This window comes from Paeniglutamicibacter sulfureus, assembly GCF_039535115.1.
GTDB classification, from domain to species: Bacteria; Actinomycetota; Actinomycetes; order Actinomycetales; family Micrococcaceae; genus Paeniglutamicibacter; species Paeniglutamicibacter sulfureus.
The window spans coordinates 916482-974152 of sequence record NZ_BAAAWO010000001.1 but is presented as its reverse complement, the minus strand read 5'-3'; the positions used below and the strand labels follow the sequence as shown (position 1 = coordinate 974152).

Sequence of the window (57671 nt, the reverse complement as noted above, 5' to 3'; positions counted from 1 at the left end):
CGCCCCATTTCGATGACTTCATTGACGCAGCGAAGCTGTTCGACTTTATATTCACCTCTGATGAGCGAATGATTCCCCGCTATGTGGAAGTCCTCGGACATGACCGAGTGGCCTCCCTGAGTTTTGCTGCCCAACCCGAATTCCACAATCCCGTCAGGCCGGTTGCGCAATCTCGACGCGACGTTGCGTTCGCCGGCATGTATTTCGCGCACAAGTTCCCGGAACGTCGTGAACAAATGGAAATTGTGTTGGGCGGGGCTATTGACGTCGCTCCCAAACTCAGCTTTGGGCTGGATATCTTCTCCCGTCAACATGGAGGCGAGGAAAAGTATCAGTTTCCTGCGCCGTTTGAAACGCATGTCGTCGGGACGCTTCCGTACGATCAGATGTTAACCGCATACAAGTACTACAGCGTGTTTCTTAACGTAAATTCTGTGGTCGATTCGCCAAGCATGTGTGCGCGACGGATATTCGAGATAACTGCTGCGGGATCTGCAGTGGTTTCTGCTCCGAGCGCGGCCATTCGGAACTTCTTCGAGCCTTCGGAAGTCATCGAGGCGCATTCGCGAGAAGATGCGGCACATGCTATTCGGAGCATTGTGCGAAGTCCGGAGCTTCGCGACCGGATGGTTCATCTGGGGCAGCGGCGTATCTGGAGCGAGCATACTTATGCCCATCGGGCCAAGAAGGTCACGGACTTCGTAGGGCTCGTAGATGCCACGTCCGGGCCACTATCAATGGTGAACGTTCCTCGCGTCAGCACCATTGTGTCGACTATTCGTCCACAACAGCTGGAACATATTTTACAAACCATTGGATCCCAACGGAACGTTGAGGTTCAGTTGGTGCTGGTGACTCACGGATTTGCGGTTGACCCGGGCGTCCTTGCCAATAAGGCCAAGGCCGCCGGCGTCCGTGATCTTGAGGTCCTCGAGTTGAGTAGGGAGCGCACTCTGGGCGAGTGCCTAAACACGGCGGTGTCACGTTGTGAGGGCGACTTCATAACCAAGATGGATGATGACGACCTATACGGTGAGCATTACTTGAACGACCAGGTTGCGGCCATACGTTACAGCGGTGCTTCGGTGGTGGGCAAGCAGGCGCACTATATGTACCTGGCTGATTCGGAAGCCACCCTCTTGCGGTTTGGCGAACGAGAACACAGGTTCACGGATCTGGTGATGGGTCCGACAATGCTGGGACACGCCGCTGTCTTCAGGGAGAATCCCTTCCAAGCGAGGAGCAGGGGAGAAGACACGAATTTCCTACGTGACGTTGTAAATAGTGGCGGAACGATCTATTCGGCTGACCGGTTCAATTTTGTCCAGATGCGAGGAAACGACGGCAAAGCGCATACGTGGGATGTTAGCGACGCAGAGCTGACATCGACGGGAGATGTCCAATGGTTTGGCCGAAACGATAGACACATCTTCTTCTAACAACTCCGGCTGACCGTTGCAGTGGATGCCGTCAACGAGGCGTAAAACTATACGTACGGTGCTGCTTACGCGTTTGTCATTCCGGCTCTTCGTTGCTGGAATGACGAACGCCGATTCCTAACACTGGAAAAGATCCAAGATCCGTGCCGCTCCATTCAAGCTTAAGCGGGCTATCCGTCCCCTTAGCCAGGCCAGCGTCCTAGACGTTGGGCAGCTGACAAAATAGGGCTTGCTTATGGACCGCTATGCATGTCGTAGAATCGTTTAATCAAAAGATGGAGTTGAGGCTCCCGGAGACAGGTGGAATATGCCCGTGGGGGAAGCGCGCGTTCTTCTGCTGACGCATTCTTATTCACCAGAGAATTCTCCACCGCAGCGACGGTGGGACTCGTTCGTGTACGTTATGCGGAATGCGGGTTGGCACGTAAACGTTGTGACACCTAGGGTTGTCGGTAGTGTATTTGAGGGCCAGAAAAAACAGCGAAATTGCTTTTTAGCACGTGGCGTTCATGGGGAAAACATCCTCAGCTTCGTATCCATGAAAAAGCCAAGCCGTATCACTGGAAAGATCCTGAAGAATCTGCTCGACGGGGCCCTAATGCTTCCCACCGCACTGCTGCAAGGGCGTCCAGATGTGGTGATCGCAACCGTCCCAGCCTTGCCGACGATGTTTATCGGATTTTTCGTTGCATCAATTTTTAGGCGACCGCTAATCGTCGAAATGCGTGACGCGTGGCCAGACCTGATCACCGACTCCAGAGTTTTGCGCTGGAAATGGTTGACAAAGTTTGCGCATTGGGCCGTACGAGAAATCCAACGACGAGCGGCAATTGTCGTAACAGTGACCGATGGTTTTGCCGAGATCTTGACCAGCGACGGTGTGAGCACCGTAAAGACGATCCATAACGGGATCAGCACCAGAAGCTTTGAACCACTCGATGCTCCACCCCAGCGTACGGACACGAAGTTGCATGTGTTGTATCTGGGCAACCTGGGGGAGAGCCAAGGTCTGGAATCAGTGATTCTGGCTTCCACCAGGGTTTCGGAAAGCGTTCAAGTGCGGATCGTTGGCACTGGTACGGCCGAAGAACGTCTGCGGCGCTATGCGGAATCAGTCGATGCAAAAATCGAATTTCAGGTTCCTGTACGAGGCGATGCAGTCAGGGATCACTATTTATGGGCGGATACCTGCGTGGTGAGTTTGCGCAGTGATTGGGCGAGCTTCAATCACACTGTGCCATCGAAAATTTACGAATTGCTTGCGTTGGGCCAACATATCACCGGAATCGTCACAGGCGAGGCGGCGCAAATTATCACCGACGCTGCTTCGGGAGACATCGTGGATCACGATCCAGAGCACATTGCGGATCTGTGGCGGAGACTCTCCATGGACAGGCAAAATCTTCAAGTTGGCGAAACAGGCCGGGACTGGGTATTTGAGAAAGCATCCCTGGAAAAGCTGGGCGAAAAATACGTAGCCTTGATTCGCAACATCATTTAACGAGGGATATAACGTGGCCGATAGGGATACTACTAATTTCCGGAACTCGAGTTCTCGATTGATGCGCAACTTATCAAACATCGCAAAAATCGTCCTCGATAACGTGCGTGATGATCCCATCTACTTCTTCTTACAAGCAGCACGTCGTTTGGATTCAGGGCTCTTGACACGGATGACTGCGGGGTTCGTCAGGGCGCTCCCCGAAAGGGCAATTCAGCTCAGGGCAGTCGGACTATTGCTCTCGGGAAACACCTCCGGGCTTGGTGAATATCTGAGACAATTAGATCCTTCTTTGATTCCAGATGTCAGCCTAGCCCGCTTGGGTGACATGGCAATTGCCGTTCAAGACCCAACGAGTGCTGAACACTTGTTGAAGAATCGAACCTCTACGAGTACCGCGCTGTGTAGAACACAGGCACGGCATGCCTGGTACTTGGGAGATATGCAGGAAGCCATTGACATTCTGTCGTCGGTAGTGCCTCCATCGAACAAGCAACTACGTCATTACCAAAGTGAACTGGGCGTATTTTTGGGTGCCTTGCCAGCGGTCCCGAAGCAGATCTTCGCACCGGACGCCCGTCTTGCACAGGGAACAGCTCTTCACTTCCTGACAAACTCGCTTCCTCACACGGGGAGTGGCTACGCCCAGCGTTCACATTCGATCATGATGTCACTTGCGGATGAGGGCTGGAGAACGGAAGTGCTGACCAGGGCGGGTTACCCACTGACCGTGGGAAAGCTCCGGGCGCAGGACGCAGACGTGGTCGATGGCATCACCTATCGGCGCATCCTTCCGGCCCGCTTCCGCTCTGATATGAGGTCAAAGATCCAGCAGCAGGCTGATGCGCTCGCCGCTGCTGTAGGTCGATTGCAACCTGGCGTTCTGCACACCACGACTGACTTTTCGAACGCGCTTGCCGTGCTGAGTGTGGCCGAATCATTCGGTTTGCCGTGGGTCTACGAAGTTCGGGGGCAGTTGGCGGACACTTGGGCTTCCACGCGACCCGAGAGCGCGAAGTCGTCCCAGCGGTACAAGCTATTCAGGGAGCGGGAAGCCTTCGTTGCTTCCCGCGCAACGCATGTAGTGACCCTGGGCGAAGCCATGCGGGCGGAGCTGGTCGCGCAGGGCATACCAAGCAACAAAATCACGATCGCTCCGAACGCGGTGGGGGATGCGTACTTGGAAGACCCCATTGGTCGGGAAGAAGCCCGTGGGCGGCTCGGCTTGTCGCCGGATCTCCAGTATGTGGGGACCGTGAGCAGTTTGGTTGCTTACGAAGGACTGGACCTTTTGATCCGGGCCGCTGCAGAACTCATCCCAGACAATCCCAAGCTACGCGTCTTAATAGTGGGCAGTGGTGTTGAAGCTAACAATCTCAAGGATCTGAGCAAATCGCTCGGTATTTACGAGTATTGCCTCTTCCCGGGTCGGGTCCCGCGCGACGAAGCCCGAACCTATCATTGCGTGTTGGATATTTTCGTGGTTCCGCGCAGGAATCTTTCGGTAACGCGGGCAGTAACGCCACTGAAGCCCGTCGAGGCGTTGGCCTGCGAAGTCCCCGTCATCGCGGCGGACTTGCCTGCCTTGCGCGAGCTGATCGTGCATGGGGAAACTGGCCTACTCGTGAAACCGGACGACCCTCACCAACTCGCCGTGGCAATCAGATCTTTGCTCGAGCATTCCTCGAAGAGAGCTTCGATGGGTGCTGCTGGAAGGAAGCAAATGCTTGCCGAACGCACGTGGAGTGCCAACGCGCAAAAGTTGTCTGAGACATACAAACTGATCTCCCACAAACTGCAGTGAATGGACGAATGCAGTATTCTGGTCGAGGTTACGAATCGTAGCCTCCTGAACTTCAGTGCCTCGGCTGTTTGCACGCTTGGGCGCGCCCACTAGAACCAAGGGGAAACGTCATAGTGACGAGTATCAAAGAAGTAGCCGTAGTCGGACTGGGCTACATCGGACTGCCGACGGCAGCAATCCTTGCCTCCAAGGGCATCATCGTCAAAGGCGTCGACGTCACCCCGCGGACTGTTGACGCCGTCAACCGCGGAGAGGTTCCATTCGTTGAGCCGGCCCTGGGTGACTTCGTGGCGGCCGCGGTCGCCAATGGCACCCTCAGCGCAAGCTTTGACACTCCGTCCGCCGACGCCTTCATCGTTGCCGTGCCGACGCCATTCAATGCCGACCGCAGCGCCAACCTGTCCTACATCGAAGCTGCTGCCGACAAGATCGCTCCGCAGCTGCGCGGCAACGAGTTGGTCATCCTTGAATCGACGTCCCCTCCAGGTGCAACCCAGCACATGGCCGACCGCATTCTTGCTGCCCGTCCGGACCTGGACTCCTCGACCCTGCACGTCGCCCACTGCCCGGAGCGCGTGCTTCCGGGACGCGTCATGGAGGAACTGGTCACCAACGACCGCATCGTCGGCGGCATCACCCCCGAGGCCGCGCAAATGGCCAAGGATCTCTACAGCGTTTTCTGCGAGGCTGAAATCCTTGTCACCGACGCAACCACGGCCGAAATGGCAAAGCTGGTCGAAAACTCCTACCGCGACGTCAACATTGCCTTTGCCAATGAACTGTCGGTGATTTCCGACAAGGTCGGGATCGACGTGTGGGAGCTCATCGAGCTGGCGAACCACCACCCGCGCGTGAACATCCTGCAGCCGGGCCCGGGCGTTGGCGGACACTGCATTGCCGTTGACCCGTGGTTCATCGTCGCCGCGGCACCGGAAGAGTCCAAGCTCATCCGCCAGGCCCGAGAAACCAATGACGCGAAGCCGTCCTGGGTCGTGGACAAGGTCATCAAGTCTACCGAAACCCCCGGATTCAACGGCAAGGTGGCCGTTTTGGGTCTTGCCTTCAAGGCAAACATCGATGATCTTCGCGAATCCCCGTCGATCGCCATTGCCCGCTCGCTGGCCGAAAAGGCGCCGGGCGTCGAGTTCCTGCTGGTCGAGCCACACATTGAATCCCTTCCAGCCACACTGGCCGGGATCAACAATGTTAAGCTTGTCAACACGGACGCCGGCCTGGCCGAGGCATCCACGATTGTGGTCCTGGTTGACCACGATCAGTTCAAGGCAGTTCCCGCTACCGCGCTTGCGGGCAAGGACGTTATCGATACGCGCGGCCTCTGGCGCTAAGCCCGAGTCAATGTAACCCCAACATCGCTCGCCCGAACGGATAGGTAATCGTGAAGAAAATTATGCCGATTTACGGCACACGCCCGGAAGCCATCAAGGTGGCTCCGATTGTGAAGGCCTTGCAGGAATCGGAGCTCTTCGACTGTGTGGTGACCGTAACCGGTCAGCACCGAGAGATGCTCGACCAAGTCAACGAGCTCTTTGACATCACCCCGGAATACGACCTAGATGTCATTCAGCCCCGGCAGACCCTGAACTCCTTGCTGACAAAGACCATCAACGGTCTGGATGCCATCTTTGAGAAGGAAAAGCCGGACGCCGTGGTCGTCCAGGGGGACACCACCACGTCGACCGCCGGCGCCATTGCCGCGTTCTACCGGGGCATCCCGGTGGTCCACGCCGAGGCGGGACTGCGAAGCTACGACATCTTCTCGCCGTTCCCGGAGGAAGCGAACCGCAAGATCACGTCACAGATCGCTAGCTTGCACCTTGCTCCGACCACGCTGAGCCAGCTGAACCTGATCAACGAAACCATTGATCCACTGACCATCACAGTGACCGGCAACACCGTGATCGATGCGCTGTTCAAGGTCGTGGAGAAGAACATCCCCTTCAGCGATCCCATTCTGGAAGCACTGGTGGCCTCCGGCCGCAAGATCGTCCTGGTCACGACGCACCGCCGTGAAAACCAGGGTGAGCCCATGCGCGGGATTGGCCGCGCCCTCGCCCGCCTCTCGGCCGCCGAGCCCGAGGTCGAGTTCATCCTCCCACTGCACCGCAACCCGGCAGTGCGTGAAGCTCTGCTGCCGGAAATCGAGGGACGCACGAACATCACCCTGACCGAGCCGCTGGCCTACGGCGAGTTCACGCGGCTCATCGCGGCGGCGAACATCGTGTTGACCGACTCCGGCGGAGTACAGGAAGAGGCGCCGAGCCTCGCCAAGCCGGTACTCGTGATGCGCGAGAATACCGAGCGTCCCGAAGCCGTGGTCGCGGGCACGGTAAGGCTCATCGGCACGGACGAAGAGAAGATCTTTGAATCCGTGGAGCTCTTGCTCAATGACGCCGCTGCGTACAAGCAGATGGCCTTGGCGACAAACCCGTATGGTGACGGAAAGGCGGCAATCCGCACGGTGGCCGCCATTGCCGAACTTCTTGGTGTCGGCACCCGCATGGAAGACTTTGATTCCAACTTGCCCTCCGAAGCCAGCCTGGTGAATGCAGCCAGCATCTAGCTGATCGAATGGAATTGAAAGCCTACTCCCCAACTTCGCGTTGGAGAGTAGGCTTCTTCGTTGTGGATCATCTACAGGGACTAAGGAGAGACCACTCCGGTCTCGTAGGCGATGACAACCGCCTGCACGCGATCACGAGCATTGAGTTTTGCGAGGATGTGCCCCACGTGGGTCTTTACGGTTGCTTCAGACAGGAACAGCCCCGCTGCAATTTCCGGATTGGAGCGGCCGTTGGCGATCAGGCCAAAGACTTCGCGTTCGCGCGGGGTTAGTGACCGGACAGCCTTTACGTGGGCACTGTCCGGAAGAGTCGATCTCCGAAGCATCGGTGCGACGTGGTCCAGGAGCCGCCGGGTTGTTGACGGTGCAATGACGGCGTCCCCGCGGTAGACCGTCCGGATTGATTCAAGTAATTCTTCCGGTGGCGCATCTTTGAGCAGGAAACCGCTGGCACCGGCCTGGATGGCAGCAAGTGCGTACTCATCAAGATCAAAGGTTGTCAGGACGATGACTTTGGGTCCGGGCGCATCGCCCGGTTCCCTGGAGAGCAGGAATTCGGTCGTTTCTATGCCATTCATTTCGGGCATGCGAACGTCCATGAGAATGACATCCGCTGCCGCCAGGGTCTGGGAGGCAATGGCTTCGCGGCCGTTTGACGCTTCGGCGACCACTTCCAGATCTGCTTGGGAATTGATAAGCATTCGGAAGCCGCTGCGAACCAGCAGTTGGTCATCTACGAGTGCCACGTGGATGGGGTTGTCCTTTGACAAGTTTTCTAGTCCTCTGTGTAGGGGATGAATACGGACACGCCGAAGCCTCCGCCGACCCTGGGCTCAGCCTCGACTCGACCGTCGTAGAGGGCAACACGTTCGGCCATGCCCCGCAGACCTTGGCCAGATGCGGCGTGGTCCATGGCGCCTGCACCTCGACCGTCGTCCGACACGGTCAGTTGCAGTCCGCGGTTCTCCCAGCCGAGCATCACGGTCGTTGCGGCTTCTGGGCCTGCGTGCTTGAGCACATTGGTCAGGGCTTCCTGCATGGCGCGGTAGGCGGTGAGCTCGGCTCCCGCTGGAAGATCGCGTCGTGCGGTACCGCTCTGCCTAAAATCGATTGCCAAGCCGCTCATTCGCGTCGCTTCAAGAAGCGCCGGAACGTCGCCAAGAGTTGGCAGTGGTCTCGTGGACGCCTCTTCATCGCTACGGAGCACGCCGAGTAGACGGCGCATCTCTCGGAGTGAACTTCGCCCGGTTTGGGCAATTGTGGCCAGCGTTTCCCTGGCAATTTGCGGGTCATGTTCACTCGCATAGCGGGCGCCATCGGATTGCGCGATGATCACGGACAGTGAATGGGCCACTATGTCATGCATCTCCCGCGCGATATGGCTTCGTTCGTCGGCGGCAGCCAAAGCACGTTCTTGTTCTCGTTCAGTTTCCAGCCTCCGCGCCCGGTCCTCGAGTGTCTGTAGGCTGAGTCGCCGGGTCCTGGCCAAATCCCCAAAGGTCCATGCCACTAGGACCAAGAGTGAAAGTCCTATGAAATTGAGCACCGTGCCCTGGATCGAGTTGTCGCTGGCCCAAGCGCCTAGGCGCACACTGGCAAGCAGGGACCCAACCAAGCCCGCGGCAAGGCCGGCGAAGGATTGCCAACGTCGGCCGTACGCCGCCAATGTATATATCGTGATGGGCACGGAGATCTGTGACGGCAATAATTCGTAGGTGACGCCAACTTGGATGAGATGCGCGAGGACGATGATTCCCGCGGCGAGCCCCGGTTGTCTTCGGCGCCAGATCAGCGGAAGGGTTTGTACGGTTCCCAGGATGGCCAATGCCCAGCCGTTTCCCGAAATACCAAGACTGACGCCGGCAATGAGGCCGAATACGAGCCAGATTCCAAGGCCCAAAATGAGATCGACCTTGTTTGGATTCTCGCGAATCCACTTGTCTATGGTGCGGTGCGGCGTCATTGATTCCTGCGGTGGCAACGGGGCGGTTTCTTCCATAAATAGCCTACGGTGTGGGAGCGCGACGTACATCATGCCCAGGCATGAGATCGGCCCCATGCCATCGGAACGTTCACGATATGAGACGGGTTGCTCACATAGTGATACGAGTCGATAAACTCGTTTGTCATGAGCGAATCCTTGAATATTGCCGTCATTCCAGGTGATGGCATTGGTCCTGAAGTAATTGCCGAGGCCGTAAAGGTCCTGAAGAAGGCAACCGAAACCACGGACGTGCATTTGGTGCTGACCAACTACACGCTCGGTGCCGAACACTGGCTGGAGACGGGGGAGACCCTTCCGGAGGAAACCCTTGCAGCGCTTCGCAAGCATGACGCCATCCTGTTTGGCGCTGTGGGTGCAGCCCCGGGCGATACTCGCATTCCTTCGGGCCTGATTGAACGCGAGCTGCTGCTGAAGTTGCGCTTCAGCTTGGATCACTTCGTGAACCTGCGCCCGGCCAAGTTGTACCCGGGAGTGCCGAGCCCGTTGGCTGAGCCCGGGGAAGTCGACTTCATTGTTGTCCGCGAGGGCACCGAAGGTCCATACGTGGGCAACGGCGGTGTGCTGCGTGCAGGCACCCCTCACGAAATCGCCACCGAGGTTTCCATCAACACTGCCCACGGCGTCGAGCGAGTTGTCCGAGACGCCTTCCGTCGTGCCAGTGAACGTACCCGTAAGCACGTGACCCTGGTCCACAAGCACAACGTGCTGGTTTTTGCCGGTCATCTGTGGCGCCGGACCGTGGAGGCCGTGGCCGTCGAGTTTCCGGACGTCACCCACGATTACCTGCATGTGGATGCCGCAACCATTTTCATGACCACGAATCCCTCTCGTTTTGACGTTATCGTCACCGACAATCTTTTTGGCGATATCCTCACCGATCAGGCTGGCGCCATCACGGGCGGCATCGGCCTGGCGGCATCCGGGAATATCAACATGGACCGTACTGCCCCCTCAATGTTCGAACCCGTTCACGGTTCGGCCCCGGACATTGCCGGCCAGCAAAAGGCGGACCCGACGGCAGCAATCCTCTCGGCTGCCCTTTTGCTCGACCATGTCGGTCTTCCGGAAGCAGCCCGCCGGGTCGAGGAGGCAGTGGAAAGTGATATCGCATCTCGCGATGAAATGACCGATCCGCGGACCACTGCCGAGATCGGCGATGCAATCATTGCCGCACTGGCTTAAGCTGGTGACTAGGTTCATTTAGGAACCAAATCCTAGGGTGGCAAGCCGTTGTCGGCTTGCCACCGCAACACCCTGTCGAAGAGGAAGCCTGACGGCATCATGGAATTCATTGAAGATCTCTCAACTCACCGGAAAAGCGATCAGGAACGCGCCGACATTTTGGCCAACCCAGGTTTTGGGGATTTCTTCACTGACCACACCGCAGTCATCGACTGGTCGGCCGATGGTGAAGGCCCGCAGGGCACCTGGAGCAACGCGCGCATCGAGCCCTACGGCCCCATTGCCATGGATCCGGCAGCCTCCGTCTTGCACTACGGCCAGGAAATCTTTGAGGGCCTGAAGGCATACCGCCACGAAGATGGAAGCGTCTGGAGCTTCCGTCCGCATGCAAATGCTGCCCGCCTGAATCGGTCGGCAGCGAGGTTGGCGTTGCCGCAACTTGATGAGGAAGTCTTCGTTGAATCGCTGCGTCGCCTGGTGACGGCCGACGTCCAGTGGGTTCCCAGTGGCGACGGTGAAGCGCTCTACCTTCGTCCATTCATGATTGCCACCGAAGCCTTCCTGGGCGTTCGCGCGGCTCGCAAGGTTTCCTATCGAGTCATTGCTTCCCCGGCTGGCAACTACTTCGGTGGTGAACTGAAGCCGGTGGGCATCTGGGTCTCGCACAACTACGCACGCGCTGGACGCGGCGGCACAGGTGCGGCCAAATGCGGCGGCAACTACGCAGCATCGCTGATTGCACAGCTGGAAGCCGAACAAAACGGCTGCAAGCAGGTTCTCTTCCTTGACCCGTTCAACGATGAAGCCGTGGAAGAGCTCGGCGGCATGAACGTCTTCTTCGTGATGAGGGGTGGCAAGCTCATCACCCCACGCCTCACCGGGACCATCCTTGAAGGCATCACCCGTTCCTCGATCATTCAACTGGCTAAGGACCGCGGGCTCGAGGTCGAGGAACGAACGATCACCCTGGGCGAATGGCGCGAAGGAATTGCCAGCGGGGAGATCCAGGAAGTCTTTGCCTGCGGCACTGCAGCGGTCATCACCCCGATTGGCGTGCTGAAGAACGGCGAGGAGCACATCGGCGATCCGGATGCCCCTGCAGGTGAAGTGACCATGGCCCTCCGTGAGGAATTGCTGGGTATCCAAACCGGTACCGTCGCAGATCGCCACGGCTGGCTGGAACGACTCGCGTAAGCGCGAAGTACAGGTGATGGGGGTGGGATTCCAAAAGAATCCCACCCCCATCGCGGTTTTAGCCGAGTGAAGCAGGTCAATGATCAATAGGATGGATTCATGCGCATTTTGGTCACCGGCGGCGCCGGCTATATCGGCTCCCACACGGTCTTACTTCTATTGGAAGAGGGCCACGAGGTCCACGTTTACGACAACCTGAGCAACTCCTCGCCAGAGGCCTTGCGGCGGGTAGGGGAACTCACGGGCCACAACGCCCGCTTGCACGTAGGCGACCTGCTGGATGATGCGCGACTCAAGGACGTGTTTGCAACGGCACGGCCGGAGGCCGTCATCCATTTTGCCGGGCTCAAGGCAGTGGGGGAGTCCGTTTCCGAACCCCTGAAGTACTATCGCAACAACGTCACCGGCACGCTCAACCTGCTGGATGCCATGGAAGCCCACGACGTTCGCACATTGGTCTTTAGCTCATCGGCCACCGTCTACGGAGAAACGCTCGAACTCCCGATCACTGAATCAACGGCGTTGTCTGCCACCAATCCGTATGGCCGGACCAAGCTGCACATTGAAGGAATGCTTGATGACCTTGCAGGTTCGGACCCGCGTTGGTCCATTGCGAAGCTTCGCTATTTCAACCCGGTGGGTTCACATGAATCCGGCCGGATAGGCGAGGATCCGCAAGGCATCCCCAACAACCTGATGCCGTACATCGCGCAGGTGGCTGTAGGCGTTCGCGAGCGAGTCAACGTATTCGGGGGAGACTACCCGACGCCAGACGGAACGGGCGTGCGCGACTACATCCATGTTGTGGATCTGGGTGCAGGGCATCTCGCCGCTCTCGAATATCTCCACGACCATGGCGGATTGCACGCCTGGAACCTGGGAACCGGACACGGCTCCTCGGTGCTTGAGGTCATCCAGGCATTCGCCCGAACTTCTGAACGGGAGATCCCCTACGAGGTCGTGGACCGCCGCCCAGGTGACGTAGCGGCGAGCTACGCCGATCCCACGTTGGCCCGTGAGGAAATCGGCTGGAAGGCCGAACGCGGCCTCGAGCAAATGGTCGAGGACATGTGGCGGTGGCAGTCAAACAATCCCACCGGCTATCCCGAAGACGAACCTGCCGACCAGCATGACGAGGATCAAACCGAAGAAGACGTGGTCAAGCGACAGAAGCAGAAGCGCGCACCCGACTCCAACGAAGCCACTAAGCTATAAACCATGCGTATTGCTCGTTTTGTCGTTGACAGTGACCCCATGTACGGCGTCGTGGAAGAGGACGAGGTCATCGTCATTTCCGGCGACCCCTTCTTCCAAGGAATCAAGCCAACCGGCGTCAAGCACAAGCTTGAGGATGTCCGGTTGCTCGCCCCCATCATTCCCCGTTCCAAGGTGGTGTGCTTCGGTCGTACCTACGCCGACCATGCCGCCGAACTTGGCAACGAAGTGCCGGCAGAACCCCTGATGTTCCTGAAGCCAAACACTTCCGTTGTCGGCTCGGGTGACCCGATCACCTTGCCATCCTTCTCCGAGGAAATCTCCTACGAGGGAGAGCTCGCGGTTGTCATCGGGAGAATCTGCAAGGACGTTCCCGCCGAAAAGGCCCAAGACGTGGTCTTCGGCTACACCATCGCCAATGACCTGACCGCACGCGATGCCCAGCGGACAGACGGACAATGGGCTCGTGCCAAGGGTTGGGATGGCTCATGCCCGCTGGGACCATGGATCCAGACCGAGCTGGACCACGAGGACACCCAGCTGATCACCAGGCTCGATGGAAACGTCGTCCAGGACGGCAACACCTCCGACATGGTCTGGGGTATCAACGACCTGATTGCCTATGCGTCCCAGGCCTTTACCCTGCTACCCGGTGACGTCATACTCACCGGTACCCCGGCCGGCGTCGGTTTGGTGACCGAGGGACAGCGCGTGGACGTGGAGATCGAGGGAATCGGCACCTTGAGCAATCCGTTCCGCCGCTAAATTCCCGGTTGGACCCTTGTAACGCAGTTGGCCCCGGTATCCGGGGCCAACTGCAGTTATGCTCCCCGACTGCGCGCTTCAGCACTGTGCTGGCGGGTTGACTAGGTGTGGGGACATAGAATGGTCACATCATGACTGATGTATCCCTCATTCCCACTGTGACCGATGAAACCCCCGTCCGCGTACGCTTCTGCCCGTCTCCGACCGGCACACCGCACGTAGGCCTGATTCGCACCGCCCTGTTCAACTGGGCCTATGCGCGCCACACCGGCGGAAAAATGATTTTCCGCATCGAAGACACCGACGCCAAGCGCGACTCGGAGGAAAGCTACCACCAGTTGCTGGACGCCTTGGACTGGCTCGGGATCACCTGGGATGAGGGTGTCAACGTCGGCGGTCCTCACGAACCATACCGCCAGTCCCAGCGCGGGGCCATTTACCAGGACGTCATCGCCAAGCTCCGTGCGGGCGGGCATGTCTACGAATCCTTCTCCACCCCCGAGGAAGTCGAAGATCGCCACAAGGCTGCCGGCCGGGACCCGAAGCTGGGCTATGACGGCTTCGACCGTAACCTCAGCGAAGAGCAGATTGCCGCCTACCGTGCCGAAGGCCGCGAGCCGGTGTTGCGCGTGCGCATGCCGGACGAAGACCTGACCTTCACCGACCTGGTGCGCGGGGAAATCACCTTCAAGGCCGGCTCCGTCCCGGACTTCGTGGTGGTGCGCGCCAACGGCCAGCCGCTCTACACTCTCGTGAACCCGGTCGACGATGCGCTGATGGGCATTACCCACGTGCTGCGCGGCGAGGACCTTCTCTCCTCGACCCCCCGCCAGATCGCCTTGTACCGCGCCTTGATTGAAATCGGTGTCGCCCAGTACATGCCTCTCTTTGGCCACTTGCCCTACGTGATGGGCCAGGGGAACAAGAAGCTTTCGAAGCGCGACCCCGAATCGAGCCTGTTCCTGCACCGGGACCGCGGTTTCATTCCCGAGGGACTGCTGAACTACCTGTCCTTGCTTGGCTGGTCCTTGAGCGCCGATGAAGACATCTTCACCCGGGACCAGCTCATCGAAGCTTTCGACGTCCACGACGTGCTCTCGAACCCGGCACGCTTTGACATCAAGAAGGCAGAAGCCATCAACGGCACCCACGTGCGCATGCTGGATGCCGCTGACTTCCGCGAACGCCTGATTCCCTACCTCAGGTTCCAGGGCCTGGTGGGGGAGGAGCTAACGGAACGCCAGCATGAGATCCTTACCGAGGCCGCTCCGCTGGTCCAGGAACGGATCACCCTGCTGGGCGAGGCGCCCGACATGCTTGAATTCCTCTTCACGGAGGACTCGGCCATTGAGCCTGCCGCCGATGCCCTGAAGGGACTGCCGGAGAACACCGCCGAAGTCCTGGACGCCGGCCTGGCCGCGCTCGAGGCAGCAACGCAGTGGGACGCCGAGACCATCCAGGACGTCTTGAAGTCCTCCTTGGTCGAAGGACTGGGCATCAAGCCGCGCCACGCATTTGGGCCCATTCGCACTGCCGTGTCCGGCAAGCGGATCTCCCCGCCGCTGTTTGAGTCGATGGTGATTCTGGGCAAGGAATCCTCGCTCAACCGCGTACGCGCGTTCCGGGCCACCCGGTAAGCAGGAGCAAGCGAGAATCGTGGACAACGCGACCAGCGCCCTCAACCCAATTCACGGTGCACGTTCCGTGGCCCGGGTTGAGGGCGTTCTCTTTGACATTGACGACACGCTGGTGGATCTCAACGCCGCCGCAGTCAAGGGATTTCACTTCCTCACCTCCGAAGACTTCAAGGACGTTCCCGGAGGCCTGAGAGAGCATGCGGCGCGGGACTATGCCGATGACGGTGCTGGGGCGTATGAGCGCTACATGGCCGGGGAACTGACATTCCTGGGCCAGCGCGCCGAACGAATCCGGCGCGCCTATGGACTTGTCGGATTGGATGCCCCGCCGGCAGAAGCCCTTGGCGTTTGGAGCGCACGCTACGAAGACGTGGTTCAGGGCATGTGGGCGCCATTCCCCGATGTGCACGACTGCCTTGATGCCCTGGACGCCCTTTCCATTCCCTACGGGGCCGTCAGCAATAACGTGGAAGACTACCAACGCCGCAAATTGGAACTTTCGGGGCTTGGGCGGATCGAAGTACTCGTGGGCTCGGATACCGCCGGGGCGCCGAAGCCGGATCCGCGGCCGTTCCATGCCGGTTGCCGGTTGCTCGGCACCGCCCGCGGCGCGACCCTCTACGTCGGGGACAACCCGGTCAACGATGTGCAGGGTGCCATCGACGCGGGACTGCAGGGAATCCTGCTGGATCGTGCGCCAGATCACAAAACCAGATCGACCGAAATCCTGCAAAATCTTGGTTCTTTGGCCGCCATAATCACCGGAAACCCGGGGTTTTTGGCCCATTAGGATCCTAGTGGGCCCCCGATTTGTACTTTCCGCAGATCCGCCGGTATAGTTATTTCTCGTGCTGAGGCGCACGAAAGCTTTCGAAGAGAAAGCCGGAGAGCGAATCAACGCTGTGGGGTATGGTGTAATTGGCAACACACTGGTTTCTGGTACCAACATTCTAGGTTCGAGTCCTGGTACCCCAGCGTCACGGTCTTCGCGAAAGCGAGGACCGGTCTGCGTGGGGGACGAAAGTCCCCACGCAGAGCATACGGCCCCATCGTATAGCGGCCTAGTACGCTGCCCTCTCACGGCGGTAACGCGGGTTCGAATCCCGCTGGGGTCACGATTCATTGGAATCGGACGGTAACAGTCCTAAAACGTTGCAGCTATGCGGCCCCATCGTATAGCGGCCTAGTACGCTGCCCTCTCACGGCGGTAACGCGGGTTCGAATCCCGCTGGGGTCACCAGCACAATGGTTCCAAACTTCGGTTTGGGACCATTTGTCGTTAAGACGGGTTTTCCCAAGGTCCCTGGAATTCTTCGGCTAGCTTGCGAATAAAAATCCAAAGTGTTTGGCATGATGTAGTGGTGACTACTAGCAATGGCTCTGAACCCCTAGGTTCTCCACCACTCTCGGCCGTGCCGGCCGACATGGAAGCCATCAACCTGCTCACCGGCGTTCGAACGAATCTTGCGGACAGCATCTTGCCGCTTGAAATTGCAGGCGTTGCCCAGGCACGCGAAAACGCGCGTAGCGCAGTGGAACAACTCGACGACTACATCCTGCCGCGATACCGCAGCCTGGATGCACCGCTGTTGGCCGTGGTGGGGGGCTCAACCGGAGCAGGGAAGTCCACACTGGTCAATGCCCTGGTGGGACACCCTGTCACCCGTGCCGGGGCCATTCGACCCACCACCCGCCAACCAATCCTCCTCCACCACGAGCTGGACCGGGCCTGGCTGGAAAACGACAGGATCCTCCCGGGCCTGCGGCGCATCACCGGAACCGCAGTCAGCCGAGACCAACACATTCCTGCGGCGCGGGTGGGTGCCACGCCGGACGCCGCGCTGACCGACTCCATCATCTTGTTGCAAGATGACGCAGTCCCACGTGGCTTGGCCATTCTTGATGCTCCAGACGTGGATTCCATCTCGGATGAAAACCGCCGTCTGGCCGGCCAGCTGTTGTCTGCCGCCGACCTCTGGATCTTTGTCACGACGGCCAACCGTTACGCGGACGCCGTACCCTGGAAACTTCTCTCCGAGGCCGCTGGGCGGAATATCACGCTGGCAGTCGTCCTGGACCGCGTGCCGGCAGGTCTCGAGGACGAGATTGCCACCGACCTGCGCGGTATGCTCCTGCGCGAAGGGCTGGGCGGCGCCGAGCTTTTCGTGGTTCCGGAATTTGACCTCGACGAGATGGACATGCTGCCTGCCAAAGCGGTTGATCCGCTCAAGGACTGGCTGGGTGAGCTGGCTGCCAATGCCGAATCACGGGCATCGATTGCCCGCCAAACGCTGGCCGGGGTGCTTGGCCAGCTCGCGGATCGCAGCGATGTCATTGCCGTGGCCATGGGGGAGCAGGAGACCAGCGGCAGCCGCCTGGCCCAATACGCCGATGAGGCTTTTGAACAGGCACACGAGGGAATTCTGTCCAGCGTGCAGGACGGAACGCTGTTGCGTGGCGAGGTTTTGGCACGGTGGCAGGACTTCGTAGGCACCGGAGAGTTCTTCCGTTCCCTTGAATCCGGCATTGGCCGGCTTCGGGATCGGATCGGTGCCTTTTTTGCCGGCAAGCCCAAACCCGTGGACCATGTGGAAGAGGCTATAGAAAGCGGTCTGCATGCCGTGGTGGTCGACCAGGCCGCCAAGGCCAGTGAAACCACTGAAGAGCGCTGGCGGGCCGACCCGGCAGGCAAAGCCCTGGTGGGCACCGCCAATCTCGGTTCACTGTCTCCCGGATTCTCCGACCAGGTGGCAGAGCAGGTGCGCGCCTGGCAAGGGGACCTGATGGAAATCATCCGCACCGAGGGTGCCAGCAAACGCATGACCGCACGCATGGTGTCCTTCGGCGTCAACGGAGTCGCCGTGGCACTGATGGTGGTCGTCTTCGCCTCCACCGCCGGATTGACGGGACTGGAAGTCGGAATCGCCGGCGGATCGGCCGTGGTCGGGCAGAAGCTGCTCGAGGCGATCTTTGGCGAAGACGCTGTGCGCAGGCTCACCAAGCAGGCAAAGGATTCCCTGGCCGACCGGTGCACGGCCCTGCTGGAGACGGAAAAGCAGCGATTCATCTCGCGCCTGGAAACCATCCCCACCGCACAGGACGCCAAAGTCATGAAACAGAATTCGGCAGCCATCCGCCGACTGGCCCGGGAGCAAGGTGCATGAGCCGCCGACGTCAAACCGCCACCGTGAGCCCGCTCGAACGTCGGCTTGAAGCGCTCAAGCTAGCCACCGAACTGGGTACCGACCGCCTTGAGCCTGCGGTGAGCGATGCTTCGTGGCAAGTGCTGGAGCGGGCTTCAACCCGCAGAACACTCTCCGCGGAGCATACGGTCGTCGGATTTTTCGGAGCGACGGGCAGTGGAAAGTCCTCCTTGTTCAATGCGATCGTGCGACAGGACCTCGCACGGACCGCCGCAACCCGGCCGACCACCAGTCAGCCAATGGCAGGAGTCTGGGGAGGCCCAGGATCCGAACCGTTGCTTGATTGGCTGGGCGTGCAGGAACGCCACCTCATTGACACGCCCTTGCGACTGGAAAAGAAGGGGCTCTTTGGATCGGAGAAGGAAGCCAGCGGCCTGATCCTTTTGGACCTGCCGGACTTTGACTCCACCGTTGCAGCCAATCGCGAGATCGCCACCAAGCTCGCCGGCCAGGTCGACGTCTTGATTTGGGTGCTCGATCCCCAAAAGTATGCGGACGCGGCTGTCCACCATGATTTCATCAGGCCTCTGGCTACCCACGGCTCGGTCACCTTGGTGGTCCTGAACCAAATTGACAAGCTGAAGGAAAACCAGCGGGAACCCGTGATGGATTCGTTGCGCTCCATCCTTCTGGCAGACGGCCTGGCAAGTCCACGCATACTTGGCGTCTCGGCGCTTACCGGCGAGGGCCTGGATGCCCTGCGACAGGAGATTGCCCGGGTGGTCAGCGAACGTGGTGCCGCGACAAATCGCCTGACCGCCGACGTGGCCACCATCGCGGGCCGGATGGCGGAGGGATCCCGGGAAGAGGAACTCAAGCTGCCCGGGGAGCCTGCCAAGAAGGCATTGACCGTGGAGCTGGCCGCGGCCGCGGGTGTGAATACGGTGGTGGATGCCGTGCGCACCTCCTATCGGATGGACGCCCACAAGAAGACCGGCTGGCCACTGACCCGATGGCTGGCCAAGGTCCGACCCGACCCTTTGCGCCGGCTCAACCTCAAGAGCGCGGATGTAAACCCCAAGCTCAATCGCACGTCCCTTCCTGCCCCAGGTGCCGCGCAGCGGGCCCAAGCCGATTCCGCGGTTCGGCGATACGCGGACGAGGCAAGCGCCGGAGCGCCAGAAGCCTGGCAGGGATCGATCCGCCGGGCGGCGCGCGCCGGTGAGGCAAAGCTTCCCGACGAGTTGGACCAGGCAATTGCCAACACCGGTATCGGTGCCACCAAGGGGTCCTGGTGGTGGCCGATCGTCTCCGTCATCCAGTGGATATCATTGGTCACGGCCCTTGCGGGCGCGCTCTGGCTTGGCGCCCTGTTCGGTGCGCAGTACCTACAATTCACCTTGCCCGAGGTTCCAAAGGTCGAAGGCTTCCCTGTCCCCACATTGATGCTCTTCATTGGCATATTATTGGGCATTGTCTTGGGGCTGGCCACAGGGCTGATCGCCCGCATCGGCGCTGCGGGACGCGCCCGCAAGGCCCGACGAGCGCTGCATGCTTCGGTCGGTGCCGTCGCGGAGCGCTCGGTCATTGAGCCGGTGGGCGCGGAAATCACCAGACACAATCATTTCATTGGAGCCTTGCAACGTGCCCGCAGCTGATCTCATGACCGTAGGAAACCTTGGAGAAAGCGGGCTTCTGAAAAGAATCCTGCCGCGGTTGCAGGGGGCTCCGGCGTTGCTCGGCCCGGGTGACGATGCGGCCTTGATTGCCGCCCCCGGTGGAAAGTTTGTCATCACCGTTGACACGCTCGTGGAGAACCAGGACTTCAGGTTGAGCTGGCCCAGTGGTTTTCGGAGCAGCGGGTTCGACGTCGGATGGAAGTCCGCCGCCCAAAACCTCTCCGACGTGAATGCAATGGGTGCCATTGCGACGTCGGCAGTGATTTCGCTGACGCTGCCACACTCCACCCCCATATCCTGGGTGGAGGATTTGGCCGATGGATTCAGCTCTGCCGTGCGTGAACTGGGAGCCTGCGAGTGCGCCATCGGCGGGGGAGACCTGGGCAGGGGAAGCGAGCTGTCCATTACGGCGGCAGTCACCGGCGCCCTTGCCACAGACCGTGCGGTCCTTCGCAGCGGTGCGAGGCCCGGGGATGTGGTGGCGGTTGGCGGCGTCCTGGGCGTAGCCGCGGCCGGCCTGGCACTCATGGACTCATCGGTTTCGCACGTGGAATGGACTGAAGATGAAAAGGTTCTTGTCCTTGGCCAACGGCGGCCTACCCCGCCACTGGCGGCTGGGCCCGATGCTGCCCGCGCCGGAGCTTCGGCCATGATGGACCTTTCCGACGGGTTGCTCAAGGATGGTCGTCGCATGGCCATTGCCAGTGGAGTTGCCATTGATTTCGATACCCGTTCCCTGGAGGCCGACGCGCTACGGCTGTCCCGGGCCGCCGCGAGGCTGGGCAGGGAAGCGATGGACTGGGTCCTCGGAGGAGGGGAAGACCACGGGCTATTGGCCACGTTCCCGAAGGTTGAGGATTTGCCCGACGGTTTCCGGGCCGTGGGCATGGTCAGGAAATCCACTGGCGGCGAGCCGGGCGGGGAAGTTCTCCTGGACGGCAGGAGAGCAGATTCCGCCAAGGGATTTGACCACTTCGAAGGCTAAGGCGTCGCTTATCCGATGTTCACGGTGAACTCACCAAACCGGGTTGCCGGAGCGTTCGGTGGAAACGATCTTCCCTTAGTCCCCGGTTTTGCGCAGTGCCTCGGTCAGGGCATTGGCGGTCTGCACGACGACTTCCTGGTGGGCCTTGCCGGGCTGTCGTGAGAGACGTTCAATGGGCCCCGACATTGACACTGCCGCGATGACACGTCCGGAAGGTCCACGCACGGGAGCAGATACCGAGGCAACGCCGGGTTCGCGTTCGCCCAGGCTTTGGGCCCAGCCCCGTCGCCTGACTCCTGCCAGGATGGTGGGAGTGAAGCGTGCGCCGTGCAATCCATCCAACAGCCGTTCGTGGTCTTCCCATGCCAAAAGGACCTGCGCGGCCGAACCTGCCTTCATCGACAGTTGGGTTCCGACAGGAATCGTGTCGCGGAGGCCCACCGGCCTTTCGGCGGAGGCCACGCACACGCGGTAGTCGCCCTGTCGACGAAACACCTGGGTGCTTTCCCCGGTGGAATCCCGCAATTGGATCAGCAGCGGACCAGCTGCGGCTATGAGTCGGTCTTCGCCCGCCGCAGAGGCGAGTTCCACGAGGCGGCCGCCCAGGACGAATCGTCCATGGATGTCCTTGCCGACAAGACGATGGTGCACGAGTGCCTGGGCCAGACGGTGCACTGTTGGCCGTGAGATCTTGGTCAGGGAGACCAACTGGGCAAGGGAGGTTGGCCCGGCCTCAAGGGCATTGAGGATGAGGGCCGCTTTGTCGATGACGCCAACGCCACTTGATGTGTCCATAGTTTGATATTGCTATCTCACTATTTGAGATGCAAATCCGCTTACTGGATATTACGTGTGCGTGGGTGGAACAGTTAAGACATAGGACTTTTATCAAGTGAGGGAGTCGGTTATGGCCGCACACCAGGCAGCACAGACGCTGGCCGAAAAAGTATGGAACGCACACGTCGTTCGCAAGGGCGAGGGAGCAGGCGGTGCGCGCCAGCCGGACCTGATCTACATTGACCTGCACCTGATCCATGAGGTGACATCCCCGCAGGCCTTCGAGGGTCTTCGTTTGGCGGGGCGTCCCCTGCGCCGCCCCGACCTGACGATTGCCACCGAGGACCACAACACCCCGACGCTGGAAATCGACAAGCCGATTGCGGATCTGACCAGCCGCACGCAGATCGAGACCCTGCGCAAGAACTGCGCCGAGTTCGGAGTTCGCCTGCACTCGCTGGGCGACAAGGAGCAGGGCATCGTTCACGTGGTCGGCCCGCAGCTTGGCCTGACCCAGCCGGGCATGACCGTGGTTTGTGGTGATTCCCACACCTCGACCCATGGTGCATTCGGCGCTTTGGCCTTCGGCATCGGCACCTCCGAGGTCGAGCACGTCATGGCGACGCAGTCCCTTTCCTTGAAGCCATTCAAGACCATGGCCATCAACGTCGAGGGCACCCTGAAGCCGGGTGTGACGGCAAAGGACATCATCCTTGCGGTCATTGCCAAGATCGGCACCGGCGGCGGACAGGGCTACGTGCTGGAATACCGTGGCTCGGCAATCCGTTCGCTGTCCATGGATGCCCGCATGACCATCTGCAACATGTCGATCGAGGCCGGTGCCCGTGCCGGCATGATTGCACCGGATGCAATCACCTACGAATACATCAATGGGCGCCCGCACGCGCCACAGGGTGCCGACTGGGATGCGGCTGTTGCCGAATGGGACACGCTCGCCACGGACGAAGGCGCAACCTTTGACTCGGAGGTGTTCCTCGATGCCAACGACTTGGAGCCCTTCGTCACCTGGGGCACCAACCCCGGACAAGGGATTTCGCTTTCCGGCAAGGTTCCCGCCCCCGAGGACTTTGACGACGAAAATGCGCGTGCAGCCTGCGAACGGGCGCTCGAATACATGGGACTGGAAGCCGGAACGCCCATGAAGGACATTCGTGTGGACACGGTGTTCCTGGGTTCCTGCACCAATAGCCGCATGGAAGACCTGCGCGCCGCCGCCAGCATCATCCAGGGGCAGGAAAAGGATGCAGATATCCGCATGATCGTGGTTCCGGGTTCTGCCCGGGTGCGCTTGGAAGCCGAAGCCGAAGGGCTTGACAAGATCTTCAAGGACTTTGGTGCCGAATGGCGATTCGCCGGGTGCTCCATGTGCCTGGGCATGAACCCGGACCAACTTGCAGAGGGCGAGCGCTGTGCCTCGACCTCGAACCGCAACTTCGAGGGACGCCAGGGCAAGGGTGGACGCACCCACCTGGTCTCGCCATTGGTTGCCGCTGCAACCGCGATCCGCGGGACCCTTTCCTCGCCCTCGGATCTCGCGACCTCTTCCTCCGCCGCAAAAGTAGCCTAAGGATTCATCATGGAGAAAATAAACACCCATACCGGAATCGGCGTTCCGCTGCGCCAAAGCAACGTGGACACCGACCAGATCATCCCGGCCGTCTACCTCAAGCGCATCACACGCACCGGGTTCGAGGATGCCCTCTTTGCGGGATGGCGCAAGAACAAGGACTTCATCCTTAACCAGGAACCATTCTCCAAGGGCTCGGTCCTGGTGGCGGGACCCGACTTCGGTACCGGTTCCTCGCGCGAACATGCCGTCTGGGCCCTGAAGGATTACGGTTTCAAGGCAGTCCTTTCCTCCCGTTTTGCCGACATCTTCCGTGGCAACTCGGGCAAGCAGGGCCTGGTTGCCGCCGAGGTGGCACAGAGCGACATCGAGTTGATCTGGAAGGAAATCGAGAACCACCCCGGCACGGAAGTGACAGTGGACCTCGAAGCCCGGACCGTCACGTGCGGATCCATCATTGCGCCGTTCGAGATTGATGACTACACGCGCTGGCGCCTCATGGAAGGTCTTGATGACATCGGATTGACCCTCCAGCACGAGGCAGACATCACGGCTTATGAATCACAGCGTCCGGCCTTCAAGCCCACCACGCTTCCGGCCCGCTATTCCTAGCCTTAGCTGACCGCTTAACGCCGCTGCCCAGCTCCTCGGTTACTGCTACTCACCCCGGAATTCCGGGGGATTCAACGACCGAGGTGGCTGGCGGCGCGACCAGCGTTACATTTTCGATACAGCCTCCGGCAATGCCGGGGGCTGTATGCTTGCTTAGTCTTCCCTTCGGATTCGAAGGCCAAACAATTTCTGGTGAGGTACTCAAGTTCATGGCGAAAGTCCTAACGATTCATGGTGGCGTGCCACTCAAGGGAAAAGTGACCGTCAGGGGTGCCAAGAACCTGGTTCCCAAGGCCATGGTTGCGGCCCTTCTGGGTGATTCGCCCTCTGTCTTGCGCAACGTCCCGGAGATCAAGGACGTCGCAGTTGTCACCAGCCTGCTGAAGATCCACGGCGTCACCGTCACCAAGGATGAAGCCACCGGCGACCTGACCATGGACCCCAGTGGCACCAAGACAGCCACCAGCAATGAGATCGATACGCACGCCGGCGACTCACGCATCCCCATCCTCTTTTGCGGCCCCCTGCTTCACAGCCTGGGCGAGGCCCTGATTCCCAACCTTGGCGGTTGCAAGATCGGTGACCGTCCGATTGATTTCCACCTGGACGTGCTGCGCCACTTCGGTGCCGTAATCGACAAGGCAGGCCCACTGGGCACCAGCATCCGTGCACCCCACGGCCTGACTGGTGCCAAGATTTCCCTGCCCTACCCGAGTGTTGGCGCCACCGAACAGGTGCTGCTGACCGCCGTGCGCGCCAAGGGAACCACCGAGGTCGAGAACGCTGCCATCGAGCCTGAAATCCTCGACCTTATTTCCCTGCTTCAAAAAATGGGTGCCATCATCACGGTTGGCCGTGACCGGGTCATTCGCATCATCGGTGTCGACCGCCTGAACGGCTACAACCACAAGGCGTTGCCGGACCGCAACGAATCCGCATCCTGGGCCTCCGCCGCCCTGGTCACCAATGGAGACATCTACGTCGAGGGCGCAGCCCAGCGCGACCTGACTGCCTTCCTTCACACCTACCGCCAAATCGGCGGCGAGTTTGAGGTCACCGACGGGGGAATCCGCTTCTTCCACCCGGGCGGGGAGCTCAAGCCGTTGATCCTTGAAACAGACGTCCACCCCGGATTCATGACCGACTGGCAGCAGCCCCTGGTCGTTGCATTGACCCAGGCTTCCGGCGTATCCATCATCCACGAAACCGTGTATGAAAACCGTTTCGGTTTCACCAACGCCCTGGTGGAAATGGGTGCCAAGGTTCAGCTCCACAGCGAATGCCTGGGAGCCATCCCGTGCCGCTTTGGCCAGCGCAACTTCCAGCATTCAGCCGTCATCACCGGACCCACCCCGCTGGTTGGTGCGGACATCGACATCCCGGACCTGCGCGGAGGATTCTCCCACCTGATCGCGGCACTCGCCGCCGAGGGCACCAGCCGCGTCACCGGGATCGAACTGATCAACCGTGGCTACGAGAAGTTCATGGACAAGCTCACTGACTTGGGTGCGCGCGTCGAGATGAACGAAATCGCCTGATCCGCATAGGCTGACCTGCATGAAAGAATCCCGCGGTACAAAAACCGCGTTTGCAATAGCGGCCGGAATCGTTCGACCGATCATGAACCTCATGATCGGAAGAACGTGGCAGGACTTCGAGAAGCTGCCCAGCGGCGGGTTCATCCTGTGTCCCAACCACGTGACGGAAATTGATCCCTTGGTTGTCGGCCATGCTATCTACAGCAGCAAGCGCTACCCGCGCTACCTGGCCAAGGAATCCTTGTTCAAGGTCCCGGTGCTGGGCAACATGCTGCGCCGGACAGGACAGGTTCCCGTTGCGCGCACCTCCACCGGGGCATCGCAGTCACTCAAAACGGCCCGCGAGGTACTGGACGCCAACGGTGTCATCATTATTTACCCCGAAGGCACCTTGACCAGGGACCCTGACCTGTGGCCGATGCGCGGCCACACCGGTGCCGCCCGCCTCGCGCTGCAAACCGGCGCCCCGGTCATTCCCATGGCACATTGGGGAGCGCAGGACTTGTTTCCACGCTATGCCAAGGGAATTAGGCTCTTCCCGCGCCGCCACGTGACGGTCATAGCCGGAGACCCGGTGGACCTCGATGACCTTCGTGATGTCCCCTTGACAAGGACTGTTCTCGCGGAGGCCACCGAACGCATCATGCGCGCGTTGGCCAAGGACGTGGCCCGACTGCGCGGGCAGGATGCGCCCAAGGTCCTGTGGGATCCGGCGCACCACGGCCAGGCAACCCAGGGACGAAATTTCGAGAACGGTTCGCCATCGAAGCAAACGAAGGAAAACGATTTATGAGGCCCGCTCCGAGGAAAATTGCAGTGATGGGTGCCGGCAGCTGGGGCACAACATTTGCCAAGGTCCTGGCCGACTCGGGCGCCGAAGCCGGGACGGAGGTCATGGTCTGGGCACGCCGCGACGAAGTGGCAGTTGAAATCAACACCCGCCACACCAACTCGCGCTACCTGCGCGAAACGGTATTGCCCTCCAATATCACCTCGTCATCGAAAACCGCCGAGGTCCTTGCGGGAGCCGAGTTGGTTGTCCTGGCCGTGCCGGCCCAAAGCCTGCGCGAACAACTGCATTCCTTCAAGGAATTCCTGGATCCAAACGCTGTCCTGATGTCCCTGATGAAGGGCCTGGAGCGGGACACCGATGCCCGCATGAGCGAAGTGATCTCGGCCGAAGTCGAAATATCGGACGAACGCATTGCCGTGCTGTCCGGACCCAACCTGGCCATGGAAATAGCCCGCAAGCAACCCACCGCGTCGGTGGTGGCTTGCACGGATATTGACACCGCCACCTGGATCGCTTCGCTGTGCTCCACCGACTACTTCCGTCCCTACACCAACACGGACGTCATTGGCGTTGAAATCGGCGGCATTGCCAAGAACGTCATTGCCCTGGCCGTGGGAATCTGCGACGGCCTGGGCATGGGGGACAACACGAAGTCCTCGATCATCACACGTGGCCTTGCCGAGACCACTCGTCTTGCGCTGGCACTGGGTGGAAGCTACGAAACGCTTTCGGGCCTTGCAGGCCTGGGAGACCTTGTGGCCACGTGCTCTTCCTCGCTTTCCCGCAACAACACCGCCGGTCGCCTGCTGGGCCAGGGCCTGTACCTGGATGAGGTCAATGACCGAATGTCCCAGACGGCCGAGGGCATCAAGTCGGGCAGGGCAGTCTTGGACCTGGCCACTCGCCACAATGTAGAAGTACCCATTACCGAGGCAGTAGTCATGGTTCTGGAAGGCACGCTGAGCGTGGAGAACATGGGAGCACGTCTGTTGGGGCGTCAATTAAAGTCTGAAGGTGAGCTCAAATGAGTCAAGTGAATGCACACAAGCCCCGGGTCATGCTGCTCTTCGGCGGCCGCTCCTCCGAGCACCCCGTTAGCTGTGTCACTGCTGCAGGCGTGCTCGAGGCAATTGACCGCGAAAAGTACGAGGTTGTTCCGGTGGGAATCACCCGCGACGGAGCATGGACCCTGGTGGACCAGGACGTCACCTCCTGGTCGCTGTCAAACAGCCAGAAGCCCGAAGTGACCGCCGGGTCCGAGATCCTGCGCCTGACCGGGGAGCCGGGCAGCCACGAACTTCTTGCCTCCAATGACAGCCACGCCGTGCGCAGCCTGGGCGACATCGATCTGGTGTTCCCGTTGCTGCACGGTCCGTTTGGCGAGGACGGCTCATTGCAGGGAATGCTGGAAATGGTGGATGTGCCGTACGTGGGTTCGGGCATTGCCGCAAGCGCCATCGGCATGGACAAGCACTTCATGAAGGTGGTCTTCGAAGCCGCCGGATTCGAAGTCGGGCCCTACGTTGTCATTCCGGACAAGCACTGGGAACGAGACCAGGCGGCATGCCTGAAATCCGTTGAAGGTCTTCAATACCCGCTCTTCGTCAAGCCAGCCCGTGCCGGCTCCTCGGTGGGCATCTCCCGCGTGGACACCGCGGACGCACTTCCGGCGGCCATCGAGGCCGCCCGCATCCACGACCCCAAGGTGATCGTGGAACAAGGCATCGTCGGGCGCGAAATCGAATGCGGCGTCCTGGAAGGCCGCGGTTCGCTGCCACCTAGGGCTTCAATGCCCGGAGAAATCGTGGTCGAAGACGCCGGACACACGTTCTACGACTTTGACGCCAAGTATGTCGACGGGGCTGCAGCCCAGCTCAGCTGCCCGGCCGAACTGGAGACCGCTGCCACGGACGAAGTGCGCCGGCTGGCGGCCGAGGCCTTTGAGGCGGTGAACGCCGAAGGGCTGTCCCGCGTTGACTTCTTCTACACGCCCGAGGGCAAGTGGATCATCAACGAGATCAACACCATGCCCGGGTTTACGCCCTCAAGCATGTACCCGCACATGTGGTCCAAGACCGGACTTGAGTATGCCGACCTCATTGACGAACTGATCCATTTGGGACTCAGCCGCAAGACCGGTCTGCGCTAAAAACCGCCTCGCGCATCCAGGGGGGGTCCTTCAGCAAGCTTCGCTTCGCTGAAGGACCCCCACCTTCATCTCCACCACTTGTTTAGGGCACGTCCACGGTCTTGCTGACCGTGGTGCAAGTGCGCTGTGCGGGAATCTTCGAAGCAGCGGAAGACAGGGTGGCCAGGATGGTGCTGGACGGAATCACATTTGGGTCAAAGACCAATTCCGTGGCCGGCGTCCGGCCATAGGTGGTGAGCGTCCAGGCTTCCTCGCCCTCCTTCGCCAGCCAATCAACCCCGTTCACGCTGACGCATGGATCAGTGGACGGAGGAGGCGCCGTGACCCCGCAACGAAGCACCAATTGCGCCGGGTCTCCCCAGACGGCCGTGGCCTGGCTATTGGTCTGACGCTTCTGCTGATCCGAAATTTCCGGAGGAAGCAAGACCATCATCTCGGCACACAAGGGATTGCCCGCGTCATCCGCCGGCTGGACATTTGCGATGGGGGAGCAGCCCGAGAGCACGAACAAGCCGGTCAGGGACGCGGCGATTGCCGTGGCGAATTTCACGCCGTGCACCCTTCGAGGGGATGCGTTCCTGATAAGGGACTGTGAGTTCGGGGAATCTGAGCTGGTAAAAATCAATCTGGGCACTTAAACAGCCTACCGGTCGCGCGACATGACTAGGATGTAAAGAAGTATTTGCTTGAGAGGCATAAATGACACATTTGAACGGGTCCTTCCAGGACACCGGCTACGAAGAGCCGAAAAAGAAGAAACGCACCGGACTGATGATATTGCTGGGTGCAGTATCGCTGGTGTTGATCGCGTTGCTCGTGGCCGGAGGGTACCTGTTGTCGCTGGCGCGCAGCTTCGACAGCGGGACCACGAAGTTGACGGATGCGTTCCCTGAAGAGACGTTGCGGCCGGAGAAGGCCGAAACCGCCAAGGACGCTACGAACATCCTGCTTCTTGGCAGTGACACACGCGCCACGAACCAAGGCGGGGAAGAATTTGCCGAGCTGCCGGACGGCGGCCGTTCTGACACCATGATGTTGGTGCACATTCCGGCGAATCGCGAAGGCGTCTACGTCACCTCCATCATGAGGGATACCTGGCTGGATATTCCTGGCCACCGCAAGGCGAAAATCAACGCTGCATTTGCGTTGGGTGGAGTTCCGCTGACCGTCCAAACGCTTGAGGGTTTGCTGGACACGCGCATCGACCACGTTGCGTCCATCGACTTTGAAGGCTTCAAAGGCCTGACCAACGCACTCGGAGGGGTGGAGATCAACAACCCCATCGCCTTCAAGCAGAACCTCGCCAACGGTTACGCATTCCCCAAGGGGGTCCAGACACTGGATGGAGAAGAAGCCTTGGCCTTCGTTCGCGAGCGCTACGCGTTCACTGACGGTGACTACCAGCGGGTCCGGAACCAACAGCTTTTCGTCAAGGCCATCATGAGCACCATGATGTCCAAGGAAACCCTGACGGATCCGGGAAAGATATCGGCCACCGTCCAGGAGTTCGCTCCCTACGTCGCAGTGGACGAAACCCTCGATGCGATGAAGGTCGCAACGCTGGGCAGCTCCATGGCCAACGTCCGTTCCAGCGACATGACCTTCTTCACGCTTCCCAACAACGGCACCGGCCGCTCAGCGGACGGTCAGTCGATTGTCATTCCCGACATGGCCGTGGTTTCCGAATTCGCCGAGGCCCTGAAGCAAGACAACGTGGGACAATTTATAGAGGATAACGGTCTCTAAGGATCGAGTGATCACTCACACCATGAACCAAAAAATCCACGCCAATTCCAAGGCCATGTCCACGTGGCTTGAGCGTATGGTCAAGAGCCTGGGAAACCATAGTGACCGCCTCAACGCGATCAATATCTTCCCCGTTGCTGACGGGGACACCGGCAGCAACCTCTACCTCACCGCACGCAGCGCGCACGACGCGATTTCCAAGCTTGAAACGGAAAACATCGGCGAGCTTCTGACGATGGCCTCACGCGCTGCAATGGAATCGGCACGTGGCAACTCCGGCACCTTGCTTGCCGTGTTCATGGCAGGCTTGGCCGAACCACTGTGCGGAGTGGAGCGGATAACGGCCCCAGTGCTAGCCACCGCCTTGGAAAGGGGCAAGGTCAGGGCATGGTCGGCCCTCAGCGACCCGGTCTCCGGGACAATGCTCTCCGTCATGGAGGTCGTTGCCAACACCGCCCGCGCAACGCACCGCGCCAGCGAACTTGAGCCGGAGAGCAAGGCCGCACTCGTTGAGCTTCTGGATGCCTTGTGCATTGACGCGGAGAAAGCCGTGGTCGCCACGGAGAACGAACTCGGGCAATTACATGAAGCCAAGATCGTCGATGCCGGCGCCGTGGGCATGTTGATCATCCTGGACGAACTCCGTGGTGCACTTCTGGGACAAGTCATTGACCCTGACGAATACTCCCAACTTCATGGGTACGGCATCCAGGATCCGCATATCCACCACGACGTCGTGCATGACTCGGGTGTCGAGGTTATGTGCACCATCAGCCTCGATGCCTTGGGAGCTGCAACCTTGCGGGGACAGCTGGACACCATCGGCGACTCCGTCATTATGAGCCCGGTCAACCCGACCGAGGACGGATACCGCTGGCGAGTACACGTACATGTCCCCGATGCCGAGAGTGCCATGAGCGTCATTCGAGGCATCGGGTCCCCGGTCAACATCTCAGTGACCGATCTATGCACCCATGACGGCTAGCGCAGAATTTACCAACGAAACGCCACTCGACATCGTCCTTGGCGCGGCTTCGGCACGCAAGGTGGAAACGGCGTTTGGATATTCGACTGTGGGCCAAATGCTCTCGCACTTCCCGCGTCGGTACATGGAAATCGGGGAGCTCTCCAAGATTTCGGAGTTACCTGTGGGGGAGGACGTAACGATCGTTGCCGAGGTTAAATCGGTGAATCAGCGGCGCATGCATTCGCGCTCCGGTTTTCTGCTGGAGGTGCTTGTCAGCGACGCGCTCGGTCCAGAGCAGTCGACGCTTCGCATGACCTTCTTCAACGGCTATGAGGCCAAGCGGGACCTGCAGGTGGGCTCTACGGCAATGTTCAGCGGCAAGGTCACCCTCTACCGCAACCACCTGGAGCTCACCCACCCGGAGTATTCGTTGCTCGATGCGGCCGAGGAAGCGGACCCGCGGCCCATTCCCATCTACCCGGCCACCGCAAAATTTCCCAACAAGAAGATCCGCGAAGTCATGGAACTTGTCCTGGCAGGAATCGGGACCGCGGGATTCCCGGAGTTCATTCCCGATCCAGTCTTGAAATCCCATCGCATCCCCGGCCGGGTGGTGTCCTATGAACATATCCATCGGCCACAAACCGTTGCCCAAGGCTATGCGGCAAGAAAACGCTTTGCCTTTGAAGAGGCCTTCCTGCTTCAACTCGCCCTGGCCCAGCGACGTGCCCACCGCATGAAACAGCCGGCCACTGCCCGGTCAGGCACTGCCGATGGACTTTTGGCGGCTTTCGATAAGACCCTTCCGTTCACTCTCACTGACGGCCAGTTGATCGCCGGCAGGGAAATCGCCGATGACCTGGTCCGCGGACATCCCATGAACCGGCTGCTGCAAGGCGAGGTTGGTTCGGGCAAGACCCTGGTGGCCTTGCGCGCCATGCTTCAGGTCATTGACTCCGGGGGGCAGACGGCGCTCCTGGCCCCCACCGAGGTCCTCGCCCAACAGCATTACCAGTCCATCAAGAAACACCTCGGCTCGCTCGGGACCGGGGGAGAGCTTGGCTCAGACCCGCGCGCCACCCGCGTGGATCTGCTGACTGGTTCAGCAGGGGCCGCCGAGCGCAAACGAGTGCTCCTTGGCGCCGCCTCGGGGGAAACCGGCATTCTGGTGGGAACACATTCCCTGCTGTCGGACATGGTCCGTTTCGTGGACCTCGGTCTGGTGGTCGTGGACGAGCAACACCGATTCGGTGTTGAACAGCGAGATGCCCTGCGGTCAAAGGCCGACATGCCACCGCACATGCTTGTCATGACCGCAACACCGATCCCACGCACCGTGGCAATGACCGTCTTTGGAGACCTGGAAGTAAGCCTCATGAGGACATTGCCTCGAGGGCGCGCCCCCATTGCCACGCACATTGTGCCGCTTCAGTTGCCGGCGATGCAGCAGCGACTCTTTGCCCGCATGGCCGAGGAAACTGCCAAGGGACACCAGGTATACGTGGTGTGCCCCCGCATTAGCGAAAAAGCGGTAGAAGACGACTTCCTTCCGATGCCCATCGAGCCAACGCCCGATACGACGGCCAGCGACGGCGCAGCGAAACCGGCCACGATGACGGTTGAAAAGATGCTGGAATTGCTTGGATCCATGGATATCTTCGCCAACACGGAGATCAGGGCCTTGCATGGAGGCATGCCCAGCGAGGAAAAAGCGGATGCCATGATGGCCTTTGACTCGGGAAGAGCCTCCATCCTTGTTTCCACCACAGTGATCGAAGTCGGTGTCGACGTGCACAACGCCACGCTGATGGTCATTATTGATGCCGAGAACTTTGGGATATCCCAGTTACACCAGTTGCGTGGCCGTATCGGTCGTGGCGGGCTACCCGGCACATGCCTCATGACCACCTGGCTCGACGCGGAGCACCCGTCGGTGATGCGGCTGAAAGCCGTGGAATCCACCACCGACGGATTCTTGCTGGCAGAATCGGATCTCAATGAACGCCGGGAAGGCGACATCCTGGGGGCAAGCCAATCTGGTTCCAGGTCCACGCTCAAGGTCTTACGCGTGATGAAAGATGCCAAACTCATTGCCCGGGCCAGGGAAGCGGCCGAGTCAATTGTTGACGGTGACGACGGACTGCGGACGTATCCCGGCCTCCAAGCCGCGGTTGAGGAATGGGTAGACGAAGACATGCAAGCATTCCTGGAAAGGGGATAGATCCCAATGAGTCGAATCGTTGCCGGCGCCGCCGGAGGACTTCCGCTGAAGAGCGTTCCCGGGGACTCCACCCGACCCACCACCGACAGAGTCAAGGAAGCCCTGTTTTCGAGGCTCGAAAGCTATGACGTACTCGGCAGCGCCCGGGTCCTGGACCTGTATGCCGGCGCCGGATCCTTGGGCCTCGAAGCTGCCAGTCGCGGCGCGCGGTCGGTGCTGTTGGTGGAACTGGCACCCAAGGCAGTGGCGGTATGCCAAGCCAATGCAGGCATCGTCAACAAGGCGCTGCGCAACGACGTGGTCAGCGTCCGCCGTGGCTCGGTGGACTCCGTCCTGGATTCATTTGCCCCCGTCCCAGGGGCAAACGGCGGGAAAACCTGGGACGTCGTGTTCATGGACCCGCCCTATCCACTCACGGAAGAGGAATTGGCCAAAACCTTGGAGAAGGTCGCCCTGGTCCTCGAGGACGGCGCGACCATTGTGGTGGAACGATCCTCGCGTTCGGCCGAGCCCACGTGGCCCGTGGGGCTGGAAAGATTCGCCGAAAAGAAATACGGCGAGACCCGTCTATGGTTTGCCGAACCCGTCAAGGTCGGAGCCGAATAGCACGCTTCCAGGGTGCGGCCCGGAGGCCCGCAACCGATCCACCATGGCCAGGTCGAGTCGCGACTGGGTCCCGGCCACGACCATGTTTCCCGGAAACTTTCTGGAGAAGATCTCGGTCGGGGCGCTGGCCATGACCGTGGCAAAAATTTCGGACATCGCCTTGATTTGGCTGTCCGCGAAGGTAAATGGAGGATCGTCACCGACGTTGACAAGGACCAGACCCTCGGGACGCAAATGGGAGTTCATTTCTGCGTAGAATGCCGGGACCGTCAAGTGCTCCGGCGCTCCGGCGCCACTGAAGATATCCAAGACGATGATGTCGAATTTCTCTCCCGCCAATTCATGCGTCAGCACCCGTCTGGCATCCCCAATGATCGTCCGGAGATTCCTTGGATTTTCCATGGGCAGGGCGTCGAAGACAAAATCGAGCAGTTCGCGCTCCAAGTCCACGGCGACCTGAACGCTTCCGGGTCTCTTGCGCTGGATATATCGTGCCAAGGTCAAAGCACCGGCTCCGAGGTGCAGGACGTGCAGCGGTTTTCCAGCTTCACCGTGTTCGTCGACATGGTTTGCAAGACGTCGCAGGTACTCGTAGAAGATCTCTTCCGGATGATCCACATTCACATGTGATTGCTCGGCGCCTCCCAGCTGCAAGACCCAGGCACCGGGTACAAAGGCGTCTTCCTCGAGCGTGGCGTGGGCTCCAAGATTGCTCAGCCACCGGCTGGCACGTTTGACCACGATTAGCCACCCACCGATGCAGACAAACGGGACAAACGGTTGGCTGCCTCGGTTAGCAACTCCGGTCTCTTGCAGAAGGCAAAACGCATCAGGCTTCTGGTGCGTTCGGCCCCCTCCGCATGGCAGAAGACAGACAACGGAATGCCGGCGACTCCGATTGCTTCAGGCATCCGACGAGCCAGATCCAGGGCATTGTCGAAACCAAGGGGGGCCACGTCGGCGACGATGAAGTAGGTGCCTTGCGGCCGGTAGACCGTCATTCCGGCCGCCTCAAGCCCCTTGGCCAGTACGTCGCTGCGTTTGCCGAGATCATTGGCAAACTCGACAAAGAACGTGTTCTCGGACCGCAACGCCTCCGCGACGGCCGGCTGAAAAGCAGTTCCCGAGGAGTAACTCAGGAACTGTTTGACCGTGCGGGCGGCAGACACGAGATGGGCCGGTCCAGTGGCCCATCCGACCTTCCAGCCCGTAAACGAAAAGGTCTTGCCTGCCGAGGATATGGTCAGGGTTCGCTCCCATGCGCCGGGCAGCGTGGCAATGGGCGTGTGGGCGACGCCGAACGTGAGGTGTTCATAGACCTCGTCGGAGACAATGATGCAATCGTGCTTGGCCGCCAGCGAAACGATTTCCGCCAAGACATCCTCGCCGAAGATGCTGCCCGTGGGGTTGTGCGGGTTGTTGAGCACGACCATGCGAGTGCGCTCATTGAACGCTGCACGTAACTCGTTGACATCCGGCTGGAAATCCGGCGCATTCAAGGCCACGGTTCGGTGGATGCCGCCGGCCAACGCGATGTTTGCCCCGTAGGAATCATAGAAGGGTTCGAAGGTAATGACTTCGTCGCCGGTTCCGATGAACGCGAGGATGGCCGCGGCGATGGCCTCGGTGGCACCGGTGGTTACAACCACTTCATTCTCCGGATTTACGTCCAGGCCATAGAAACGCTTCTGGTGATCCGCAATGGCCCTTCGCAACGGAAGGATTCCCGCGCCAGGCGCATACTGATTGAGGTCGCCGGAGATTCCCTGGGCGGCCACGTCCTTGAAGAATTTCGGGCCGTCGGTGTCCGGGAAGCCCTGCCCAAGGTTGATCGCCCGGTGCTTCACGGCAAGTGTGGTGATTTCCTCGAAGATGGTGACGCCGAGATCACCATTGGCGGACAGTAAATTGGCACCGGCAGCCATGCGCTGCCATGGAACATCAATTGAAGACATGGTCCATTATCCCGTGAGTCGGTGATTCGATGGCCAACGAAACGAATAAGACACGATGAGTCATCAAGGCGAACGAAGAGGTCGACCTGAAGCTCACTTGATAGATTGCAGAGTATGCGTCGAGCCGTCTGCCCCGGGTCCTTTGACCCCATCCATAATGGTCATGTCGAGATCATTGCCCGTGCCAGCAACCTCTTTGACGAAGTCATTGTGGCCGTGTCAACGAACTACGCCAAAAAATATCGATTTGAGCCGGACGAACGACTGGAAATGGTCAGGGAAACCATTGGGGGACTACGAGGCGTCAGCGTCGAACCCATGGGCGTCGGCCTGCTGGCCGATTTCTGCAAACTGCATGGCGCAGACGCCATCGTTAAGGGTCTGCGTTCCACGGTCGACTACCAGTACGAAACCCCGATGGCTGTGATGAACCGCCATCTCACAGGGGTTGAAACCGTGTTCCTCGCGGCGGATAACCGCTATACGCACCTTTCTTCTTCCCTGCTAAAGGAAGTCCAGTCCCTCGGTGGAGATGTGGCTGACTACCTGCCGCGAACCGTACTCAAAAGATTAAGAAACGCCTCGCAGGAGCAGTAATCGGGTTCGAGATTTGTGCATTCCATGACGTAAAGTCAAAACATGACTCAAAGTAGGCGCGTAATTAAAGCCGTTATCCCTGCCGCTGGTCTGGGAACCCGATTCCTGCCAGCGACAAAGGCGATGCCCAAGGAAATGCTGCCGGTTGTCGACCAGCCCGCCATCCAATACGTAGTGGCCGAGGCATCGAAGGCCGGGCTTACGGATGTCTTGATGATCACGGGCCGCAGCAAGCGTGCGCTGGAAGACCACTTTGACCGCGTGCCGTCCATGGAAGCCACTCTCGAAGCCAAGGGAGACAGCGAAAAACTGCGTCGGGTCCAGGAAGCCACAGATCTTGGCGAAATCCACTACATTCGCCAGCGCGATCCCAAGGGCCTCGGACACGCCGTCCTTTGCGCGAAGCAGCACGTTGGCAACGAGGCATTCGCCGTTTTGCTCGGTGACGACCTGATCGATGAGCGGGATGAATTGCTTTCGATCATGATCGACGTCCAGGAAAAGACCGGTGGCTCGGTCATTGCCTTGATGGAAGTTGAACCGGAGCAGATCAGTGCGTATGGCTGCGCCGATGTCTCTACCGTTGACGGCGAAAACTACGTCAAGGTCAACGGGCTGGTGGAAAAACCTGCCGTCGAAGATGCACCTTCGAACTTGGCAGTTATTGGCCGTTACGTCCTGCACCCGAGGGTCTTCGACGTACTCGAAGAAACCAAGCCCGGTCGCGGCGATGAAATCCAGTTGACCGATGCCCTTGAAACGTTGGCTGCGGCCGATGGCCCGGGCAGCGGCGTCCACGCCGTTGTTTTCCGTGGGCGGCGCTACGACACCGGTGACAAGCTAAGTTACATCCAAGCCGTTATATCTTTGGCTTGCGAACGCGCGGACCTCGGTCCGGACCTCCTGCCGTGGCTTAAGGACTTCGTTTCAACGCGCTAGGATTTTTATATGGCAAGGCTGATTCAGCGTCTTCACAGGGTGACTGATTAGCCTTGCTTTAGTTTGTGCGAAAGTTGTCGACCGTAACATTGCCTCGAGTCGTCCGAGACTTCTCGTTCTGGTCTTATGGAGACGTTGATTGACTAAAGTAAAGAAATTCCCAGGCGAATACATACCTCGTCGCCTAGCTCGGCCCAAGAAGCGAAAGAGCCTCGTTGTGCTACTGGGCACGATAGCGCTGGTTCTTGTGGCAGCGATTGTCGCCAGTACATACGTTGCCAATCTCGCCCAGACGTTCAATACGAAGACCCGGGAAATTGGCCAAGCCTTTCCTGAGGAACAGGTTCGTCCGGTCAAGAACCCCGATGATGGATCCTTGAACTTCCTGTTGCTAGGTGTCGATCATGGGGCGGACGACACGGAGACGACCAACCTGCTTCAGGCCGGCGGAACCGACCAGCGTTCAGACTCGATAATGATGATGCACATCCCGGAGGACCGGAAAGGCGTCTACGTGATGTCGATCATGCGAGACCTCTACACGGATATTCCCGGCCATGGCACGCAGAAGGTCAATGCCGCCATGTCGCTGGGCGGTGTGCCATTGGTCGTCCAAACCGTTGAAGGGATGTTTGATACCAAGATCGACCACGTGGCCATGGTGGACTTCGACGGATTCAAGGAGCTGACGACGGCACTTGGCGGTGTCACAGTAAAAAACGACATCGAGTTCACGTCGACCGATAGCAAGAAGTATGAGTTTCCCGTCGGCAACCTCGAACTCGAAGGAGATCGGGCGTTGCGGTTCGTTCGTGAACGCAAGCCGTTTGTTGACGGCGATTATCAGCGAGTACGCAACCAGCAGAAGTTCATCAAAGCTGTTATGAACGAGATGCTGTCCAAGGACACGTTGACCAACCCGGCAACGATCTTCGAGGTTATTGACAAGGTTTCGCCATACCTCGCGCTTGACGATGGACTGGATGCGGCCACCGCCGCTGGCATTGGGTTGCAGCTGAAGGACCTCCGCCCATCGAACATAGAGATGTTCACATTGCCGACCGCAGGGCTTGGCACCTCGCCGGACGGGCAATCCATCGTTCTGCGGGACGAACAGGCCATCCTCGATATCGGTCAGTCACTTCGCACGGACGATCTTAAGACCTACCTGGACAGTGCAAATTTGGACCAGTAGCAACTGATACATAGATCACACATCGCCCTGTCGCCGGATGCAAACCGCTCATGGGGATGCGTATCTACTAGACTTCATAAGGTTCGTCAGCGACAGCAGGCGAGTAAACCGTGATCAACGAGGTAACGAGAATTATGACAGCTGCCGAATATGCGGCGCAGTACGGCCTGCACAGGGTCGGTGCTCGTCCGGACCTGGTGAGCTATCTGAAACAGGCGTGGGCCAGGCGCGATTTTGCGTTTGAACTGGCCAGAAGCCGGCTGCAAGCGACCAACCAACGAAACCGCCTGGGCATGCTGTGGGTTGTTATCAAGCCGACCATGAATGCCCTGATGTACGGTTTCATCTTCGGAATCCTGCAGGGTGGAAACAAGCCTCAGGACTTCCCGGTATTCGTCGTCATCGGTGTGTTCCTTTTCGAGTTCTTCACGGGGTCGGTGAACTCTGGCGCTAAATCCATCACCGGAAGCGCCGCTTTGGTTCAATCCTTGGCATTCCCGCGCATCACCCTCCCCATCGCTGCCGTGGTGCAGCAGTTCCTCACGTTGGTGCCGATGCTCGGAGTCATGTTCGTTTACTGCATGATCCTTGGCACCACGCCAAAGTGGAGCTGGCTCATGGTGCTTCCGTTGCTGGTGCTTTTCACGATGTTCAATACGGGCATGGCCTTGGTGTGCGCCCGATTGACGGTTCACATTCGGGACTTTACTCAGATTCTGCCGTTGATCACCAGAATCCTGTTTTACACCTCCGGCGTCTTGTTTGGTGTTGACCGTATTCTGAACGCCTTTCCCGTACTGGTCCTCATGTTCGACTTTCACCCGATCTACCAGGCGTTGCAGATTGCCCGCGGTTCGATCATGAACGGCGTGGAATACCCGTCGTTCTACTGGGTTGTTTTATCTGTCTGGGCCCTTGCTGCCCTGATTGGCGGCACCATCTATTTCTGGGCTGCGGAGGAGCGTTATGGTCGAGTTGACTAATTTTGATGATCTGATCAATCCGCGAAATCACGGCAAGTTTCAACCTCAGCCGGTCTTCGAAATTGAACCTGACAGCAGATCGGCAAACACGTCGGTCAAGCTGGACGAGACGCGGACGCCTGTGGTGATCGTGGATAATCTCCACGTCAAGTACCAGGTGTATTCCAGTGGCAAGTCGGTTGGTGCAGCTGGGGCCAAGCGGCTGCTGCAGACCTCGACGCGCGGCATTCGGGAAGTCCACGCAGTCAAGGGCGTCTCGTTCGTCGCCTATGAGAACGAGTCGATTGGCGTGATCGGTTCGAATGGTTCTGGTAAGTCGACGCTGATGCGCACGATCACGGGCCTGACCAGCCCTGCGGCGGGTTCCGTCTTCGCGTCGTCCCGCCCGAATATGCTGGGTGTCGGAGCCGCGCTGATTCCGGACCTTTCGGGTGAAAAGAACATTATGCTTGGCGGCCTGGCACTTGGATACAACCGCCAGGAAATCAACGCCATGCGGGAAGACATCACCAAGTTCGCTGAGTTGGAGGAGTTCATCGACCTTCCGATGCGTACCTACAGCTCCGGCATGGCTGCGCGCCTTAAATTTGCCATCGCCGCTTCGAAGCAACATGACATCCTGATTGTCGACGAAGCCTTGGCCGTCGGCGATGCGCGGTTCCGCAAGCGCAGTGAGGCAAAAATCCGCGAGATCCGTGAAAACGCCGGCACCATCTTTCACGTCTCCCACTCGATGGGATCAATCCTGGAAACCTGCAACCGGGTGATCTGGATTGAGAAGGGCGTCCTGATGATGGACGGGGACGCGAAGACGGTTGTCGATGCGTACAAGGCCAAAAAGAAGTGACTGCTGCGCAGACCCTGGGTGTTTCCTATGTCATGCCCGTGCTCAACGAGGCCGGATATCTCCGTGACGCAGTGGCCAGTGTCCTTGGCCAGGACTACGCCGGGGACAAGGAAATTGTCTTGGCCCTTGGGCCGAGCACCGACGCCACCGACGAAGTTGCGGCCGAGCTTGCCATGGAGGACGACAGGGTCAAGCTGGTCCACAATCCCCAGGGACGCACGCCGATCGGGCTGAACCTTGCCATTAGGGCCTCGCAATATCCGATCGTGGTTCGTGTGGATGCCCACAGCGAATTGGCGCCCACCTACACCGCCCGCGGCGTGGAGACCATGTTCCGCGTCGATGCACACGATGTCGGTGGACTCATGGATGCCCGCGGGAAGAACCCCCTCCAGCGTGCCATTGCCGCTGCCTACCATTCCCCTTGGGGCCTGGGTGGCGCCGCCTACCACAGCGGTGCGCCGGAAGGCCCTGCCGAGTCTGCCTACTTGGGCATATTTCGCCGCCAGGTCTTTGACGAGGTCGGCTACTACGACGAGTCGCTGCACCGCGCCCAGGACTGGGAACTCTGCCTGCGAATCCGCCAGGCCGGCTACAAGGTGTGGTTCGACCCGGAACTCGAGACCGCGTACTACCCCCGGGATACCTACAAGGCTCTCTCTGCACAGTCCTATGCTTCGGGAGTCTGGCGCGGCGAATTGTCTCGGCGATATCCCGATGGCAAGTCGATGCGCCACGATCTGCCGCCGCTGATGCTGGTCGGATCTAGCCTGGGCGCAATTGCCTGGGTGATCGATCCCTGGCTGACTTCCGAGGCGCCAGGCGCCGTGCGGATCGCCTTGAACCTGTTGAAGCTCGCTCCGGTGGGGTATGCCGGACTTGTCGTCTTTGCGACATTGACCGGCAAGCGCACCACGACCTTCAAGGAGAAGCTTTTGATGCTCGGTGTTTTTCCATCCATCCACTTCCCGTGGGCCGTTGGCTTTGTCAAGGGCCGTGTACGCGGTGCCCAGGGAACCCTGGACAGGGGGAGGGTACAATCATGAATGAAACCATTCGGCCGAGCAACCCGACGCTCGAACAGCTGCGTGCGGTATGCCAGCCCCCGGAGGTCCGGGCACGGCGAAACGCCGAACACTGGACCGCGGAACTCTACCTGCGGCACATCTCGATCTACCTGACCGCGGTGCTGGTGCGCACGCGCATTAGCGCCAACGGCGTCACCGGACTCATGATCCTTGCGGGCTGGCTCATGTCGGCAGCCCTGCTGATCCCTGGTGTGTGGGGCCCGCTATTGGCGGTTGTCCTGTCACAGGTCCAGCTCTACTTCGATTGCAGCGACGGGGAAGTGGCACGCTGGCGCGGCACCCAGTCGCCACGCGGGATCTTCATTGACATGGTGGGACACCACACCACCGAGGCCTTGATTCCCATCGCCTTGGGCTATCGCGTGTTCCTTGAGCTCCAGACCCAGGGGGCCGATGCCGCCCAGGCGTGGACGACACTTTTCATCTCTGCAGTGCTGTCGGTTCTCCTTGTATTGAACCGTTCCCAGAGCCTCATGGTGCATGCCGCCCGTGGGATGGCCGGACTGGGAAAGCTCCCGGATACGGCTGAGGCTCGTGCGGTCTCGCAGACCAGCTTTGTCGGGAAACTGCGTTCCGCAGCCCGCTTCCTGCCCTTTCACAAGATGCTTCATGCAGTGGAACTTAGCCTCGTTATCCTGGTCCTGTCGATTGTCTCTGCCATCGTTGGCATCCCCGGCATTGCCGAGAAATGGATGCTTTGGATCTTGTTGCCGGCAGTTGTCCTGGTGAATATCGGGCACTTTGTTTCCACCATGGCTTCATCCCGGTTGCGGTGATCCCTTGAGCATTCCAGAGGGGAACCTTCCGACGGTCGGCGTCGTCGTGCTGACCATGGGCAACCGACCTGAGGAACTGAACCGTGCCTTGACGAGTCTCTTGGCCCAACGAGAAGTCGAACTTGACGTGGTCGTGGTGGGCAACGGTTGGGATCCTGTCGGGCTTCCGGCCAGCGTGCGTGGCCATTTTCTTGAACACAACCTCGGTATCCCGGCCGGACGCAATGCCGGGGTCCCGTTGGTCAAGGGGGAGTTCCTCTGCTTCCTGGACGATGATTCCTGGTTCCTGGACACAGACTTCCTCGAAGAGGCGATATCCAGGTTCGACAGCCACCCCCGGATGGGTCTTCTCCAGCCGCGGATCACCGACCCGACACGCGATGACGACCCCACCCGGTGGATCCCGCGCCTCAACAAACGCACGGCCGTCGAATCCAGCCGCGTTTTTCATGTGGGCGAAACCTGCCTGCTGATGCCCCGACACATCTTTGACGAGACCGGCGGCTGGGCCGGCGGTTTCTGGTACGCACACGAGGGAATTGAACTTGCCTGGCGTGTTTGGGACACCGGGCATCACGTCTGGTACGCCGGTGATATGAGGATCGGCCACCCGGTTGTCGATCAACGACGTCATGAAGAGTTTTACCGACTGAATGCGCGAAACCGGGTATGGCTCGCCAAACGGAACCTGCGCTGGCCCTTTAGTTGGATGTACGTGTCCAGTTGGGCCTTGGTGGAAGCAACCCGCCTGCGCAAGGATCCCGATGCGGTGCGGCAATATTTCAGCGGTTGGCTTGCCGGGTGGCGAGAGATTCCTTGGTATTCAACACCCCGGCCCAAACTCAAATGGTCGACCCATCTACGGATGCTCCTGGCGGGCCGACCACCCATAATCTAAGACTTTCGATCACTGCGTCCTTGCACGCAACCAAGCAGTAAATGGAGTTGAACATGGCAAAAACAGTCCTGACCTATGGCACGTTTGATCTTTTCCACATCGGACATCTGAACATCCTCAAGCGTCTTAAGGAAAAAGGCGACCGATTGATCGTCGGAGTATCCACCGATGAATTCAATGCCATCAAGGGCAAGAAGCCGATCGTTCCCTTCGATCAGCGGATCGAGATCGTCAGGGCAATCCAGTACGTCGACGAGGCCATCCCGGAAGACAACTGGGAGCAGAAGCGTTTGGACATTGCCAAGTACGATGTCGATGTCTTCGGCATCGGAGAGGATTGGAAGGGCAAGTTCGACGACTTGGGCGACAAAGTCGAGGTCGTATATCTTCCCCGCACCTCGGGCATCTCCACCACGGAATTGAAGCGGGTGCTGAGCGCCTTCGACGAACGCCATGTCGCCAAGCTAAAGGACACCCTCGACAGCTTGAGTCAGATCGTCAAGGAACTGAGCTAAACCTCAGCTCCCGCACCGACCAGAGCACAAAACGTTTCCTGCGTCCGCCCGCTTGGTTCCCTGAGGCCCGTTGCCGGCAATCCAATGAGCGGCGGCCCGATTCCCCTCTCCAGGGTCGTCGGTCATGTGGTAACCGGTGCAGACGAGCATTATGCTTCTGCCATCGGGACCGCACCTCGCGGCGGCTTGCCATGTGGTGAATGGGTCGTGTCGACCGATTCATCAGGCCGGTGCCGCCGAGCACACGAATGCATCCAGAATCAGCCAACGAGAGACCATGAGCAACACGACTACGCGAACACAATTCAGGCCCGATATTCAAGGCCTGCGCGCCATTGCCGTTGGACTCGTCGTCATCTACCACCTTCTGCCGCAGAGTATCACCGGTGGCTTCGTCGGCGTCGATGTATTCTTCGTGATCTCCGGCTACCTGATTACCTCGCACCTGATAAAGCATCCACCCCGGAAAGCCAAGGAATTTGGGACCTTCTGGCTCCGTCGGATCAAACGACTCATTCCGGCCTCAATGCTGGTCCTGTTCACCACCGTCATTGCGGTACGGGTACTGACACCGGAATCGTTTTGGCGGGACAATACGTTCCAGGCCATCGCGTCTGCGTTCTACTCGCAGAACTGGTTCCTACTGGCCACCAGTGTGGACTACCTGGCCGAGGACAACGCTCCGACCGCCGTCCAACATTATTGGTCGCTGGCGGTCGAGGAACAGTTTTACCTCTTGTGGCCCCTGGTAATCGCTGCGCTTTGGTGGTTTGCCGTCAAGAAGAGACTGCTGGCAAAGCGATTTGTGCTTGTCGGCGTGTCACTGATCGTCGCACTTTCCTGCGCCTACTCCATTTACCTCACCTCCGTCGAACCGGCAGTTGCATACTTCTCCACCTTCACTAGGGCATGGGAGCTTGCCTTGGGTGCCGTGGTGGCACTGGTCCCCGCGCCCAAGTCGCGTTTCAGTTCCTCGCCCGCCGGTGCCGTGCTCGCATGGGCCGGCATTGCCGGGATCATCGGCGCCGGAGTCGCCTACGATTCGGCCACGCCTTTCCCCGGCTACCAGGCGGCACTGCCGGTCGTGGGGACGGCATTGGTGATCTGGGTTGCAGCCACCTCACGTTTCTCGCCAACCCCATTGCTCGGTTCACGGCCCTTCCTCTTCCTCGGGGATCACTCGTACTCGATCTATCTCTGGCACTGGCCGATTATTGTGCTGCTGCCGTTTGTTTCCGGCAAGCTGGGCGCATTGGACCTGGCGGCAGCTGCCGCTGCGACCATCCTGCTGTCGATGACTACCAAGAAATATGTCGAAGACGCATTCCGCAGGACGCTCGATGTCTCACCGCTCGTGACCCCTGTCCGATTCTTGGTGGTCGCAACGGCTTCCGTGGCGTTGTTGGCTTCCGGTGTGGCCGTGGATGCCCAAAAGCGGCAGGAGGTCGCCACCGTTTCGCTCCAGGCCGCCGTCCAGGGATCTGTTCCGTGCTTCGGCGCGTCGGCGCTAACCGACAAAAGTGGCTCCTGCCAATACGAGGCAGACAAAGAGCTGATCCTGTCTCCAGCCCTCGCGAAGGACGACAAATCCGCTGCCTATGCCGATGGATGTTGGTCCAGCGAACCATATGAGAAGAAGCCCACGTGCACTTATGGCAGCGGCAAGAAAAAGGTCGCCCTGGTCGGCAATTCGCATGCAGGGCATTGGCTTCCGGCACTCGAAAAGATGGCTGCAGAAAAAGACTGGACCATCACTACCTTCCTTGTATCCAGATGCAATCCCACGGATGCCAAGTTGAAGTTTGACGCGGAGATTAAGTCCCAGGGCTGTTTCGACTACGGCAACTGGGTCATTGACCAGACCGCTCACGGCCAATTTGATCTCATCATCACGTCCGAACGGCAGTCTGTCCCGGTCGTGGACCACTCCTTTGCAACGACCGAGGCCCCTGCGCGCGCCGGGTACGAGAAGTACCTGGAGCGATGGACCGAGTCCGAGACCCCCATCGTCGTCATCCGCGACACTCCGTTCCCCGGCGCCACGCTGCCAAACATTCCCGATTGCGTGGCCACGGCGAAAGACGCCAACAAAGAGTGTTCGGGGAGTACCGGCAAATGGACGTGGATGGATCCGCTGGCGGATGTGGCGGCGGAGGGCAAGCACGACAACGTCGCAGTCATTGATCCCACGCGATACTTTTGCCAGGACGGTACTTGCCCGGCTGTCATCGGCGGTGTCGTCGTGTACTTCGACGCATCGCACATCACCGCAACCTACGCAGAGACCCTGACTCCCTTCCTGGAAAAGGACTTGGAGAAGGCCCTGCAAGAGATTTCCTAGCCCTGGCGCCGCAGTCGGGTCCCGTACGTTGCCGGCAGCGCTCTTGGTGTTTTGTTTGGCAATCCGGACACCATCAATGCATGCCCCTTCGCGATTGCGGCCTGTCTGGAACTAGCCCCGGCCCTCGGGACCGGTGACCGCGATCGCAGCGGCGATGAACCGCTCCGTCGCACTGCCCAACGCGGGATCGCCAAAGACCTTTGCACGCAGCGAGCGCTGTTGGCCGGATGGCCGGGACCTGCCCAGGTTCGCGATGGTGTCGAGCAGTTCTTCTGCTTGTCCCTGCAAGAGCGTTCCAGCCTGTTCCAGGGACAGCGCTTGCTCCGGGGCCAGCTCGCGGATCATTCTGGTGTCGGCGCTGTGGAGCAGCAGCAACGGCCTGTCCAATCCGATGGCATCCATTGCCATTGCCGAGATGTCACACAGCACAACGTCTGCGTCGACGATGCTGCGTGATGAATCGCCCGACACCTCCACGCGGTGACCGGCATGCGGTTCCTTGGTGGCGGCCGTCCCGATGGCCCTTTGAATGTGCACGAGTTCGTGTCGCGCCTTCGCGGACCAGCTACCGGTCTTGGGATGCGGACGAAACACCACGGTGAAGCGTTCATCGGCCAGCAATGCCTCGACCAGTTTGGCTCCAACCGAGATCACGGACGTGTAGGCCATGTTCTTGCCATCTCCCTCCCACGTCGGTGCGTATAGCACCCTGGTGCGTGAACCGGGAGGTCGTGCAGCGGCTCCCGGCACGGCGATGTCAAGCTGGGGCCTGCCGATCTGGACCAAGGCGGAAGGATCAATGCGGGGGATGCTCTCCATGATTCGGGACTGTGCGGCCTGGCCGGCAATGAAGGCATAGTCGTAGGCCTTGAGCTGGTTGGAGACCATCGACGATTTTTCGCTTTCGCCGTGGCTCAGGTGCACATGGGCCGGACCACTGATCCGCAACATCGTGAAATTGACCTGGGAATTGTTCACATAGAAAATACCGGAAGTACCCCAGGAGGCCAGCGCTGCCTCGATGCGTTCCATTGAACGCGATAGATAAATCGGAAGTCGTGTCCGCTGGGCCAAAAGGCGTGCGCTGAGCGCGTTCATGACCACCAGGCACACACCGTATCCGCGATCCTGGAGGGCTTCGAAGGGTGCCGTCCATTGTTCCAGTTGGTAGGTTTGACCAGGCCCGTCAGCAAAGAAGACCACAAAATCAACGGCCTCGGCGGGCGAAGGCTCGGAATCGCGCAAAGTGCCGCGGACGCTCTTTTCCACCGCCATGGCGTGGATTTTTTTGGACATGAGTTGGGACTGCCGCAACAGGGCATCGAAGGTAGTCACGAAACCATCCTATGTGGGCCCGACAGGGCGCGGACGAGCGGATGTCGGAACCAGCCAAGGAAAATGAATAGACTGGTTGGGCGCTAAACCTACCAGTGGGCGTTGAACGTGATACCTCGAAGGATGTACATATGAGTCTTGAATCCGGTTGGAAAGGCCGTGTCGGTGCCATGATTCCCCCCGGCTATTGGCGCCGCGCCGTCGAGATCATGGACAACAAGACACCTGCTTCGGCTTCTTCGATTGCCGACCTACGGCGGTTGCAGGCCGAAGCGTTCGAAAGCTCATCCCCGGGTTCCGCATACCGTGTGCAATGGCAAGGGGACCTGGCGTTGGTCTACGTAGACTCTCGTGAAGCACCGAAACTATGTTCCGAGTTGAGGGCCCGAGGCTTTTCGCTCGTGCCAATGGCCGAGGATGCGCTGGACCCGGGGGCAATGTTCGGCTGGAGCTGCGCGACAAAGTCCCAGACGGGTCGCCGCGGTGACTTGGTCGAAGCGATCGGTGTACGACTGCTGGTGGTACCTGGTGGCAAGGCTCCTGCCCTGAGCAGCGTCCTGGAAGTTTCCGAACCCATCGATCTCGTCTACACGTGGGTTGACGGGGCCGACGAAGCCTGGCAACGGCGGCGGAGTGAAACCCAGGCGAAGATTACCGGCCATCTTCTGCCAACCGCAGACGATCCGGCGCGGTACACCTCCCATGACGAACTGAGATACTCCCTGCGCTCGGCCGAGGCGTTCCTTCCCTGGGTCAACCACATCTACGTGGTGACTGCGGGGCAGCGACCGGGATGGCTCAACGAGGCCCATCCGAAGATCTCGTTGATTGACCACGAGGAGATCTTCGAGGACCGTGACATGCTCCCGACCTTTAATTCCCACGCCATCGAATCCCAGCTTCACAGGATCCCGGACCTGGCCGAGCGTTTCCTCTACGTCAATGACGACGTGTTCTTTGGACGTTTGCTGGGGCAGCACGTTTTCTACACGCCGACCGGATACCCGAAGTTCGCGCTATCCGATGGGCGCTTCGACCTCGAAGAGACCCAGAACCTCCCGGTGAATGTCGCTGCCCTGAACAACAATCGACTCCTGCAAGCAACTTTTGGGAAATCGGCGGCCCACAAGTTCAAACATGTGGCCCACGCCCAACTTAGGACCACTTTGAGTACGATCGCCCAGAAGCATCCCGAGGAGACCCGACGGACCGCCAGGGCAAGGTTTCGAAGCGAGAGCGATCTTTCGATACCCTCCTCGCTGGCGCACTACTACGGCTGTGCCATGGGCGTGGCTTTCCCCGGCGAGATCGACTACCGCTACATTGATCTTTCCTCGGAGCAGGTCCACCTCAAATTGTCGCGTCTATTCCTGCAGAAGCGACCACAGATGTTTTGCCTGAACGAAGTCAGTACCCGCCGGCACGAACGCGTGGATCGCACCTTTACCGTCCAGGACTTCCTGCGGCATGTGTTCCCTTGGCCATCCTCCTTTGAAACTTCCGAAAACCACATGCCGCCGGCGGTTCCCCATGGTTGAAGACTGTCCGGGTCCATGCCCGCACCATGACGCACAGGGCGCACTGCCGGTTCTTGGCCGCCGCTGACAAATCGCCGGTCGGAGACCAGCGCGAGCTCCCACCCCAGAGAATTTTCCTGATTGAAAGGTTGCTTTGTGAAGCAAAAACCCACGAACGTGGCGGGCATGGTCCAGGACCTGTACGGCAAAAGACTGCACCGCAGGGATGCCAACAGGAAGACCCGGACGCTCACGGGAGCGGCCTCCCTCCACGTCGGCCAAGAAGGACGATTCCTACGGATCCGTGCAGTGACAGGCCACGCGCCGTTGGCATTGAGCGTCCTGCATGGAAAGAACGTCATCGCAAGCATCGCACTTGACTCCGTGGACCAGCTCGATGCCGACGCCCATGCTTCGACCGGTGTCATCGACCTCGCCCTGCTGGGCGAGCAGTGGAACGCGGTTGCGCCGGCCGTCGTGGGGGGATCCGACGACGCGGCAGACGCGCTGGAGGGCACCGTGCGTGTCTGTATGGAATATGCGGGTGAAGTTGGCGAACTCCCGCTAGGAGTTGCCGCCATCGAGCTCGCTGCCATCGAAGGGACGCTGACTCGCGCCGAGCTCAATGATGCGGTGGCATCGGGCTCTGTCGAAGTTGGGGCTCCGCTTCGTTTCCATCGCGTCGTCGGGCGAGCCGGACGTACGGACCTGGAAGCACTCGCGGATCATGAATCGGCTGCCGGGCTCGCACGCCCCTACATCAACAAGCGCGGCGAGCTGGCCATTGCACTGAACCGCGAGATCCAGCACAGCCTCACGCTGCGTACCGACGCAATTTCGGTTGTTGCGGGCAACCTGCGGCTCTCCGGGATTGCCTATAGCAAGAGTTCACGCCTGACTTCCGCACGCCTCGTGGTCCTCGGGCGACGAAGCGGCCAGGAATTCAGCGGCAAGGTGGATCTGAAGCTGCTGCAGGAACAGACCCGTCAGCGCTATGGATTCGGCCGATACGCCTGGGATGCCGAAATCGATTTTTGGGGCGTCGACTGGGACGAAATCGCGACCACAGACAATTTCGACCTCTACCTCGACGTCGAATTCGAAGGTGTTGCGGAGTCGAAGCGAGTGCGCGTGGCCAGGACCCCGTACGCCATTCGGGCCACCACGCGGGCGGGAGACATTACCCGCAACGGCAAGACGTTGATCATCAATCCCTACTACACCTTCAAGCGCAAGGCCACGTCCCTGCTGCTTGAGGTTGTCGACGAGGATTCCTTCAAGGCCCTCAGGGACTTCAATCCCTCCAAACACCGTCTGGGAAGACGTGGCCGGAAACCAATCTGGCTGATTGGGGAACTGCCGTACAAGGCCCAGGACAATGGCTTCCACTTCTTCCGGTACGTCCGTCAAAACCATCCCGAGGTCGACGCCTATTACGTCGTGGATCTTGCGTCACCGGAATACGAGAACGTGCGTCCACTCGGGAACGTTGTCGGGTACCAGTCGAAGGAGCACTTCGAGTTGGCGCTTGCTGCCGACAGGATCATCGGCTCGCATCACCCCGACTACCTCTATCCGACCAGACATCCGGCATTCCTGGCCAAGTCCCGTGCCGGCAAGGTCTTCCTCCAGCACGGCGTCATGGGAACCAAGTGGATGGTCCCGAACTACGGGAAGAAATCCGCTGGATTTGAGACGGACCTCTTCTGCGTTTCATCCGACCGTGAAAAGTCCTATATCGTCAAGGACTTCGGCTACGATCCCGGCGAAGTGGTTGTGACAGGCCTGCCCCGATTCGACGCCTTGTTTGACGACGATGTTCCGGTGGAACCACGGCAAGTCCTCATCATTCCAACCTGGCGCGACTGGCTCCAAAACGACGAAGGATTTGTCGACTCCGACTACTTCCAGCAATGGAACGACTTCCTTCATGATCCGGCGCTGGCCAAGCTGGTTGGCGACAACCAACTGGATCTGATTTTTTGCCTGCACCCAAACATGCAGCATCTCCGTTCGTACTTTGCCGGTGTACCGGTGCGGGTCGTCGGACAGGGCGAGGTTGACGTCCAATTCCTGATGAAGCAGAGCGCTGCCATGATCACCGATTATTCAAGCGTCGGCTTTGACTTCAGCTTCTTGGACAAACCCGTCCACTATTTCCAGTTCGACCGTGATCGCTTCCTGGGAAAACCTGGCTCCCATCTCGACCTGGACCGCGAACTGCCAGGACGAATAGCCTTTACCCGCGAATCATTGATCGCTTCACTCGATGCGACGGTGAAGCGAGGCATGAAAATTGAATCCACGTACCGCGACCGTGCCTCCAGGTTCATCGTGGCTCGCGACCGCTCACACTCGTCACGCGTCTTCCAGGCAATCCGGGACATGCGCCAGCCCAAGATCGACCTGAAAAAGTTGGGTCAGAATGAGTTGCCGGAACGTGCCCTGAATCGCTTCCGCCACAGTGGCCGCTACTTCCCGCTCATGAAGCGCATGCAGGCAGTTGCGAGACGTCTGCCCATGGACCGGGAGTTGGTCGTTTTCGAATCCGGCCTCGGGAAACAGTATGCGGATTCGCCGCGTTACATCTATGAGGAATTGCTGCGGCGCGGGGATTCACGCAAGAAGGTATGGATCTACGATGGTCCGCACAAGTTCACAGACCCGAACACCACCGCCGTCAAGCGGCTTTCGCCGGCCTACTTCTGGTATTTGGCGCGCGCGAAGTTCTGGGTGGTGAACCAGAACCTGCCGTTCTACATGACCCGGCGCAAAAATGGCGTCTACCTCCAGACCTGGCACGGAACACCGTTGAAGCGCATGCTCAATGACATTGAAGACATCCACGGCCGAGATGAAGGATATCTGGACCGTGTGACCCGTGCCATTGGCCAGTGGACCCACCTTCTGTCGCCAAGTCCATACGCAACGGAGGCGATGAGAAGTGCCTTCGCCTACAAGGGACCGATCCTGGAACTCGGCTACCCGCGAAACGACCCCTTGCTGCGGCCGGAGTCAGCCGTGAGGGCGCAAGAGATCAAGACCACCCTGGGCATCCCCGAAGGCCACAAGGTCGTCCTTTACGCGCCAACGTTCAGGGACGATGCCAGCAACGGCAAGGGCCGGTTTACCTTTGAGCTTCCTTTCGACCTCGAGGCATTTGACGAACGCTTTGGGGAAGACACTGTGCTGTTGCTGCGCATGCACGTCTTGGTCAGTTCAGGGCTCCGGATTCCCGAGGAGCTCCGGGGGAGGGTCATCAACGCTTCGGCCTACCCCGAGATCCAGGACCTCTACCTTGCCAGCGATGTCCTGATAACCGACTACTCCTCGGTCTTCTTTGATTTCGCCCTCCTGCGCAGGCCAATCCTCTTCTTCGCGTACGACCTTGAGAATTACCGCGACAACCTGCGCGGCTTTTACATGGACTACGAAAAGGAACTCCCGGGGCCGATCGTCACCGATGAGGACCAGCTGTGGGCGGCACTCGGGAGTGCACTGGACGGAGAACTGGGGCAGACCGGTCCCAGCGACGAATTCATCTCCAGGTTTGCTCCCCATGACGACGGAGAATCTGCCGGCAGGGTTGTCGATGAAATATTCGGCACGGGCCGGCCTGTGACGCAACGCGCGTTCCTCAATGGTTTTGGCTCCCGTCGCAAACCGCGCTAGGATGTAATGTCGGTCTATGTTCTACAGGAGTCATCATTAGCGAAAAGCGTTCAGATCGTTCGTCGTCACACGACATCGATCGCAGTTCGCCCCTGGTTTTCTTAACCAAGGATCTTGGGCGAAGCCCCGGAAACATGACGACCCTTGATGAGGTGGTCGCCGCACCAGCTGAAATCGGTGTGGCACTCATCGGAGTCCGTGAAGGATCGGAAGTTGATCTGGATCTGCGATTCGAAGCCGTGCACGAGGGCATTCTGGTCTCCGGAACCGCCACTGTTGAAATCAGCGGTGAATGCGGACGGTGCTTGGAAGCCATGGCGTACGACTTCGATGCCGACATTCAAGAACTTTTCTACTACGAGGGCTTACACGAGTTCACCGAAGAAGAAGAGCTCGACCAGTACCAGGTTGTAGATGATCGTATTGATCTCGAACCGGTGCTCCGGAATGCAGTGGTGACCGCACTGCCGTTCCAACCGGTATGCCGGGAAGACTGTGCAGGGCTTTGCTCCGAATGTGGAAAAAGCCTGAATGAGGATCCTGAGCATCACCATGAGGTCTTGGATCCTCGTTGGGCAGCGCTTGCCGGGCTGACCGACATCGTCGCAGAGGACGCGACACAGAGTACACATTCAGTCGAGAGAGAAGAGAAGTAGCCGTGGCTGTCCCGAAGAGGAAGATGTCCCGCTCAAACACTCGCGCCCGTCGCGCCCAGTGGAAGGCAACCGCGCCTACCCTGGTGAAGACCATGGAAAATGGCCGCGTCACCTACAGCCTGCCGCACCAGGCAAAGGTTGTTACGGATTCCGCAGGCACCGAGCTGTTCCTTGAATACAAGGGTCGCAAGGTCGCAGACGCGTAAGTCTGTCTGATGCCTTCAACAGAAGAGCTTTTGGAGCGTCTCGGGGTCACTATTGACCCCGAGACGCTTCGTCTTGCCCTCACACACCGTTCCTACGCCTACGAGCATGGTGGCATCCCCACCAATGAACGTCTGGAATTCCTGGGAGACTCCGTGCTCGGCTATGCCGTCACCGACCACCTCTACAAGAATTACCCGGATCTGCCCGAAGGCGACCTGGCCAAGCGACGTTCCGCCGTTGTCAGTACCCGTGCCCTGGCCGGCATCGCCCGTTCCCTTGGCGTAGGGGAATTCATTCTTTTGGGTCAAGGTGAAATCCTGACCAATGGCAAGGACAAGTCATCCATTCTTGCCGACACAATGGAATCCCTCATCGGTGCGACCTTCCTGAACCACGGGATTGAAGTGGCCAGGCAAATGGTCATGCGTCTGATCCTGCCGTTGTTGCAGGACGTGGACGTCCTGGGCGCCGGGACCGACTGGAAAACCGCTATCCAGGAAATCGCCGCAGCCAAGAAGCTCGGTGCCATCGAGTACCGTGTCACCGGCTCCGGCCCCGACCACGCACGTACCTACATCGCCGTGCTCCATATTGGCGGCACTCCGTACGGACAGGGAACCGGTCCTTCCAAGAAGGAAGCCGAGCAGGAATCAGCGGCAGTGACCTGGAAATTGGTCGCTCCGCAGAACGACTCCGCCAAGGCCAACTAAGCAATGCCTGAACTTCCGGAAGTCGAGGTTGTTCGGCGAGGTCTGGAGGACTGGGTCGTTGGCCGGACCGTCGAATCGGTCCAGGTCGTAGATCCACGATCCGTTCGCCGACATCTCGGAGGGCCCGCTGATTTCACCGCGAGCCTAACCAGAACCAGCATTGGCGCGGCCGTGCGTCGCGGAAAATTCCTGTGGCTGCTGCTCGACGGATTGCCAAGGCCCAGCGCGTTGGTGGCCCACCTGGGCATGAGCGGACAGCTGTTGGTGGAGGAGCCCGCCGCGCCGGATGAGAAGCACCTGAAGGTGCGCCTTGAACTGTCGCCAGAGGCCAACAAGCCAAACCAACTGCGGTTCATTGACCAAAGAATCTTTGGCGGCATGTTTCTCTCGCCCCTTGTGCCCACCGGTGACCAATTTCCCGGAGGCCAAGGTTCCGAGGCGCCGTGGATTCCAGAGGCCGCGGCCCACATAGCCCGAGATGTCCTTGATCCCGCTTCGACCCCCGAGGCCCTCTACCATGCCCTGCGCAAGAAGAATACGCAAATCAAGCGTGCAATCCTCGACCAGCAGGTCATTTCCGGTGTCGGGAACATCTACGCGGACGAAGCACTTTGGGCCGCCAAGCTGCACGGTCTGCGCTCCACTGCCACGATCCGCCGCCCCGACATCGTACGCCTCCACACGGCACTCGTGGACGTCATGGGTCGTGCGCTGGATGCCGGCGGAACGAGTTTCGACGCGCTTTATGTCAATGTCAACGGTGCTTCCGGCTACTTTGACAGGTCACTGAACGCCTATGGCCGCGAAGGCCGGGACTGCCAGCGTTGTGCCGAAGAGGGCGTGCTGTCGGTGATCAGGCGTGATCCCTTCATGGGACGCTCCTCCTACAGTTGTCCCAGGTGCCAGCGTAAGCCCCGCTGAAACCCCTTTAACCCCGTGGATGCCATTCCAGGTTTCCCCCTGCTTGGTCTGGATCCGCGAGAGGCTGCGACCGCGTTCGCACTGGCTACACACGAGTCCCACTGGCGGAGCCGGCTGACTAGGAGAATGCTCAGTTGGCGTTGGGTAGGATTGATCACATGACTCGTACGCCGCACTTCTTGGTAAACACCCTTGCGCTCAAACGTGGAGGCCTCGTCAAGGCGGTTCGTGAACGCGCCAACGCCCTCGCTGCCCAAGGAACAATGCCAGAAGTCAGGATTGCGGTTTTGGCAGGACAACCCCGGCTCCAGTTGGATGTCGAGGATCTCAAACGTGAAGGGCATTTGCATCCTGCAGTGACCGCTTACAGCATCCTGTATACATTGGACGCGTCCACGTCGGATAAACGCACCCCCTACATCCTCGATGAGGGGCCCGGCAGCACCGTGTTCCCCACGGGCAGGTCGGGTCGGGAATACAGGTATTTCCGCGACGGCATCTACGAAAAATACGTGCGTTTTGACACGGGTGGCCGGATAGAAGTTGTCGAGTACTTTGACGAGGCCAGGTTCCGATTTCGGCGTGACGAGATGGACGAGCTCGGTTGCCTTGCACGCCGCCTGACGTACCAGCAGGGCAGTCACACTCCCACCGTTCAACGATTCTTCGGGCACGACTCCACGTGCTTTCTGACAATTTGGCAGACACCCGGTGATCCCAAATGGGGCGCCTCCTTCCTCCATGGTGAAAACCCGCGTTCATTCGCGACCATGGGAGAACTCTACAAATTTGCTTTCGAGCGGAAACTTGAAAAGGATGCGGCGCCGGCCATTGTCTCGGAGTTCCGGGAGAATCTCCCGAATTTGCCGAGGGAAAATGTGGATGACATTGTCGGGGGGATTCGCCACGCCAACCTTCTCAAGATCATGACTGCCCATAGCAACCATCTGCAACCGCCGTATGCATCCGGCTCTGGAACCAGCCCCAACTGGGCGCGGGCTGGGCGAAACCTTGATGCGTGGGACCGGCTGGTGTTGCTGACGGACGCCCAGAAAAAGGACATGGCGGAGGAATTCGGGCATGAAGAAATCATGCAGGTCATTGGTCAGGTTGCGCCTGAGGAATCCAACCGCGCGACCGAAATTGACCCCTACCGTATCGTCCTCGTCGCCAGGATCCACCCAAAGAAACGTCTCGACGAGGCGATGCGGGTCTTTGCCCATATTGCTGCCGCGGAACCCCGGGCTCGCCTTGAGGTCTTCGGTTTTGGCTACAAGGATGCCGAGGAAGACACCTTGGCGGAGCTAATCGATGAATTGGACATCAAAGACAGTGTCAAATTCATGCCTTTTACGAACAATCCATCGGAAATCTATGCCACGGCGCTCGTGACGCTGTTGACTTCCGCTTCTGAAGGGTTCCCCCTGATACTTCTCGAAAGCATGGCCCACGGGGTGCCGGTTGCCGCCTATGACGCCAATTACGGTCCGCGGGATGTCATCGATGATGATCGGAATGGCTTTCTTATGCCTTTCGGCGAAAATCGGGCGATGGCGGAACAGGTGCTCGCTTTGATGAAGAATCCCGGCAAGCGCAACGACATGGCCTTGGAGTGCAGGAAAACCTTGATGCGATTCACCAAGGAAAATTTCGTCACGCGATGGATGGAGATCCTCAACACTGATCCCCGTCCCAACCGAATCGTGGGTAAGACGATTGGCCCCATCGTCTCGCAAGTTCGGCCCGCAGGAACCAGGGACCTCGAATTCCTCCCAAATGGGGCGATGCCCGACGATCTGGGGCTGATACTAGTGCCGCGGGATTCAAACAAAGTTGTCTCCGCCGCCGCCATCCAGGCTGGAGCATGGGTATTGCCCCTGGCTGATAGCGCGCCGGGAACAATCTTGGACGTCTTTGCCACCACGAACGGAAACGCAGCGCGAAAACGCGTTGAATTTGGTGACCTGGATACGGCGACCGTAGCTGGGTGGCGCATCTACCGGACCCAGCATGGCAGCTTGTCACTCAAGCGCGTGTAGCCGACGTCCTCGCCGCCTTCGGGCAGCCAGTTGGTCGCTGTGTAGCGACGTCTGGACGGCGAGTTACCGCCTGATGCCCGGCTGTTTGGACCGGCCGGAATTCAGGGCTTGAATGATCGGTGCTGACGCGATGGTAACGTCACGTAGACGAAAATATATTTGCTATGAACTTTCCCTTTGCAGTGTTCATCTGTGAGGCGGGCAATGTTTGGGACTTATTGAAAACTAAGGGGGTCCCGATGGGACTGCGGTCAAAATTGGGAATAGGTAAAAAGAAAAGCACGGATGGTTTGCTGGCGGGAGTCGGTCCAGTTTCGGAGAGTTCGTCACCTATGTCATTTTCTGCTGCCCAG

Annotated in this window: 49 protein-coding genes and 3 tRNA genes (2 of these 52 cut by a window edge); 45 read left to right on the top strand and 7 right to left on the bottom strand. The window is 59.5% G+C overall.

Annotated elements, in window-relative coordinates:
• The 5 genes from ABD687_RS04415 to wecB form a co-directional block, all read left to right on the top strand.
• Window positions 1–1439, top strand: partial view of a glycosyltransferase family protein gene (locus ABD687_RS04415; protein WP_310293222.1) — the 3' portion only. It extends 475 nt beyond the left edge of the window; the window shows 1439 of its 1914 coding nt (coding positions 476–1914); its start codon lies beyond the left edge, outside the window; it ends in the stop codon at window positions 1437–1439.
• Between the two features lie 307 nt (window positions 1440–1746).
• Window positions 1747–2940 carry a glycosyltransferase family 4 protein gene (locus ABD687_RS04410; protein WP_344760963.1) on the top strand — a complete coding sequence of 398 codons (1194 nt, stop codon included), beginning with the start codon at window positions 1747–1749 and terminating at the stop codon, window positions 2938–2940.
• A gap of 61 nt (window positions 2941–3001) precedes the next feature.
• Window positions 3002–4744 carry a glycosyltransferase family 4 protein gene (locus ABD687_RS04405; protein WP_310293224.1) on the top strand — a complete coding sequence of 581 codons (1743 nt, stop codon included), beginning with the start codon at window positions 3002–3004 and terminating at the stop codon, window positions 4742–4744.
• Between the two features lie 113 nt (window positions 4745–4857).
• Entirely contained in the window at window positions 4858–6090 is a 1233-nt protein-coding gene (wecC, locus tag ABD687_RS04400) for a UDP-N-acetyl-D-mannosamine dehydrogenase (RefSeq protein WP_310293227.1), read from the top strand.
• A gap of 50 nt (window positions 6091–6140) precedes the next feature.
• Window positions 6141–7325 (top strand): non-hydrolyzing UDP-N-acetylglucosamine 2-epimerase, encoded by a 1185-nt coding sequence (gene wecB, locus ABD687_RS04395; protein ID WP_310293228.1) that lies wholly within the window; start codon window positions 6141–6143, stop codon window positions 7323–7325.
• Between the two features lie 80 nt (window positions 7326–7405).
• Here wecB and ABD687_RS04390 read toward each other — a convergent pair whose 3' ends face one another.
• Both ABD687_RS04390 and ABD687_RS04385 read right to left on the bottom strand, forming a co-directional pair.
• Window positions 7406–8095 carry a response regulator gene (locus tag ABD687_RS04390; RefSeq protein ID WP_310293230.1) on the bottom strand — a complete coding sequence of 230 codons (690 nt, stop codon included), beginning with the start codon at window positions 8093–8095 and terminating at the stop codon, window positions 7406–7408.
• Window positions 8096–8100: 5 nt separating this feature from the next.
• Window positions 8101–9324, bottom strand: coding sequence for a DUF7134 domain-containing protein (locus ABD687_RS04385; protein ID WP_310293231.1), 1224 nt, complete (start codon window positions 9322–9324; stop codon window positions 8101–8103).
• A gap of 129 nt (window positions 9325–9453) precedes the next feature.
• Between ABD687_RS04385 and ABD687_RS04380 the strand changes: the two genes are divergently transcribed.
• From ABD687_RS04380 to thiL, 12 genes are all read left to right on the top strand, one after another.
• A complete protein-coding gene (locus ABD687_RS04380) occupies window positions 9454–10512 on the top strand; it encodes a 3-isopropylmalate dehydrogenase (RefSeq protein ID WP_310293233.1) in 1059 nt (352 codons plus the stop codon).
• A 99-nt stretch (window positions 10513–10611) separates the two neighbouring features.
• A complete protein-coding gene (locus ABD687_RS04375; RefSeq protein ID WP_310293235.1) occupies window positions 10612–11706 on the top strand; it encodes a branched-chain amino acid aminotransferase in 1095 nt (364 codons plus the stop codon).
• Between the two features lie 99 nt (window positions 11707–11805).
• Window positions 11806–12921, top strand: coding sequence for a UDP-glucose 4-epimerase GalE (gene galE / locus ABD687_RS04370; protein WP_310293236.1), 1116 nt, complete (start codon window positions 11806–11808; stop codon window positions 12919–12921).
• Window positions 12922–12924: 3 nt separating this feature from the next.
• A complete protein-coding gene (locus tag ABD687_RS04365) occupies window positions 12925–13686 on the top strand; it encodes a fumarylacetoacetate hydrolase family protein (protein ID WP_264269802.1) in 762 nt (253 codons plus the stop codon).
• A 131-nt stretch (window positions 13687–13817) separates the two neighbouring features.
• A complete protein-coding gene (gene gltX, locus ABD687_RS04360) occupies window positions 13818–15323 on the top strand; it encodes a glutamate--tRNA ligase (RefSeq protein WP_310293240.1) in 1506 nt (501 codons plus the stop codon).
• 19 nt (window positions 15324–15342) lie between these two features.
• Window positions 15343–16113, top strand: a complete 771-nt coding sequence (locus ABD687_RS04355; protein WP_310293241.1) for an HAD family hydrolase — start codon at window positions 15343–15345, stop codon at window positions 16111–16113.
• Between the two features lie 113 nt (window positions 16114–16226).
• Window positions 16227–16298: transfer RNA gene (locus tag ABD687_RS04350), tRNA-Gln, on the top strand.
• Between the two features lie 67 nt (window positions 16299–16365).
• A tRNA-Glu gene (locus ABD687_RS04345) sits at window positions 16366–16438 on the top strand.
• Window positions 16439–16487: 49 nt separating this feature from the next.
• A tRNA-Glu gene (locus ABD687_RS04340) sits at window positions 16488–16563 on the top strand.
• A gap of 184 nt (window positions 16564–16747) precedes the next feature.
• Window positions 16748–18487 (top strand): dynamin family protein, encoded by a 1740-nt coding sequence (locus tag ABD687_RS04335; RefSeq protein ID WP_310293242.1) that lies wholly within the window; start codon window positions 16748–16750, stop codon window positions 18485–18487.
• Window positions 18484–20124, top strand: a complete 1641-nt coding sequence (locus ABD687_RS04330; RefSeq protein WP_310293244.1) for a GTPase — start codon at window positions 18484–18486, stop codon at window positions 20122–20124. The genes ABD687_RS04335 and ABD687_RS04330 overlap by 4 nt, the downstream gene beginning before the upstream one ends.
• A 4-nt stretch (window positions 20125–20128) precedes the next feature.
• Window positions 20129–21130, top strand: coding sequence for a thiamine-phosphate kinase (gene thiL, locus ABD687_RS04325; protein ID WP_310293245.1), 1002 nt, complete (start codon window positions 20129–20131; stop codon window positions 21128–21130).
• Window positions 21131–21205: 75 nt separating this feature from the next.
• Here thiL and ABD687_RS04320 read toward each other — a convergent pair whose 3' ends face one another.
• Complete coding sequence (locus ABD687_RS04320; RefSeq protein ID WP_264269797.1) at window positions 21206–21925, bottom strand: IclR family transcriptional regulator; 720 nt, start codon at window positions 21923–21925, stop codon at window positions 21206–21208.
• 112 nt (window positions 21926–22037) lie between these two features.
• Here ABD687_RS04320 and leuC point away from each other — a divergent pair, with 112 nt between their 5' ends.
• From leuC to ABD687_RS04290, 6 genes are all read left to right on the top strand, one after another.
• Window positions 22038–23495 carry a 3-isopropylmalate dehydratase large subunit gene (gene leuC / locus ABD687_RS04315; protein ID WP_302265907.1) on the top strand — a complete coding sequence of 486 codons (1458 nt, stop codon included), beginning with the start codon at window positions 22038–22040 and terminating at the stop codon, window positions 23493–23495.
• Window positions 23496–23504: 9 nt separating this feature from the next.
• On the top strand, window positions 23505–24107 hold the full coding sequence (gene leuD, locus ABD687_RS04310; RefSeq protein ID WP_264269795.1) for a 3-isopropylmalate dehydratase small subunit: 603 nt from the start codon (window positions 23505–23507) through the stop codon (window positions 24105–24107).
• A 209-nt stretch (window positions 24108–24316) separates the two neighbouring features.
• Entirely contained in the window at window positions 24317–25645 is a 1329-nt protein-coding gene (gene murA, locus ABD687_RS04305) for a UDP-N-acetylglucosamine 1-carboxyvinyltransferase (protein WP_264269794.1), read from the top strand.
• 19 nt (window positions 25646–25664) lie between these two features.
• Window positions 25665–26438 carry a lysophospholipid acyltransferase family protein gene (locus ABD687_RS04300; protein ID WP_310293247.1) on the top strand — a complete coding sequence of 258 codons (774 nt, stop codon included), beginning with the start codon at window positions 25665–25667 and terminating at the stop codon, window positions 26436–26438.
• Entirely contained in the window at window positions 26435–27466 is a 1032-nt protein-coding gene (locus ABD687_RS04295) for an NAD(P)H-dependent glycerol-3-phosphate dehydrogenase (protein ID WP_302265909.1), read from the top strand. Before ABD687_RS04300 ends, ABD687_RS04295 begins: the two co-directional genes overlap by 4 nt.
• Window positions 27463–28587, top strand: a complete 1125-nt coding sequence (locus ABD687_RS04290; protein WP_302265910.1) for a D-alanine--D-alanine ligase family protein — start codon at window positions 27463–27465, stop codon at window positions 28585–28587. The genes ABD687_RS04295 and ABD687_RS04290 overlap by 4 nt, the downstream gene beginning before the upstream one ends.
• A gap of 82 nt (window positions 28588–28669) precedes the next feature.
• On the opposite strand, the gene ABD687_RS04285 is transcribed toward ABD687_RS04290, so the two are convergent.
• Window positions 28670–29137: a DUF3515 domain-containing protein gene (locus tag ABD687_RS04285; RefSeq protein ID WP_302265911.1), complete on the bottom strand. Its 468-nt coding sequence runs from the start codon at window positions 29135–29137 to the stop codon at window positions 28670–28672.
• Between the two features lie 149 nt (window positions 29138–29286).
• On the opposite strand from ABD687_RS04285, the gene ABD687_RS04280 reads away from it, so the two are divergent.
• From ABD687_RS04280 to rsmD, 4 genes are read left to right on the top strand one after another with little or no spacing between them, the layout of a single operon-like run.
• The gene (locus tag ABD687_RS04280) at window positions 29287–30333 is read left to right on the top strand and encodes an LCP family protein (protein WP_310293251.1); all 1047 of its coding nucleotides are present in this window, start codon (window positions 29287–29289) and stop codon (window positions 30331–30333) included.
• 7 nt (window positions 30334–30340) lie between these two features.
• The gene (locus tag ABD687_RS04275; RefSeq protein WP_310293252.1) at window positions 30341–31318 is read left to right on the top strand and encodes a DAK2 domain-containing protein; all 978 of its coding nucleotides are present in this window, start codon (window positions 30341–30343) and stop codon (window positions 31316–31318) included.
• Window positions 31308–33521 (top strand): ATP-dependent DNA helicase RecG, encoded by a 2214-nt coding sequence (locus ABD687_RS04270; RefSeq protein WP_310293254.1) that lies wholly within the window; start codon window positions 31308–31310, stop codon window positions 33519–33521. Before ABD687_RS04275 ends, ABD687_RS04270 begins: the two co-directional genes overlap by 11 nt.
• Window positions 33522–33527: 6 nt before the next feature.
• A complete protein-coding gene (gene rsmD, locus ABD687_RS04265) occupies window positions 33528–34127 on the top strand; it encodes a 16S rRNA (guanine(966)-N(2))-methyltransferase RsmD (RefSeq protein ID WP_310293256.1) in 600 nt (199 codons plus the stop codon).
• Here rsmD and ABD687_RS04260 read toward each other — a convergent pair.
• Entirely contained in the window at window positions 34089–34868 is a 780-nt protein-coding gene (locus ABD687_RS04260) for a spermidine synthase (protein WP_310293258.1), read from the bottom strand. The two genes, rsmD and ABD687_RS04260, sit on opposite strands and share 39 nt — an antisense overlap.
• 2 nt (window positions 34869–34870) lie before the next feature.
• Window positions 34871–36082, bottom strand: a complete 1212-nt coding sequence (locus tag ABD687_RS04255; RefSeq protein ID WP_310293260.1) for an aminotransferase class I/II-fold pyridoxal phosphate-dependent enzyme — start codon at window positions 36080–36082, stop codon at window positions 34871–34873.
• 114 nt (window positions 36083–36196) lie between these two features.
• Here ABD687_RS04255 and coaD point away from each other — a divergent pair, with 114 nt between their 5' ends.
• The 10 genes from coaD (at window position 36197) to ABD687_RS04205 (ending at window position 46261) form a co-directional block, all read left to right on the top strand.
• A complete protein-coding gene (gene coaD, locus ABD687_RS04250) occupies window positions 36197–36679 on the top strand; it encodes a pantetheine-phosphate adenylyltransferase (protein WP_264269783.1) in 483 nt (160 codons plus the stop codon).
• 42 nt (window positions 36680–36721) lie between these two features.
• On the top strand, window positions 36722–37618 hold the full coding sequence (gene galU / locus ABD687_RS04245) for a UTP--glucose-1-phosphate uridylyltransferase GalU (RefSeq protein ID WP_264269782.1): 897 nt from the start codon (window positions 36722–36724) through the stop codon (window positions 37616–37618).
• A gap of 217 nt (window positions 37619–37835) precedes the next feature.
• Window positions 37836–38813 (top strand): LCP family protein, encoded by a 978-nt coding sequence (locus ABD687_RS04240; RefSeq protein WP_310293264.1) that lies wholly within the window; start codon window positions 37836–37838, stop codon window positions 38811–38813.
• Window positions 38814–38923: 110 nt separating this feature from the next.
• Window positions 38924–39796, top strand: coding sequence for an ABC transporter permease (locus tag ABD687_RS04235; protein WP_264269780.1), 873 nt, complete (start codon window positions 38924–38926; stop codon window positions 39794–39796).
• A complete protein-coding gene (locus ABD687_RS04230; RefSeq protein ID WP_264269779.1) occupies window positions 39780–40643 on the top strand; it encodes an ABC transporter ATP-binding protein in 864 nt (287 codons plus the stop codon). Before ABD687_RS04235 ends, ABD687_RS04230 begins: the two co-directional genes overlap by 17 nt.
• Complete coding sequence (locus ABD687_RS04225) at window positions 40640–41689, top strand: glycosyltransferase family 2 protein (RefSeq protein WP_264269778.1); 1050 nt, start codon at window positions 40640–40642, stop codon at window positions 41687–41689. The genes ABD687_RS04230 and ABD687_RS04225 overlap by 4 nt, the downstream gene beginning before the upstream one ends.
• The gene (locus ABD687_RS04220; RefSeq protein ID WP_310293270.1) at window positions 41686–42507 is read left to right on the top strand and encodes a CDP-alcohol phosphatidyltransferase family protein; all 822 of its coding nucleotides are present in this window, start codon (window positions 41686–41688) and stop codon (window positions 42505–42507) included. Before ABD687_RS04225 ends, ABD687_RS04220 begins: the two co-directional genes overlap by 4 nt.
• A 55-nt stretch (window positions 42508–42562) precedes the next feature.
• Window positions 42563–43405: a glycosyltransferase family 2 protein gene (locus tag ABD687_RS04215; protein WP_372342899.1), complete on the top strand. Its 843-nt coding sequence runs from the start codon at window positions 42563–42565 to the stop codon at window positions 43403–43405.
• A 53-nt stretch (window positions 43406–43458) separates the two neighbouring features.
• Window positions 43459–43920: an FAD synthase family protein gene (locus tag ABD687_RS04210; protein WP_264269776.1), complete on the top strand. Its 462-nt coding sequence runs from the start codon at window positions 43459–43461 to the stop codon at window positions 43918–43920.
• A gap of 277 nt (window positions 43921–44197) precedes the next feature.
• Window positions 44198–46261: an acyltransferase family protein gene (locus ABD687_RS04205; protein WP_310293272.1), complete on the top strand. Its 2064-nt coding sequence runs from the start codon at window positions 44198–44200 to the stop codon at window positions 46259–46261.
• A 111-nt stretch (window positions 46262–46372) separates the two neighbouring features.
• Here ABD687_RS04205 and ABD687_RS04200 read toward each other — a convergent pair whose 3' ends face one another.
• Window positions 46373–47596 carry a CDP-glycerol glycerophosphotransferase family protein gene (locus ABD687_RS04200; RefSeq protein ID WP_310293273.1) on the bottom strand — a complete coding sequence of 408 codons (1224 nt, stop codon included), beginning with the start codon at window positions 47594–47596 and terminating at the stop codon, window positions 46373–46375.
• A 131-nt stretch (window positions 47597–47727) separates the two neighbouring features.
• Here ABD687_RS04200 and ABD687_RS04195 point away from each other — a divergent pair, with 131 nt between their 5' ends.
• The 8 genes from ABD687_RS04195 to ABD687_RS04160 all read left to right on the top strand — a co-directional run.
• Window positions 47728–49134 (top strand): stealth conserved region 3 domain-containing protein, encoded by a 1407-nt coding sequence (locus ABD687_RS04195; protein WP_310293275.1) that lies wholly within the window; start codon window positions 47728–47730, stop codon window positions 49132–49134.
• A gap of 135 nt (window positions 49135–49269) precedes the next feature.
• A complete protein-coding gene (locus ABD687_RS04190) occupies window positions 49270–52785 on the top strand; it encodes a CDP-glycerol glycerophosphotransferase family protein (RefSeq protein ID WP_310293276.1) in 3516 nt (1171 codons plus the stop codon).
• Window positions 52786–52877: 92 nt separating this feature from the next.
• Window positions 52878–53441, top strand: coding sequence for a YceD family protein (locus tag ABD687_RS04185; RefSeq protein ID WP_217390510.1), 564 nt, complete (start codon window positions 52878–52880; stop codon window positions 53439–53441).
• A gap of 2 nt (window positions 53442–53443) precedes the next feature.
• Window positions 53444–53647 (top strand): 50S ribosomal protein L32, encoded by a 204-nt coding sequence (gene rpmF / locus ABD687_RS04180; RefSeq protein WP_007273166.1) that lies wholly within the window; start codon window positions 53444–53446, stop codon window positions 53645–53647.
• Window positions 53648–53656: 9 nt separating this feature from the next.
• On the top strand, window positions 53657–54358 hold the full coding sequence (gene rnc / locus ABD687_RS04175; RefSeq protein ID WP_310293278.1) for a ribonuclease III: 702 nt from the start codon (window positions 53657–53659) through the stop codon (window positions 54356–54358).
• Between the two features lie 3 nt (window positions 54359–54361).
• The gene (mutM, locus tag ABD687_RS04170; protein WP_310293280.1) at window positions 54362–55279 is read left to right on the top strand and encodes a bifunctional DNA-formamidopyrimidine glycosylase/DNA-(apurinic or apyrimidinic site) lyase; all 918 of its coding nucleotides are present in this window, start codon (window positions 54362–54364) and stop codon (window positions 55277–55279) included.
• Window positions 55280–55437: 158 nt separating this feature from the next.
• On the top strand, window positions 55438–57318 hold the full coding sequence (locus ABD687_RS04165; RefSeq protein ID WP_310293282.1) for a glycosyltransferase: 1881 nt from the start codon (window positions 55438–55440) through the stop codon (window positions 57316–57318).
• A gap of 239 nt (window positions 57319–57557) precedes the next feature.
• A protein-coding gene (locus ABD687_RS04160; protein WP_310293284.1) for a glycosyltransferase family 2 protein crosses the window boundary here: on the top strand, window positions 57558–57671 show its 5' portion. It continues 1386 nt past the right edge of the window; only the first 114 of its 1500 coding nucleotides appear in the window; it begins with the start codon at window positions 57558–57560; its stop codon lies off the right edge, out of view.

What these genes read in the sequence shown, in the direction of transcription:
- ABD687_RS04290 (WP_302265910.1), top strand. Translation starts at nt 27,463, where the DNA reads ATGAGTCAAGTGAATGCACACAAGCCCCGGGTCATGCTGCTCTTCGGC.
- leuD (WP_264269795.1), top strand. Translation starts at nt 23,505, where the DNA reads ATGGAGAAAATAAACACCCATACCGGAATCGGCGTTCCGCTGCGCCAA.
- ABD687_RS04365 (WP_264269802.1), top strand. Translation starts at nt 12,925, where the DNA reads ATGCGTATTGCTCGTTTTGTCGTTGACAGTGACCCCATGTACGGCGTC.
- ABD687_RS04335 (WP_310293242.1), top strand. Translation starts at nt 16,748, where the DNA reads ATGGAAGCCATCAACCTGCTCACCGGCGTTCGAACGAATCTTGCGGAC.
- leuC (WP_302265907.1), top strand. Translation starts at nt 22,038, where the DNA reads ATGGCCGCACACCAGGCAGCACAGACGCTGGCCGAAAAAGTATGGAAC.
- ABD687_RS04375 (WP_310293235.1), top strand. Translation starts at nt 10,612, where the DNA reads ATGGAATTCATTGAAGATCTCTCAACTCACCGGAAAAGCGATCAGGAA.
- ABD687_RS04165 (WP_310293282.1), top strand. Translation starts at nt 55,438, where the DNA reads ATGACTCGTACGCCGCACTTCTTGGTAAACACCCTTGCGCTCAAACGT.
- ABD687_RS04255 (WP_310293260.1), bottom strand. Translation starts at nt 36,082, where the DNA reads ATGTCTTCAATTGATGTTCCATGGCAGCGCATGGCTGCCGGTGCCAAT.
- ABD687_RS04385 (WP_310293231.1), bottom strand. Translation starts at nt 9,324, where the DNA reads ATGGAAGAAACCGCCCCGTTGCCACCGCAGGAATCAATGACGCCGCAC.
- thiL (WP_310293245.1), top strand. Translation starts at nt 20,129, where the DNA reads ATGACCGTAGGAAACCTTGGAGAAAGCGGGCTTCTGAAAAGAATCCTG.
- ABD687_RS04230 (WP_264269779.1), top strand. Translation starts at nt 39,780, where the DNA reads ATGGTCGAGTTGACTAATTTTGATGATCTGATCAATCCGCGAAATCAC.
- ABD687_RS04280 (WP_310293251.1), top strand. Translation starts at nt 29,287, where the DNA reads ATGACACATTTGAACGGGTCCTTCCAGGACACCGGCTACGAAGAGCCG.
- ABD687_RS04270 (WP_310293254.1), top strand. Translation starts at nt 31,308, where the DNA reads ATGACGGCTAGCGCAGAATTTACCAACGAAACGCCACTCGACATCGTC.
- ABD687_RS04215 (WP_372342899.1), top strand. Translation starts at nt 42,563, where the DNA reads ATGGGCAACCGACCTGAGGAACTGAACCGTGCCTTGACGAGTCTCTTG.
- coaD (WP_264269783.1), top strand. Translation starts at nt 36,197, where the DNA reads ATGCGTCGAGCCGTCTGCCCCGGGTCCTTTGACCCCATCCATAATGGT.
- ABD687_RS04210 (WP_264269776.1), top strand. Translation starts at nt 43,459, where the DNA reads ATGGCAAAAACAGTCCTGACCTATGGCACGTTTGATCTTTTCCACATC.
- ABD687_RS04405 (WP_310293224.1), top strand. Translation starts at nt 3,002, where the DNA reads ATGCGCAACTTATCAAACATCGCAAAAATCGTCCTCGATAACGTGCGT.
- galE (WP_310293236.1), top strand. Translation starts at nt 11,806, where the DNA reads ATGCGCATTTTGGTCACCGGCGGCGCCGGCTATATCGGCTCCCACACG.
- ABD687_RS04295 (WP_302265909.1), top strand. Translation starts at nt 26,435, where the DNA reads ATGAGGCCCGCTCCGAGGAAAATTGCAGTGATGGGTGCCGGCAGCTGG.
- rnc (WP_310293278.1), top strand. Translation starts at nt 53,657, where the DNA reads ATGCCTTCAACAGAAGAGCTTTTGGAGCGTCTCGGGGTCACTATTGAC.
- galU (WP_264269782.1), top strand. Translation starts at nt 36,722, where the DNA reads ATGACTCAAAGTAGGCGCGTAATTAAAGCCGTTATCCCTGCCGCTGGT.
- ABD687_RS04300 (WP_310293247.1), top strand. Translation starts at nt 25,665, where the DNA reads ATGAAAGAATCCCGCGGTACAAAAACCGCGTTTGCAATAGCGGCCGGA.
- ABD687_RS04205 (WP_310293272.1), top strand. Translation starts at nt 44,198, where the DNA reads ATGAGCAACACGACTACGCGAACACAATTCAGGCCCGATATTCAAGGC.
- ABD687_RS04410 (WP_344760963.1), top strand. Translation starts at nt 1,747, where the DNA reads ATGCCCGTGGGGGAAGCGCGCGTTCTTCTGCTGACGCATTCTTATTCA.
- ABD687_RS04195 (WP_310293275.1), top strand. Translation starts at nt 47,728, where the DNA reads ATGAGTCTTGAATCCGGTTGGAAAGGCCGTGTCGGTGCCATGATTCCC.
- mutM (WP_310293280.1), top strand. Translation starts at nt 54,362, where the DNA reads ATGCCTGAACTTCCGGAAGTCGAGGTTGTTCGGCGAGGTCTGGAGGAC.
- ABD687_RS04220 (WP_310293270.1), top strand. Translation starts at nt 41,686, where the DNA reads ATGAATGAAACCATTCGGCCGAGCAACCCGACGCTCGAACAGCTGCGT.
- ABD687_RS04380 (WP_310293233.1), top strand. Translation starts at nt 9,454, where the DNA reads ATGAGCGAATCCTTGAATATTGCCGTCATTCCAGGTGATGGCATTGGT.
- ABD687_RS04320 (WP_264269797.1), bottom strand. Translation starts at nt 21,925, where the DNA reads ATGGACACATCAAGTGGCGTTGGCGTCATCGACAAAGCGGCCCTCATC.
- gltX (WP_310293240.1), top strand. Translation starts at nt 13,818, where the DNA reads ATGACTGATGTATCCCTCATTCCCACTGTGACCGATGAAACCCCCGTC.
- rsmD (WP_310293256.1), top strand. Translation starts at nt 33,528, where the DNA reads ATGAGTCGAATCGTTGCCGGCGCCGCCGGAGGACTTCCGCTGAAGAGC.
- ABD687_RS04330 (WP_310293244.1), top strand. Translation starts at nt 18,484, where the DNA reads ATGAGCCGCCGACGTCAAACCGCCACCGTGAGCCCGCTCGAACGTCGG.
- murA (WP_264269794.1), top strand. Translation starts at nt 24,317, where the DNA reads ATGGCGAAAGTCCTAACGATTCATGGTGGCGTGCCACTCAAGGGAAAA.